Raw genomic sequence first — 57,671 nt, forward strand, 5'->3', positions numbered from 1 at the left:
GGGAAAGCGATTGCGGCTGGTGCAAGGATCGCTGGGGCTTTTCGTGGCAGATCACGCCCCGCGCGCTGATGGAGGCGATGGCTGATCCCGACCGCGCCGCCGCGAAACGCGCGATGGAGGCGATGATGACGATGCGCCGGATCGACATCGCCGCGATCGAACGGGCACGGCGGGGTACGGCGATCGATGCGTAGGATCATCGGCGGCCTGTTCACCTCGATCGACGGCGTGATCCAGGCACCCGGCGGGCCCGAGGAGGATCCGAGCGGCGGCTTTGCCCATGGTGGGTGGATGGCGGGCTATGACGATGACGTCACCGACGGTTTCATCGGCGAGCATATCATGGGAGCCGAATACGACCTGCTGCTCGGCCGGCGCACCTATGACATCTTCGCCGATTACTGGCCGCGCCACCGGGACAATCCGGTCGGCGAGCGGTTCGCCCGGATCACCAAATATGTCGTGACGTCGACGCCCGGGACGCTCGGTTGGGAAGGATCACAGGCGCTGGTCGGCCATCCGGCGGTCGCGGTCGCGCGATTGCGGGAAGAGGACGGGCCCGATCTGCTGATCCAGGGCAGCGGCCAGCTTTACCCCGCGTTGCTGGGGGCGGGGCTGATCGACCGGCTGTTCCTGACCATCGTGCCGATCATCCTGGGGACCGGGCGGCGTGCATTGACCGGCGGGGCGCCAGCGGGGCTGCGGCTGGTGGATCACCGGGTGAGCGGCACCGGGGTGATCATGGCCGTTTACGAGCGTGACGGCGCGGTGCGCACGGGGGACTTTTCGCGTCAGGACGACGCCTAACGCCCATGGGCGCCAATCGCACCACCCCGACCGATCGATCGGGGCGGCGCGCGCCTGGTTCAGGCGGTGCGGGTGCCGGTCAGCGGGAAGCTGCCGAACGCGCCGGCGCCGACGGTGCCCGAAACGGTGTCGCCATCGATCGTCACGTTCATGTCGAGCGTCATCGGCATCGGCACGGTCATCTGCTGCTTCCAGGTCAGCGTGTTGCCGTTCACCTCACCCGAAACATCGGCAGCGCCCATTGCGCCCGAATTGGTGCCGGTGAAGGTGTTGCCGTCGCTCTTTACGGTCAGCGTCGACTTCTGGTCGCCCAGCGGGGACTTCACCACGACGTCGTAGGTGCCATCGACTCCAGCCATCATTTTCTCTCCTGTGGGGCGCCCGCCACGGACGCAGCACTCATCACCTCAACCGGCAGTCCGATGCTGTCAAGTTGCGGCCGGACCACCTTGGCATCACCCACCACGACCCAGACGAAGCGCTCGGGATCGATGACGCTACGGATTGCGCCGGCCAGTTCGTCGCGGGTCATCGCGCGATAGGCCTGCGGCAGGGTCGTGTAATAATTGTCGGGCCGCTGGTAGAGGTCATTGGCCTGCATCGCGCTCAGGACATCGCCGGCGGTCTCGAAATTGCCGGCCAGCGATCGAATCGCGCCGGTGATGCTGCGATCGAACTCCGCTTGGGTCAGCGGCTTGTCACCGACGAAGGCGCCGATCTCCTGCCGCAGCGAGGCGATCGCCGGGCCGGTCTTGTCCGCCTGCACCGGCGCATTGACCAGATAGGGCGCGGCAAAGGCGTTGCGCTGGAACGCGCCATAGGCGCCGTAGGACCAATGCTTCGTCTCGCGCAGGTCCATGTTGATGCGGCCCAGGAAGTCCCCGCCCAATGCGTCATTGGCGGTGATGACGGGCAGCAGATCCTGCGTGCCGCGCAGGTTGGTGCGCAGCGCGCCGGTAATGCGCGACTGCGGCGAATCCGGCCGGTCGACCAGGATGATGCGCGGTGCCGGCAGGCTGCGATCCTCGCGGAACACCTTGGTCCCCGCCGGGCCGGCGCCCTGCCAGTCGCCAAGCCGGGCGTTCAGCACCTGCTGCACCTCCGCCATCGGCCGGTCGCTGACGACGAAGATCTTGGCCTTTTCGGGCCGCAGCCAGGCGCGCTGGAAGGCGATCAGATCGTTGCGCGTCAGCGCCTGCACTGCCGCGGCGTCACCCGTGCCCACGTTCTTGGCATAGGGGCTGCCCGCGCCATAAGCGATCGGCGGCACGATGCGCTGGGCAATGCCGGCGGGATCGGTCAGCTCCTGCGCGATCTGCGCCAGCACCTGCCCGCGCACGCGCGGCAGCTCGCTTTCCGGGAAGGTCGGCGCGCGCAGCAGATCGGACCAGATGTCCACCGCCGGCGCGAGGTTGGCGCTCGGCGCACGGAAGCTGATGGTGGTGCGATCGGGCGACGAACCGGTGAAGATGTCGAGCCCCAGCCGCTCCTTCGCCTCTGCAAGCTGGATCGAGTTCAGCCGCGGCGTGCCCTCGTCGATCATCGCCAGCGTCATCGCCTGCGTGCCCAGCCGGTTCGCATCGTCGGCGGCGGTGCCGGCGTCGAAGCTGGCAACGACCTGAGTCACCGGCACTGCGGTACGCTGCGCATAGACCAGCTCGATCCCGTTGCGCAGCGTGGCCCGCTGGACCGTCGGGAAGGCGAGCGCGCCGACCTCACCCACCTTGGGCATCGGTTCGCGCGTACCCTTTGCGGCCACCTCCGGCGCGGCGGTCTGCGGCGCGGCCGGCGGCACCTGCGCCTCATCATAGGCATCACGCTCACCGGGTACGACCGTCAGCGTGTAGCCGGGGCGCGCCAGCCACTGCTGCGCCGCCGCCTTGACCGTTGCCGGCGTCTGCGCGGCAAGCGCGGCGAGCTGCTTTTTGTAGAAGCCCGGGTCGTTGGAATAGAGCGCGCCTTCGGCCAGCGCGACCGCCTTGCCGCCGAAGCCGCCGACCGATTCCAGTCCGCCGATCCGGCGCGAGACGATGGTGGTGAGCGTGCGCTGCACCTCATCGGCGGTCGGTCCGTTGCGGACGAAATCATCGACCAGCGCGTCGAGCCGCTTCTGCACCACCGCCGGATCGACGCCGGGGCGCACGACTGCCTGGATGGTGAAGGTGCCGACCTGCGCGAAATCGGAATAGTTCGCGCTCACCTGCACGGCCGTCTTGTCGCCCTTCACCAGCGCATTGTCGAAGCGCGAACTGGCGAGGCCGCCCAGCACATAGGCCGCGACCTCGAGCGCCGGTGCCGCCGGATCGTTGAGGCCGGGCACGGGCCAGCTCTTGACGATCAGCGGTGCGGCGACCCGGTCCTTCATCACCTCGCTCTTGGGCTGCGCCAGCACCGGCACCGGCGCATTGGGCGCGACGCTCTTGGGACCAGCCTTGATCGGGCCGAAATATTTGGTGGCGAGCCGGCGCGCGGTGGGAACGTCGATGTCACCGGCGAGCACCAGCACCGCATTGTTTGGGCCATAATGGTCGCGGAACCAGCTCTTCACATCATCGAGCGACGCGCGGTCGAGATCGGCCATCGAGCCGATGGTGCTGTGGCCATAAGGGTGATCGGCCGGAAAGGTGCCCTCGATCAGCTTGTAGGAGACCAGGCCGTAGGGCTGGTTGTCGCCTTCGCGCTTCTCGTTCTGCACCACGCCGCGCTGCTCATCGAGCACCGCCTGCGAGATGGCGCCGGTCAGCCAGCCCATGCGATCGCTTTCGAGGTACAGCGCCTGTTCGAGCGCCGCGGTCGGCACCGTCTCGAAATAATTGGTGCGATCGAAATAGGTGGTGCCGTTGAGATCGGTCGCGCCGACCTGCTTCAACGGTTCGAAGAAGTCGCCCGGTGCGTTCTCGCTGCCGTTGAACATCAGATGTTCGAACAGGTGCGCGAAGCCCGTCTTCCCCTTCGGCTCATGCTTGGAGCCGATGTCATACCAGACGGACACCGCGACCACCGGCGCCTTGCGATCGGTGTGCACCACCACGCGCAGCCCGTTGGGCAGGGTGAACTGCTCGTAGGGAATGTCGATCGCCTTGACGAGATCGGCGACCGGCGCGGCCTTGGGGAGAGAGGCAGCACGCGCCGTGGCGGCGGGGGCGGCCGGGGCATTCTGCGCGAAAGCAGGCATGGCGAGCGCAAGCGCCGCGGCGCTCGCGGTGAGACGGATCATCAGACGCAAGGCGGAAGACTCCATACAGATGCGCCAGCCTAACGCTGCTCGTCGACGGGCGAAAGCCGGCAACGTTTCGATACAAATATTGACTGCCGAAACAATCATTGCCTAAGCAACGGATATGATCTTCACCGACTCGTCCTTCTATCCCGATGTGTCGCCCGGATATCTGGTGCGGGTGATCCATCAGATGAGCGTGGCGGCGATCGACCGAACGCTGGCGGAGGATGGGATGACCGCGACCCAGTGGATGACGCTGGTGTCCCTCTACTTCGATCATGCCGATACCTGCGCCGGGCTCGCGCGGCGGATGGCGCATGACAAGGGCGCGATGACGCGCATCATCGATCAGATCGAGGCGAACGGCTGGGTGCTGCGCCAGCGCGATCCCGACGACCGGCGAGTCGTGCGGCTGACGCTGACCGACGCCGGCCGGGCGGCGGCGCTTTCCGCCAAGCAAAAGGTGATCGCTTGCTGGAACGGCTTTCTCGCGGACTGGAGCGAGCGAGAGGTGGAGGATCTGGTGCACATGCTGCAGCGCCTGCGGAACACCATGGAGGAAAGCGACGCATGTCAGGGATGAGCGTGGCAACCCTGGCTGACGCCCGTCGTCGCCGCAGTGCGCGGTCGCTCGCCGTGCTGGCGCTGTTGTCGACGGGACTCGCCGCCTGCACGCCGCCCGATACCCGGCCGCAGCTGACGCAGCGTGCGCCGGCCGACCTCGGGCTGAGCAGCGCGCCGATGCCGGTGATCGATCCTGCCTGGTGGACGGCGTTCGGCGATCCGCAGCTCGACCGTATTGTCGCCGATGCGCTGGCCGGCAGCCCGACGCTCGACGCCGCGCTCGCCCGGGTGCGCCAGGCGCAGGCGACGCTGGCGCGCCGTGATGCCGAGCGCGGGCCCGATCTCACCGCCGACGTGACCGCGCAAGAAGCGCGCATTTCGGGCCGTTACACCATCCCGCCGCCGTTTGCCGGCAGCGTGCGCTTCCTTGGCAATGCGACGGCGAACCTGTCGTGGAACCTCGACCTGTTCGGACGCCAGCGCGCAGCGATCGAGGGCGCACGTGCCGCGCTCGAAGCCACCGCGCTGGATGCCGAGGCGGCGCGGCTGATGCTGGCCGGGTCGATTGTGTCGACCTATGCCGAGGTTGCCCGGGCCGAGCGCGTCGGCGCGCTGGCGGCACAGACGATCGCCACGCGCGAACGCGCCGTGCGCCTGATCAACGTGCGCCGCGACAACCGCCTCGCCAGCCAGATCGACGTGCAGGCAGCCACCACGTTGCTGGCGCAGGCGCGCGTCGCGCTGACCCGTGCGGAGGCGGCGCGTGTGCTGGCGGTCAATGCGCTGGCGGCGCTGGTCGGACGCGGGCCGGATTATGCCGCCGGCATCGGCGCGACGCGGCTGGTCGATCCGGCCGGGCTGCCGCTGCCCGCGACGATCCCCGCCGACCTCATCGCGCGCCGCGCCGACATTGCCGCCGCCGCCGCGCGGGTCGATGCGGCCGCCGCCAATCGGCAGGTCGCGCGCCGCGCCTTCTACCCCAACGTTAATCTGATCGCGCTTGCCGGGCTTCAGGCAGTCGGCATCGGCAATCTGTTCGATCCCGAGGCGGGCACGCTGGGCGCGGGCGGCGCGCTGCACCTGCCGATCTTCGATTCGGGCCGTTTGCGCGCCGATCTGGACAACGCAACCGCCGGCGTCGACGTGGCGATCGCCGACTACAACACCAGTGTGGTGCGCGCCGTGCGCGAGGCCGCGGATGCGCTGGCCGCCATCGACGCCGCGGCCAATGAGGCGCGCGCGCAGGCCGCGGTGGTGCGGGGCTTCGCCGAAACCAACCGGCTGAACGCCATCCGCATCAGCGCCGGGCTCGACTCCCGACTGAGCGGCATCGACACCGACATCCGCCTGCTCGATGCACAATTGGCCGAGGCGACGCTCGCGGTCGACGCATTGGCGGCCCGTGCGCGGCTGGCCATCGCGCTGGGCGGCGGCTTCGATCCTTCCCGACCGACCCTCCTCACGCGGACCCTGACACCATGACCGACACCGCTGCCCCGCCGCCGCCCGCGGGCCGCCCCCTGCTGCGCCGGCGGCTTCTGACGGCCCTTGCGATCATCGTGCTGGTCGGCCTCGCGATCTGGGCCGTGTTCCACTTCCTGCTGGCAAAGCCCGAGGAGGAAACCGACGACGCCTATGTCGCGGGCGACGTGGTGGCGATCACCGCGCGCGACCCCGGCACGATCGTGGCGCTTCATGCCGACAACACCCAGGCGGTAAGGGCAGGGCAGCCGCTGATCGACCTCGATCCCACCACCGCCGACGTCAACCTGGCTGCTGCCGAGGCGGAGCTGGCGCGGGCAGTGCGCGGCACGCGATCGGACTTCTCGCGCGTCGGCGAGGCGAACGCGGCCGTAGTCCAGGCAGAGGCGCATCTCGCCGCCGCGCGCGCCGATTACGCCCGCCGCGAAGGGGCGGCGCGTGAAGGCGCAGTGTCGGGCGAGGAACTGAGCCACGCCGCCGACCAGGTGAAGGTCGCCAGCGCCGCGCTCAATCTGGCGCGCAGCCGCCGCACCCAGGCGCAGGCCACGGTGCAGGGAACGGCCGTCGGGACCAACCCCGCAGTGCTCGCCGCGATCGCCAATTACCGCCGCGCCGCGATCGTGCGCAGCCACATGCATATCGTCTCGCCGATCGACGGGGTCGTCGCGCAGCGCCAGGCGCAGCTCGGCCAGCAGATCGCGGCCGGTACGCCGCTGATGGCAGTCGTGCCGCTCGGGCGCTTGTGGGTCGATGCGAACTTCCGCGAAACGCAGCTGAAGGACCTGCGCATCGGCCAGCCGGCGACGGTGGTCGCCGACGCTTATGGCGACGAGGTGGTGTATCACGGCCGCGTCGTCGGTCTGTCCGCCGGCAGCGGCAACGCTTTCGCCCTCCTCCCGCCGCAGAATGCCAGCGGCAACTGGATCAAGATCGTTCAGCGCGTTCCGGTGCGGATCATGCTCGACCCGAAGGAGCTTCGCGCCAACCCGTTGCGCATCGGCCTGTCGGTGATGGCCACCGTCGATACTGCGGACACCAGCGGGCCACGCCTGGCCCAGCCGGCTGCTCAACCTTATCGCGGCTCCATCAGCGAGGCGGATCCGGCGGTCGAGGCGAAGATTGCCGAGATCATCGCGGCGAACCGCTGATCCGATGACGCGCGCCCGTTCCACGCCCGGATCAACGAAAGTGCGGCCACATGGCTAGCGCGGCGGCCCCCGCTGGCGCTGGTCCGGTGCCGCTGTCGGGTGCGCGGCTCGGCCTCGTCGCCTTCGCGCTGGCGCTCGGCACCTTCATGATGGTGCTCGACACCACCATCGCCAACGTATCGCTGCCCACCATCGCGGGCAATCTCGGCGTCAGCTCGGACAATTCGACCTGGATCGTCACCGCCTTCGCCGTCGCCAATGGCATTTCGGTGCCGCTCACCGGCTGGCTGATGCGCCGTTTCGGCGTGGTACGCACCTTCTGCACCTCGCTCGCGCTGTTCACGCTGGCCTCCTTTCTGTGCGGCATCGCGTGGAGCCTGCCCTCGCTGATCGCGTTCCGGGTGCTGCAGGGCGCCGTCTCCGGACCGATGATGCCGGGCAGCCAGGCCCTCCTGATCTCGGTCTTCCCGCCGGAAAAGCGCGCCACTGCGCTGGGCATCTGGTCGATGACGACGCTGGTGGCGCCGATCATGGGGCCGATCCTCGGCGGCTACATCTCCGATAATTACCATTGGAGCTGGATCTTCCTGATCAACGTGCCCTTCGGCATCTTCACCATCGCGATCTGCTGGTCGAACCTGAAGAACCGCGAGACGCCGACCGCCAAGGTCCCGATCGACACGATCGGGCTGGTGCTGCTGGTGCTGTGGGTCGGCTGCCTTCAGGTGATGCTCGATCTCGGCAAGAACGCCGACTGGTTCAACGATCCGATGATCGTGGCACTGACGGTGATCGCCGGGGTCGGCTTCGTCGCGTGGCTGATCTGGGAACTGACCGACGCCAACCCGATCGTCGACCTGTCGCTGTTCGCCAACCGCAATTTCGCGATCGGCAACCTCGCTTTCTGCCTTGGCTATGCGGTGTTCTTCGCCAACATCCTGCTGCTGCCACTCTGGCTGCAGACCCAGCTTGGTTACACCGCGACCTGGGCGGGTCTGGTCGCCGCGCCGAGCGGGATCGTCGCGGTGCTGCTCACTCCTTTGAGCGCGCGATTGTCGGGCAAGATCGACGCGCGGATCCTCGCCAGCGTCGCCTTTGTCGCCTTTGCGATCAGTTACTGGATGCGCTCGGGCTACACGACCTATGCCGGCTTCTGGGATTTCGTGCTGCCGCTGCTGGTGCAGGGCGTCGCAATGTCGACCTTCTTCCTCGCCATGCTGACCATATCGCTCGATCGCATCCCGCCCGAGCGCCTGCCGTCCGCCACCGGCCTTTCCAACTTCACCCGCATCGTCGCCGGTGCCTTTGCCGCATCGATGATCACCACCGCGTGGGACCGCCGCGAGGCGCTGCACCAGGGGCGCCTGTCCGAAGCGATCGGCAATGGCCTGCCCTATCAAATGGCAAGCGAGGCGCTGATGAACCTGGGGCTGAACGCAACGCAGGCAGCCGCGGTCATCACGCGGCAGATGGTCGGCCAGGCGTACCTCCTCGCCTCCACCGACCTCTTCCGCCTCTCCGCCTGGCTCAGCGCGGCGCTGCTGATCATCGTCTGGTTCTGCCGCCGCCCGGCCGCCAATGGGGCGGGTCCCGTCGCCGCCGACTGAGCCTTGCGTCCTCTCCCGCGCCAATTCATAGCGCGTTCCAAGAATAAGACGGGAGAGGGCCATGGATCTTTCGCTCAGCGACGAGCAGGTGATGCTGCGTGACACGCTCACGCGCTATCTGGCGCAAAGCTTCGCGTTCGATCCGCATCGTCCGCGCGATGCCAGGGCGCTGTGGCAGGCGCTTGGCCGTGATCTCGGCGTGCTCGGCGCGGCGCTGCCGGCCGAGGCGGGTGGCCTGGGGGGCGGCGCGGTCGAGACGATGGTGATCGCCGACGCGCTGGGCGAGGCGCTGGCGCCCGTCCCCTATATCGAGACGGCCGTGATCGCCGCCGGGCTGCTGAAACGCGCCGGCGGGGAACGGGCGACGGCGCTGTTGCCGCAGCTGGCCGACGGCAGCGTACGCGCGGTCCTCGCCGCGGGCGAGGCTGACAGCCGGCAGGCGCTGGAGGCGGTCACGACGACGGCGAAAAAGAATGCGGACGGCTGGGCGATCAATGGCGAAAAGGTGGTGGTCGCGGGCGCGCCGGGGGCCGAGTGGCTGCTGGTTACGGCGCGGACGTCGGGTGGCCCGCGCGACGTGCGCGGTGTCTCCTTGTTCCTGGTCCCCGCAGATGCCGCCGGCCTGTCGCGGCATGATTATGCGCTGATCGACGGCCTGCCCGCATCCGACCTGACGCTCAGCAACGTGACGGTGCCGACGGACGCGCTGCTCGGCGCGGAAGGGGGCGCGCTGCCGCTGCTGGAACAGGCGCGGGATGAAGGGATTGCCGCCTTATGCGCCGAGGCCGCCGGGCTGACGCGAAAGCTGCTGGCGGATACCGTCGCTTACACCAAGGAACGCAGGCAATTCGGCCAGCCGCTCGCCAGCTTCCAGGCGCTGCAGCATCGCATGGTCGACATGTTCATTGCCGTCGAACAGGCGACCTCCGCGGCGTATCTCGCCGCGCTGCATGTCGAGGGACCGGCCGAGCAACGCGCCCGCGAGGTCGCGGCGGCCAAGGCGACCGTGGCGGACGCGGTCCGCTTCGTCGGCCAGAATGCGGTTCAGCTTCATGGCGGCATGGGGATGACCGACGAGCTGGCGGTGGGCCATTATTTCCGCCGCGCCACCGCGATCGAACAGCAGTTCGGCGCGGCTGACCATCATGCGAAACGCTATGCCGCGCTGATGCGGCAGGAACTGCAACTCTGAGCGGCGAGCGGGCGGCCACGCAGCGGGCCGCCCGCCCGTCGATTACAGCACGAAGCGGCTGAGATCGGTGTTGCGCGCAACACCGGCGAGATGCTGCTCGACATAAGCCGCATCCACCGTGACCGAGCTGCCCGCGCGGTCCTCGGCGTCGAAGCTCACTTCCTCCAGCAGCTTCTCCATCACCGTCTGCAGCCGGCGGGCACCGATATTCTCGATCTCGCCATTCACCTCGGCCGCGATCCGCGCCACCGCGCGAATGCCGTCTTCGGTGAACTCGACGGTCACGCCCTCGGTGCCGATCAGCGCCTTGTACTGCGCCGGCAGCGATGCCTTGGTGTCGGAGAGGATCGCGACGAAATCATCCTCGGTCAGGCCCTTCAGCTCGACGCGGATCGGCAGCCGGCCCTGAAGCTCGGGCAACAGGTCGCTCGGCTTCGCGACATGGAAGGCGCCAGACGCGATGAACAGGATATGGTCCGTCTTCATCGGGCCATATTTGGTCGAGACGGTGGTGCCCTCGATCAGCGGCAGCAGATCGCGCTGCACGCCCTCGCGGCTCACCGAACCGCCGCGCACGTCGCTCACCGCGATCTTGTCGATCTCGTCGAGGAAGACGATGCCGTTCGCCTCGGCATCGGCCAGCGCGACGCGGCTCACCTCGTCCTGATCGAGGCGCTTGTCGGCCTCTTCCTCGACCAGCTTTTCCCACGCTGCCGGCACCAGCAGCTTGCGCCGCTTGGTCTGGCCGCCGCCCAGCTTGCCGAACATTTCGCCAAGGTTGATCATGCCCATCTGGCCGCCGCCGGGCATTTCGAACGGCATCTGCGGCGCGACCTGAAGCTCAAGTTCGATCTCGGTCTGGTCGAGATGGCCGTCACGGAAGCGCTGGCGGAAGCTCTCGCGCGTTGCTTGGCTTGAATCCTTGCCCACCAGCGCATCGAGCAGACGATCCATCGCCGCTTCCTCGGCCTTGTCCTTCACCGCGTTGCGGCGGCGCTCCTTTTCCAGCCGCACCGCTTCCTCGACCAGGTCGCGCGCGATCTGCTCCACGTCGCGGCCGACATAGCCCACCTCGGTGAACTTGGTCGCTTCCACCTTCACGAACGGCGCATCGGCGAGCTTCGCCAGGCGGCGGCTGATCTCGGTCTTGCCGCAGCCGGTCGGGCCAATCATCAGGATGTTCTTGGGCGTCACCTCGTCGCGCAGATCGGGGCTGAGCTTCTGTCGGCGCCAGCGGTTGCGCAGCGCCACCGCCACGGCACGCTTCGCGTCCTTCTGTCCGATGATATGCGCGTCGAGCGCGGCGACGATTGCCTTGGGGGTAAGTGTGTCCTTCATCGCGCCCGCATATCGGGGCGCGGTGGCAGGGGATCAAGCGGGCGCGCGTGCCTTCACGCCTCCCGTACGATCCCCTTCAGCCGATAGAGCTGGTCCAGCGCCTCGCGCGGGGACAGCGAATCGACGTCCAGCTCCTCCAACGCCGCGCGCAGCGGGTCCACCGTCTCCTCCGGCACGGCCGCCGCGGCCGCAGCGAACAGCGGCAGGTCGTCCAGCCCCGCGGCCAGCCCGCCGGTCTTCGCGCGCCCCGCCTCCAGCTTCGCCAGCACCGCCTTGGCGCGTGCCACCGTCGCCGGCGGCATTCCCGCCAGCCGCGCGACGGCAAGGCCATAGCTGCGATCCGCCGGCCCGTCGGCCAGTTCGTGCAACAGCACCAGTTCGCCCTTCCACTCGCGCGCCCGCACATGGTGCAGCGACAGCGCGTCGCACCGCTCCGCCAGCCGTGTCAGTTCGTGGTAATGCGTCGCGAACAGGCAACGGCAGCGATTGTCCTCATGGATCGCCTCCACCACCGCCCAGGCGATGGCAAGGCCGTCATAGGTGGAGGTGCCGCGCCCCACTTCGTCGAGGATGACGAAGCTTTGCGGCGTCGCCTGCGCCAGGATCGCCGCTGTCTCGACCATCTCGACCATGAACGTGGAGCGCCCGCGCGCCAGATTGTCCGACGCGCCGACGCGGCTGAACAACCGGTCGACCAATCCCAACGTCGCGCTGGTGGCGGGCACATAGCTTCCCGCCTGCGCCAGCACTGCGATCAGCGCATTCTGCCGCAGGAACGTCGACTTGCCACCCATGTTCGGCCCCGTCACCAGCCACAGCCGCGAGCTTTCGGACAGCGTGCAATCATTGGCGACGAACCGCTCGCCAGCCTTGGCCACCGCCGCCTCCACCACCGGATGCCGCCCGCCGAGAATCTCGAAGCACGGATGCTCGACCAGAGCGGGCCGCGCCCAGCCGCCTTCGGCGGCGCGCTCCGCCAGCCCGGCCGCGACGTCGAGCCGCGCCAGCGCATCCGCAGTCGCCGCGATCGGCTCCGCGCGCGCCAGCGCCGCAGCGATCAGATCCTCGAGATGCGCCGCCTCCGCCGCCACCGCGTGCGCGCCGGCCTGAGTCACCCGGCTCGCCACTTCGTGAAGCTCGGGCGCGTTGAAGCGCACCGCCCCGGCCATCGTCTGGCGATGGGTGAAGCCGCTGTCGGGCTTCATCAGCGCCTCGGCATTCTTCGCCGGCACCTCGACATGATAGCCCAGCACATTGTTGTGCCGGATCTTGAGTGCATTGATCCCGGTTTCGGTGCGATAGCGCGCCTCCAGCGCCGCAATCGCCTTGCGCCCGCCCGATCCCGCATCGCGCAGATCGTCGAGCGCCGCGTCATAGCCCTCCGCAATGAAGCCGCCGTTCGCCGCATCGATCGGCGGCGAGGGCACCAGCGCGCGCTTGAGGAGGTCGATGAGCTCGCCATGACCGCGCAGCCGCGGCGTCAATTGCGCGAGCAGGTCGCCACCCGCACCATCGACCAGCTGCGCCTCGATCGATTGCAGCGTCTCCGCCAGCAACCACGCACCGTCGAGGCCATCGCGCAATTGCCCCAGATCGCGCGGGGAGCCTCGTCCCGCGACCAGCCGCCCGATCGCGCGGCCGATGTCGGGCAGCGCGCGCAACCGCTCGCGCAGCCGGGCGCGCATGTCGCCATCGTCGTGGAAGAGCGTGACCAGCGCCAGCCGCGCCTCGATCGCCGCCCTGTCCATCAGCGGCGCGCCGATATCGGCGGCGAGCAGCCGTGCGCCCGCCCCGGTCACCGTGCGATCCACCGCATCGAGCAGGCTGCCCTTGCGTGTGCCGCCGGCGGTGCACGTCAGCTCTAGGCTCTCGCGTGTCGCGGCGTCGATCGCCATCGTCTCCGCGCTGCGGCAGATCACCGGCGCGCGCAGGAACGGCAGCGTGCCCTTCCCATTATGGTCGAGGTACGCGATCAGCCCGCCCGCCGCGGCCAGCATCGCGCGGTCGAACTGGCCGAAGCCGTCGAGCGTCGCGACGCCGTGGAGGCGCTTCAGTCGTTCTTCGCCGCGCGCGCTGTCGAACTCGCCGCGTGGCCGCCACACCGTCGCCGGCGCGTCGCTCCCTTCCGCCGCGACCACTTCCGCCGCCGCCAGCCGGGCGAGCTCCGCGCCCAGCGCCTGGGGCGAACAGGCGATCACCTCGAACCGCCCGGTCGACACATCCGCCGCCGCGATCGCGACGCCGCCAGCCGCCTCACCCACCGCCACGCACCAGTTCGCGCTGCGCGCATCCAGCAGCGCTTCCTCGGTCAGCGTCCCCGCGGTGACGAAGCGGATGATCGCGCGATTGACCAGCGCCTTCGATCCACGCGCCTGGCGCGCTTCCTCCGGGCTTTCGGTCTGCTCCGCGATGGCGACGCGATGGCCCGCCTTGATCAGCCGCTGGAGATACGCCGTCGCCGCATGGACCGGCACGCCGCACATCGGGATCTTGGCGCCCGCATGTTCGCCGCGCGCAGTGAGCGCAATGTCGAGCACCTGGCTTGCGATCCGCGCATCCTCGAAGAACAGTTCGAAGAAATCGCCCATGCGATAGAACAGCAGGCAATCGCCCGCTTCTTCCTTCAGCGCCAGATATTGCGCCATCATCGGCGTCGGAGCGGTTGGGTCGGCCATGGTTTCCGGGTGTCGAAACGGATGAGGTGCGGATGCGGGTCGGCGGATGTCACGCCACCCGCCGGATCACCCCCGTCTAGCCAGACATGCCGCCGCTGACGAGTGGCGCTTTGGCCGCAAGCAGCGGGACGCACGCTCGCCCTGCCGCTATTACAGGTGACGCCGAAGGAGCCGCGCCATGACCTTTGCGACCGCCACCATCCCCGCGCCGACCGGCGATCTCACGCTGATCGCCAGCGACACCGGCCTCGCCGCGATCCTGTGGGATGACGATGCGGCGATGCAGGCGCGCTATTCACCCCGGCGGGCCGATCCGGATCACCCCGTGATCTCCGCCACCGTGTGCCAGCTGGAGGAATATTTCGCCGGCACCCGCACCAGCTTCGATCTGCCGCTCGATCCGGTCGGCACCGCGTTCCAGCGCGACGTGTGGCGCGCGCTGCTCTCTATCCCTTATGGCGAGACGCGCAGCTACGCCGACATCGCCCGCGCGATCGGCCGCCCCACCGCCACTCGCGCGGTCGGCGCAGCGAACGGGCGCAACCCGATCCCCATCGTCACGCCCTGTCACCGCGTGATCGGCAGCAACGGCACGCTCACCGGCTTCGGCGGCGGGCTGCCGAACAAGCAATTGCTGCTCGCGCTCGAACGCGGAGAAGCCGCGCTGCTTTGATCCCATTCCTGCGGTTTTCATCCTCCCGCCTTCGCCCTAAAGGTCCGGCTCGAAACCGTGGGCCGGGGGCGCAATGACCGACAAGACCAGCAACACCATCCAGTTCTCGGAGCGCGAGGCGCTGCTGTTCCACTCCGAAGGACGCCCCGGCAAGATCGAGATCATCGCGTCCAAGCCGATGGCGACGCAGCGCGACCTGTCGCTCGCTTATTCGCCCGGCGTCGCGGTACCGGTGCAGGCGATCGCCGACGACCCCGCCACCGCCTACGACTATACTGCCAAGGGCAATCTGGTCGCCGTTATCTCCAACGGCACCGCGATCCTGGGCATGGGCAACCTCGGCGCGCTCGCGTCAAAGCCGGTGATGGAAGGCAAGGCGGTGCTGTTCAAGCGCTTCGCCGATGTGGATTCGATCGACCTCGAGGTCGCGACCGAGGACGTCGACGCCTTCATCAACTGCGTCGCCCTGCTCGAGCCGTCGTTCGGCGGCATCAACCTTGAGGATATCAAGGCACCCGAATGCTTCATCATCGAGCAGACCCTTCGGGAACGCATGAACATTCCGGTGTTCCACGATGACCAGCACGGCACCGCGATCATCACCGCCGCCGGCCTCATCAACGCCTGCCTGCTGACCAAGCGGTCGCTGCGCGACGTCAAGATCGTCGTGAACGGCGCGGGCGCGGCCGCGATCGCCTGCACCGAGCTGATGAAGGCGATGGGCGTGCAGCATGACAATGTCATCATGTGCGATCGCACCGGCGTCATCTACCAGGGCCGCGAGGACGTGAACCAGTGGCAGTCGGCGCACGCGGCCGTCACCGATCGCCGCACGCTGACCGAGGCGCTTCACGGCGCCGACGTGTTCCTCGGCCTTTCCGCCGCCGGCGCGCTGAAGCCGGAAATGGTGAAGGACATGGCGCCGGCGCCGATCATCTTCGCCATGGCCAATCCGGAGCCGGAGATCCGCCCCGAAGTGGCCAAGGAAGCGCGCCCGGACGCGATCATCGCCACCGGCCGGTCGGATTATCCCAACCAGGTCAACAACGTCCTGGGCTTCCCGTTCATCTTCCGCGGCGCGCTCGACGTGCGTGCCTCGGCGATCAACGATGCGATGAAGATCGCCGCGGCGCAGGCGATCGCCGAGCTGGCGCGTGAGCGCGTGCCGGAGGAAGTCGCGGCGGCGTACGGGGTGCAGCACGTCTTCGGTCCCGAATATATCATCCCGGCACCGTTCGACCCGCGCCTGATGGAAATCGTGCCCGCCGCCGTGGCGAAGGCAGCGATGGATTCGGGCGTCGCGACGCGCCCGATCCTCGACATGGAAGGCTATCGCCAGAGCCTGCGCGCGCGGCTCAACCCGACCACCTCGGTCCTCAGCCTCGCGTACGAGGGCGCCCGCGCGCATCCCAAGCGCGTGCTGTTCGCCGAGGGCGAGGAGGAAGTCGTGCTGCGCGCCGCCATCGCGTTCAAGGAAGGCGGTTATGGCACGCCGGTGCTGGTCGGTCGTGACGATGTGCCTGATCGCCTGCGCGCGCTCGGCATCCGTAACCCCGAGGAATATGAGCTGCACAACAGCCGCATTTCGCCGCTGGTGCCGCAGATGGTCGACTTCCTCTATGCCCGCCTCCAGCGCCGCGGCTATCTGCGCCGCGATTGCGAGCGGATGATCAACCAGGATCGCAACATCTTCGGCGCGGTGCTGCTGCAGCTGGGCCATGCCGATGCGATGATCACCGGCATCACCCGCACCTGGGCGCAGTCGATGCGCGAAGTGCGCCGCGTGATCGATCCGGAGGCCGGCCGCACGCCGTTCGGCATCCACCTGATGGTCGGCCAGAGCCACACCGTCTTCATCGCCGACACGACGATGAACGAGCGGCCCACCGCCGAGCAGATGGCCGACATCGCGGAGCAGACCGCGGCGGTCGCCCGGCGCATGGGCCATGAGCCGCGCGTCGCGTTCCTCAGCTATTCAACCTTCGGCAATCCCAAGGGCACGTTCCTTGAGCGGATCCGCGATGCCGTGACCGAGCTCGACAAGCGCAACGTCGGCTTCGAATATGAGGGCGAGATGACGCCTGACGTAGCGCTCAACCCCAAGCAGATGGCAAATTACCCGTTCGCGCGCCTGTCCGGCCCCGCCAACGTGCTGATCATGCCGGGGCTGCAGACGGCGCACATCTCCGCCAAGCTGCTGCGCGAGCTGGGCGGCGACAGCGTGATCGGCCCGATGCTGATCGGGATGGAGAAGCCGGTGCAGATCGCGCCCATGACGTCGACCGCCAGCGATCTGATGACGCTGGCCGTACTGGCGGCGGGCGGGATCGCACGCTGATTCAGTGACATACCGGGCGGCGGGGGCGTTGAGGCCCCAGCCGCCCGGCCTAACCCCGATGCGAGTCCGGCACATCGCGGCAATGGCCTGGCTGCGCAAACTCGATATCGGTAGCGCAACCATTTTCCTGCTCCAGCCATTACCGCTTCATCCAAAACGGAACGGAGGAAGCGATGCGGAGTGTTGCGTTGGCCGCCATCGGCGCGGCGGTAATGGTAACTGGGTGTGTCAACGACAATGGTCCGCGTAGCGGCTGGGGCGGCGGCTACGGCGGCTATGACTATAACCGGCCCGATCCGGCCTACGGCGATTATGATGCGGCACGCTATTATCGCGACGACCGCCGCTATCGTGAGCGCCGCCTGGGCGCCAACGATCGCATCTACGCCGGCCGTGATGGTCGATACTATTGCCGTCGCGACGATGGCACGACCGGCCTGATCGTTGGCGGTATCGCCGGCGGCGTGCTCGGCACCGTGATCAAGCCCGGCGGCTCGGGCGTGCTGGGCGCGATCCTGGGCGGTGCGGGCGGCGCAGCGCTGGGCCAGGCGATCGACAAGGACAACGTCCGCTGCCGTTAAGATAGATGCTCGCCTGCCTGCCCGCATCGCGCGGTCAGGCGGGCGAGATCTAACGCGATCGACTTAAAACCTCTTCCCTCCCGCGGCAGGACGCGGCATCGTGCACGCAGAGCGGCAAAGACCGCGAGCGGAGAGAGTGGATGAGCAAGCGGATCGCGGTAATCGGTGCAGGCATGGGCGGCTTGTGCGCGGCCATCAAGGGTCGCGAGGCAGGCCATGACGTGACCGTGTTCGAACATGCCGACTCGGTTGGCGGTACCTGGCGCGCCAATCGCTATCCGGGCGTTGCCTGCGACGTACCGGCCATTCTCTACCAGTTCAGTTTCGCGCCCAATCCGAACTGGAGCCACAATTACGCGCGCGGTCCGGAAATCCACGATTATACGAAGAGCCTCGTCGACCAGTTCGGCCTAGCGGACGCATTGCGCCTCAACGAAGGGGTGACAAAGGCGGCCTGGAACGAGAGCGACGGCACCTGGACGATCGAGACGGAAAAGGGCGCGCGCGAAACCTTCGACGCGATCGTCCCTGCGCTCGGGCAGCTCAGCCGCCCCTGCTTTCCTGAAATCGCCGGCGTTCATGATTTCGCCGGGCCGAAATGGCACGCCGCCGAATGGGACGACAGCGTCGACCTGACGGGCAAGCGGGTCGGCGTGATCGGATCGGCCGCCAGCGCCGTGCAGCTCATCCCGGAGGTGGCCAAGATTGCCGGCCACCTCACCGTCTTCCAGCGCACGCCCAATTGGGTGGTGCCGCGCAACGACAGCCACGTCACGCCCGAGGTGAAGGCGCTGATGGCGACCAACCTCGAAATGGCCATGAAGCTCGGTGCGCAGCAGCGTGCGGCGATCTTCGACAATGCCGACACCTATTTCTGGCAGGCGTTCAAATGGACGCCGGAGGGGCGCGCCGCCTACACCCGCACCGCGCTCGACCATCTCGAGGCGCAGGTGCCCGATCCCGAACTGCGGGCAAAGCTGACGCCGGACTATCCGATCGGGTGCAAGCGAATCCTGATTACCGATGATTTCTATCCCGCCCTGATGCGCGACAACGTGACGTTGGAAACCGCCGGGATCGAGGCGATCGAGGCCAATGGCGTGCGCACCAGGGACGGCTTCCACGAACTCGACGTGCTGATCTTCGCCACCGGCTTCGAAACCACGCAATGGGACTGGTCCATGGACGTGGTCGGGGAGAATGGCGCGACGCTCAAGGAAACGTGGAAGGAAGGGCCTGAGGCCTATCTCGGCATCATGGTGTCGGGCTTCCCCAACATGTTCATGCTGTACGGCCCGAACACCAACCTGGGGCACAATTCGATCAGCTTCATGATCGAACAGCAGGTCGGCTACATGCTGAAGACGCTGGCGGCACTGGAGGCGGAAGAGGCCAAGGCGGCCGGCGTCACCCCCGATGGCCAGCGCCGCTTCAACGAGCGGATCACGCAATTGTTGTCCGCGACCGTTTGGTCGGACCCGCACTGCCGCAGTTGGTACAAGGCCGCCAACGGCCGCGTGTACCAGAATTGGGCCGGCGATTGCGCCAGCTACGCGGCCGAGACTGCGGAGCTTGACCGCGAGGCCGTCGCGCTGCGGTGATCGGGGAACAGCCCCTCCCCGTCAGGGGAGAGGCTGGAAGACATCAGCTCCCGTCTCAGCCGTCGCTGACGCGCTCGATATCCGCACCCACCGCCGACAGCTTTTCCTCCAGCCGCTCATAGCCGCGGTCGAGGTGATAGACGCGGTTGACCGAGGTCTCACCCTCGGCGGCGAGGCCAGCGAGGATCAGGCTCATCGATGCACGCAGGTCGGTCGCCATCACCGGCGCGCCGACCAGCCGCTCGACGCCGCGCACCACGGCAGTCCGCCCGCTGACGGTGATGTCCGCGCCCATCCGCGCCAGTTCGGGCACGTGCATGTAGCGGTTCTCGAAGATCGTCTCGGTCAGCACGCTGGCACCGTCCGCCTTGCACAGCATCGCCATGAACTGCGCCTGCATATCGGTGGCGAAGCCCGGGAAGGGCGCGGTGGTCAGCGTCAGCGGCTGCAGCGGCCCCTGCGCCGTCACGCATACCGCATTCTTCTTCAGCTCGATCAGCACGCCGGCGTCGGCCAGCGCGGTCAGCGTTGCACCCATGCTTTCAGCATCGACGTTGACCAGTTCCAGGCTGCCGCCGGTGATCGCGGCCGCACAGGCATAGCTGCCCGCCTCGATCCGGTCGGGCATCACGGCATAGGTCGCGCCGTGCAGGCGATCGACGCCCTCGATCTCCAGCGTCTCGGTGCCGATGCCCTCGATCTGCGCGCCCATCGCGACGAGGCAGCGGCACAGGTCGACGATCTCCGGCTCGCGCGCGGCATTCTCGATCCGCGAACTGCCCTTCGCCGTCACGGCCGCCATCACGACATTCTCGGTCGCGCCGACCGACACCACCGGGAAGCGATAGCGCCCGCCGCTCAGCCGGGCGCTGCCGGACGCCGTCTTGGGCGCGCGCGCGGTGACATAGCCGGCGCTCATCTCCAGCTCGGCGCCGATCGCCTCCAGCGCCTTCAGATGGAGGTCGATCGGGCGATTGCCGATCGCGCAGCCGCCCGGCAGCGACACGCGCGCCTCGCCGGCCCGTGCCAGGATGGGCCCAAGCACCAGGATCGACGCACGCATTTTTCGCACGATGTCATAGGGCGCCTCGGTAGAGGTCAGCTGCCCCGCGCGGATGGTCATGACGCGGCCGAATTCCTCGGGGCGGGTCCCCTCGATCGCGGTGGAGGCGCCAAGCTGATTGAGCAAGTGGCCGAAGCCATCGACATCGGCCAGCCGCGGCAGATTCCGTAGCGTCAACGGCTGATCGGTCAGCAGCGCACAGGGCATGAGGGTGAGCGCTGCATTCTTCGCGCCGGAGATCGGCAGCTTGCCCGACAGGCGATTGCCACCGCGAATAAGGATACGGTCCATCGGCACGCATCTACCGAACGCAGGCGCGCTCGCCAAGCGACGGCCGCGTAACGATGTTGATCGACTTTAATGCAGCACCGGCCCCGAGGCGACTAGCGTTCTTTGTTCCCAAGGGGGCCCTCCACGCGTGCCAAGTAGCTGTTTTGCCGAACGTCTCGGTGACTTTGTCCCATTATCCACTGGCGAACGCTCAGCGCTTCTGCGTCTGGAGGAGCGTGAGCGCACGCTTCGCCGCGGCGCGACGCTGGTGCGGGAGAATGACCCGGCCGGGGAGCTGTTCATCCTGCGCAGCGGCATGATGATGAGCTATGTCATCCTGCCCGATGGCAGTCGTCAGATCCTGCGCTTCATTTTTCCCGGCGACGTCATCGCACTGCCTGCATTGGTGTTCTCACGCGTGCCGGAGACGGTGGGCGCGCTGGCGGACAGCGTGGTGTGCCCATTCGACCGGCCGTTGATGACTCAGCTTGCACTCGAACAGCCGCGGCTGTTCGCGGTCATCGTCGCCTTCGATCAGGCGGAACGGGCGATGCTGACCGATCGGATCGCCGCGCTCGGCCGCACGTCGGCCAAGGCGCGCGTTGCCTCGGTGCTGCTCGACGTACGCAATCGCCTGAGGCGGCTCGATCCTACGATCGACAACAGCTTCATCCTGGGGCTGACGCAGGAAGAGATTGGCGATGCGACCGGGCTGACTGCGGTGCACGTCAACCGCATGCTGCGCCAGTTGGAGGACGAGGCGTTGATCCGGCGCGATTCGGGCCGTGTGACGCTTCTCGATGAAGGACGGCTGGGGCGGTCGGCCAATTACACCGACCGGCTGGCGGGGCTCGATCTGTCGTGGCTGCCGCCCGCGGCCTGATCGACGCGGGCGCGCCGGTCACATCGTCAGGCTGATTCGCCCGCCGGCATGACGATCGAGCCGGCCGGCGATCTCCAGTTCCAGAAGCACCATCTGCACCACCGCGGCGGGCACACCGGATTGGCGGATCACCTCGTCCACCGGGGTTGGCGCCGGGCCAAGCAGCGCGACCACGGCGCGGCGCGCCTGATCATCGGCGTCGGCGGGTGGCTGCGCCTCGAACGGCACGAATGGCGTGCGGACGACGCGGGGATCGAACGGCCGGATCTGCTCCAGCACGTCGTGGGCGTTCTGGACCAGCGTGGCCCCGTCGCGAATCAGCAGATTGCACCCTTGCGCCCGTGGATCGAGCGGGCTGCCCGGCACCGCCATCACGTCGCGCCCTGCCTCGCCCGCCAGCCGCGCGGTGATCAGCGAGCCCGATTTGGGCGCCGCCTCCACCACCAACGTGCCCTGCGCCCAGCCGGCGATGATCCGGTTGCGGTGGGGAAAGTGGCGCGCGCGCGGCTCTGTGCCAACCGGCATTTCGGCGACGAGCAGCGCTTCCGCCGCGATCCGTTCCTGCAGCGCGGCGTTTTCGGGCGGGTAGGCGATGTCGATCCCGCCGGCGATGACCGCGACCGTGGCAGGGCCGGCGCCGACATGGGCGGCGGTGTCGATCCCGCGCGCCAGTCCTGACACGACCACCGTGCCCTCCGCGGCCAGATCATGCGCCAGACCGCGTGCGAAGCGACATGCCGCGGCCGAGGCGTTGCGGGCACCGACAATCGCGACGCTGTTGGCGGCAGGGTCAGGGAAATGCCCGCGAACCGTCAGCACCGCAGGCGCATCAGCCAAGGTGGCAAGCAGCGCCGGATAGTCGGGATCGTCATGGAACACGTGCCGCGCGCCGAGCCGCGCCACCGTCTCCATCTCGCGAGCGATCACGCGCGGATCGGCCGCGGTTCGCACCCGCCCACCGCCGCGGCGGGATAGCTCAGGCAGCGCCTCGATGGCGGCGCGCGCGGTGCCGAAGCGGCGCAGCAGCTGGCGGTAGGTGACCGGCCCGACGCCCGGCGTCCGGATCAGCCGAAGTCGGTCGGCACCATCGTCGCGCGGATCGGCGTCAGCCACCCTTGCGGCCGACCCGCGGCTCCGCCCCGTCGAGCAATCGCCCGATATTGTCACGATGCTTCCAGATCACGATCAGCGCGAGCGCGAGCAGCAGGGGGACCAGATCGAACCGGTCGAACACGGCGGCCGCCACCGGCGCACTGGCCGCAGCGGCCATCCCCGCCACCGAGGAAATGCGCAGCGTCGCCAGCAAACCCAGCCAGACGATCGCATAGACCAAGGCCAGCGGCGGATGCAGCGCCAGCACGATGCCCATCAACGTCGCGACGCCCTTGCCGCCGCGAAATCGCAGCCACACGGGATAGCAATGGCCGACGAACGCACCGGCCGCGGCGAGTTGTTCGTCGCCCGGTAGCAGCGCTGCGACGATCACCACCGCCGCCCAGCCTTTGGCAAGGTCGAGCAGCAGCGTGGCGGCTGCCAGCCCCTTGCGGCCGGTGCGCAGCACATTGGTCGCGCCGATATTGCCGGAGCCGATCTGCCTCAGGTCCCCAGCGCCGCTCGCCCGGGTGAGCAGAACGCCGAAGGGAATGGATCCCAGCAGATAGCCAATCACCAGCGCGAGAAGCGGTGGTCCCCAGATGATCTCGGTCGGCAGAGACATTTCCTCCGTTGCTCGTGACGTTAGCCGAACGAAACGGCTGTTACTACTAACATGCATTAATGCCGCCCTTTGGCGAGCATCGCGACAGGGCCGGCCGCGACTCGCGCTTTTCCCCCGCGCGTCGGATCCGTAAGAGGCGGGGATGAGCGATCCGCGCCCGATCCTGTTCTTCGATTCGGGTGTCGGCGGCCTGTCGATCGTCGCCCCCGCCCGCCGCGAACTGCCCGTCGCGCGCCTGATCTACGCCGCCGATTCGGCCGGTTTTCCCTATGGGGTGAAGCAGGAAGCCGAGATTGCCGGCCGCGTTCCGGCGCTGCTCGGCCGCCTTGCGGAGCGATATCGGCCTCGCTTGATCGTGATCGCGTGCAACACCGCCTCGACGATTGCGCTGGGCGCCGTGCGCACCGCGCTCGACGTGCCGATCGTCGGCACCGTGCCGGCGATCAAGCCGGCCGCGGCGATCAGCCGGACCCGCGTGATCGGCGTCCTTGGCACGGCGGCGACCGTGCGGCAGGCCTATGTCGACGACCTCGCCACCCGCTTCGCCAGCGACTGCCAGGTCATCCGCCACGGCTCGGCCGACCTGGTCACGCTGGCGGAGGCGAAGCTGCGCGGTGAGGCGGTGTCGCCCGACGCGGTGCGCGACGCGATCGCGCCGATGCTCGCCGCGCCCGGCGGCGACGCGATCGACACGATCGTGCTCGCCTGTACCCATTTCCCGCTGCTGAGCGAGGAACTGGCCGAGGCGGTCGGCCGGCCAGTCACCTTTGTCGATGGCGGCCCGGGCATTGGGCAGCGCATCGCCTATCTGACGCAGGGGCAGACGTTCGCCCGCGATCAGGCCGACCTCGCGGTCTTCACCGGCGATGTTGCGCCCGGGCTCGATCGGGCGCTGGCACGCTATGGTTTCGATCGCGTCGAGCGGCTCTGATTCCGCCACAGGACAGCGGGAACCGATGCCGCGGAGCCGAGTTAGCGACCCGGCCGATCACTGAAAAAGCCCGAATCCGCTGGAAACTGCGGGTTGGGGAGAGTAAGTGCGCCCCCATGTCCATCGACGCTCTTTCGGCCAAGCCGGTCGATTACACCCGCGCCTTTTCGCAGGCGATCGACCGTCTCCACGCCGAAGGCCGTTACCGCGTCTTCATCGATATTCTGCGCAACAAGGGCCATTATCCCAGCGCGCGGTGCTTCGCCGGCCACAATGGCCCGAAGCCGATCACCGTCTGGTGCTCCAACGATTATCTCGCGATGGGGCAGCACCCCAAGGTGATCGCGGCGATGGAAGAGGCGCTGCACGATGTCGGCGCGGGCTCCGGCGGCACGCGCAACATCGGTGGCAACACGCATTATCATGTCGACCTGGAGGCCGAGCTCGCCGACCTGCACGGCAAGGAAGGCGCGCTGCTGTTCACGTCGGGCTATGTTTCCAACGAAGCGACGCTGGCGACGCTGGCCAAAGTGCTGCCGGGCTGCATCATCTATTCCGACGAACTGAATCACGCCTCGATGATCGCCGGCATCCGCAACGCGGGCTGCGAGAAGCGCGTGTTCCGCCACAATGACCTGGCGCATCTCGAGGAACTGCTCGCCGCCGACGATCCCGCGACGCCCAAGCTGATCGCGTTCGAGAGCGTCTATTCGATGGAGGGCGATGTCGCCCCGATCGCGGCGATCTGTGACCTCGCCGACAAGTATAATGCGCTCACCTATCTCGACGAAGTCCATGCCGTGGGCATGTACGGCGCGCGCGGCGGCGGCATTTCGGAGCGTGACGAGGTCGCGCACCGGCTGACCATCATCGAGGGCACGCTGGGCAAGGCGTTCGGCGTGATGGGCGGCTATATCGCCGCGGACAAGACGATCATCGACGTCATCCGCAGCTATGCGCCCGGCTTCATCTTCACCACCTCGCTCTCGCCCGTGCTGGTCGCCGGCGTGCTGGCGAGCGTGCGCCACCTCAAGAGCTCCTCGGTCGAGCGCGAGGGCCAGCAGGCCGCCGCTGCACGATTGAAGGAAATGATGACCGAGGCCGGCCTGCCGGTGATGATCGGCGACACGCATATCGTGCCGGTGATGGTCGGCGACCCGGTAAAGGCGAAGAAGATCAGCGACGTGCTGCTGGCCGAATACGGCATCTACGTTCAGCCGATCAATTACCCGACGGTCCCGCGCGGTACCGAGCGGCTGCGCTTTACGCCGGGTCCTGCGCACAGCGAAGCGATGATGCAGGAACTGACCGACGCCTTGGTCGAGATCTGGGACCGGCTGGACCTGCGCAAGGCCGCCTGAGCGACAATCAAGACGGGGAGCGGCACGCTCTCCTTTCCGCTTCCTGACCGGGCTGCGCCGCACGCCGAACCGCACCCGTCGTTGATTCCCGCTTCGACAAATCGTGTCACAAGCGGCTAGAGCGCGCCCCTCGTGAGTTCGAACAAGGGAAGACAATCATGCAGGCAGTCGGCGTCATCGGCGCAGGGCAGATGGGCGCGGGGATCGCGCAGGTTTCCGCCCAGGCCGGCTATCGCGTCCTCCTGACCGACGTCGACAAGGCGCGCGCCGAGGCCGGCAAGGCCGGCATCGCGCGGCAACTCGATCGTGCGGTCGAGAAGGGTAAGATCGAGCCGCAGGCGCGCGAACAGGCGCTGGCGCGGATCGAGCCGATTGAGGGCGTGCAGGGCATGTCGTCGTGCGGCCTCATCATCGAGGCGGCGACCGAGCGCGAGGAAGTGAAGCGCGCGATCTTCGCCGAGGTCGGCACCGTGCTCGGCCATCAGGCGATCCTCGCTTCAAACACCTCGTCGATCCCGATCACGCGGCTGGCGCAGGCCTCGCCCGATCCCGCGCGCTTCATCGGCGTGCATTTCTTCAATCCGGTGCCGGTCATGGGCCTGATCGAGGTGATCCGCGGTCTCGCGACTGCCGACGAGACGGTCAAGACGGTCGAGACCTATGCCACCGCGCTGGGCAAGGCCGTGGTCCACGCCAATGATGCGCCGGGATTCATCGTCAATCGAATCCTGATGCCGATGTTGAACGAGGCGTGCTTCGCGCTGGGCGAGGGCGTCGCCACGATCCGCGACATCGATCTTGCCTGCCAGCTCGGCCTGAACCACCCGATGGGGCCGCTCACGCTGGCCGACTTCATCGGCCTCGACACCTGCCTGGAAATCACCCGCGTGCTGTTCGAGTCGACCGGCGATCCCAAGTTCCGCCCGGCCCCCCTGCTGGTGAAATATGTCGAGGCCGGCTGGTACGGGAAGAAGACCAGGCGCGGCTTCTACGACTATAGCGGCGACGCGCCCGTCCCGACGCGCTAGGCGCTGGCGTGCCGGTCGCCACCGACCGGCACCACCGCGGCAATTGCGCCACGGTGGTTGAAACATTCCCCGCCCAGCCACATTTTGGCTGCGTTGCCGCCTGCGCTTTCGCCGCGCGCCTTTTCTTTTGGCGTTGCTTCGGCTAAGCGCCCGCGCGCCCTTATCCGCAGAAAGATCGATTTTTTGGCGAAAGAAGAACTCCTCGAAATGCGCGGCCAGGTGGTCGAGCTCCTGCCCAACGCCATGTTCCGCGTCCGGCTGGAGAACGATCACGAGATCCTCGGCCATACGGCAGGCAAGATGCGCAAGAACCGCATCCGCGTGCTGGTCGGTGACGAAGTGCTCGTCGAGCTGACCCCTTATGATCTGACCAAGGGGCGCATCACCTACCGCTTCATGCCCGGCCGTGGCGGCCCCGGCCCGCAATAAGCGCGGCCTGTAACGTAACGGGGGTCGGCGCATGGCGGCCGATCTGATCCTTGCCTCCGCTTCGCCGCGGCGTCTTGCGCTGCTGGCGCAGATCGGCGTCGTGCCCGCGCGCGTGGTCGCGCCCGACGTCGATGAGACGCCGCTGAAGGCGGAACGCCCGCGCGACTATGTCCTGCGCGTCGCTGCCGCCAAGGCAGCCGCGGTGCCACGCCGCGACGGCGAGGTCGTGCTGGCCGCTGACACCAGCATCGCAGTCGGACCCCGCATCCTTGGCAAGCCCGCCGACGAGGACGATCTCGCGCGGATGCTGCGGCTCCTGTCGGGCCGGCGTCACCATTGCCTGTCCGCCGTGATCGTCGTCGACTGCGAGGGCACGATGCGCACGCGGCTCTCCGACACGATGGTCGCGTTCAAGCCGCTGACGGAGGCGGAGATCCGCAGCTATGTCGCGAGCGGAGAGGGGCTGGGCAAGGCAGGCGGCTATGCCATCCAGGGCCGCGCGGAGGCCTATGTGCGCCGCATCGACGGCTCCTATTCCGGTGTCGTCGGCCTGCCGCTATTCGAAACGCGCACGCTGCTGGCCACGGCCGGCGTGATCCTTGGCTGAGTGGCTATACGAAGCGGGGATCGGCGAGCAGCGCGCCGCCCTGATCGACGATGACGGCCATATTCTCCGCGCCCGCATCGCGTGCGACGATGCCGGCCCGCAACCCGGGCTGATCGCGCCCGCCCGCCTCATCGAACGCGACCTTGCCCGGCTCGACTCCGGCGAGGACATAGCGCTGGTCCGCCCCGCCGCTGGGGCGACGCTGGGTGCGGCGGTTCGGGTCGAGGTGACGCGCGGCGCCATCCCCGAGCCCGGGCGCCCCAAGCCGCCGCGGGGCCGGATCACCGATGCGGCCCCCTGCCCCGCCCCGACGCTGCTGGAGCGGCTACGCGACGCACCGGTCCGCACGTTGCGGGCGCACGAACCGGACGCGCTGGAGGCTGCGGGATGGTCCGAGGTGCTGGAGGAAGCGGTGACGGGCGACATCCCCTTCCCGGGCGGCATGCTGCGCTTCTGGCCGACGCCGGCAATGGCGCTGTTCGACGTCGATGGCGATCCGCCGCTCGACGCGCTGGCGGTGCGCGCCGCGACCGCGGTTGCCGCCGCGATCGAGCGGCTCGACATCGGCGGATCGATCGGGATCGACTTTCCGACGCTGGCGGGGCGCGAGGCGCGGCAGGCGGTGGCTGCGGCGATCGATTCGCTGCTCGCGCGGCCGTTCGAGCGTACCGCGGTCAACGGCTTCGGCTTTCTGCAGATCGTGCGGGGCCGGTCGCGGCCCTCGCTACCCGAATTACTTCGTGCGGACCCCGTCGGTGCCGCCGCACGGGCGGCGCTGCGCCAGATCGAGCGCACGCCAGCGTCGTCACCCAACCGCTTCCGCCTGCCGCCGGCGGTACGCGCGCGAATCCTTGCCCGCCCCGACTGGCTCGCCGCCCTGCTGCAACGCACCGGGCGCGTTCCCATATTCAACGAATGACCGACACCTGCCCCCTGTGCGCGCAGCCCAGCGACGCCGCCAATGCCCCGTTCTGCTCCCGCCGGTGCAAGGATCGCGACCTGCTGCAATGGCTGGGTGAAGGATATCGCATTCCCGGACGACAGATCGACCCGGATGGGCTGGACAGCGGCGCTTCAGCCGATTAGGGGGACCGCTCCCCGACGTTCTGTCGGTGTGCCCAGGTAGCTCAGTTGGTAGAGCATGCGACTGAAAATCGCAGTGTCGGCGGTTCGATCCCGTCCCTGGGCACCATCTTCTTCCTGACAGCGATGGTGACCCGGTAGCCGCAGCGTGATGCCTGCGGCGCGATGTGGCGTGCCGTCTGCCCCTCTTACCTCACGGCACATGTGGCGCCCTTTACGCGCGCCTGCCCACCTTTCCTGCTTCCCTGATCGTGGCTGAGCCTGTTCGTGCCCCACGTCGGCCTGCGCGTGCCGCCGCCAGCAGCGCGCGCCACCCGGCCATTCCCCTAAACGAAAACGCCCCGCGAGTTTCCTCGCGGGGCGCTTCGTTGGTGCCCTGACGGCTGGCGATCAATGGTGCTTGCTGTCCTCGATCACCGGCAGCGTCTCGAACTGGTGGTACGGCGGCGGCGAGGACAGCGTCCACTCCAGCGTCGTCGCACCTTCACCCCAAGGGTTGTCGGGCGCCTTCTTGCCGGCCGCCAGCGACCAAATCAGGTTGATGAAGAAGATCACCATGCCCAGCGCCATGATCTCATAGCCGTGGGTCGCGATCTGGTTCCAATAGGCATAGGCGTCCGGATAGTCCGGGTAGCGCCGCGGCATGCCCTGCAGGCCCAGGAAGTGCATCGGGAAGAACAGGATGTTCACACCGACGAAGAACACCCAGAAGTGCAGCTGGCCGAGGAACTCGTTGTACATCTTCCCCGACATCTTGGGGAACCAGTAGTAGAAGCCCGCAAACAGCGCGAACACCGCGCCCAGCGACAGCACGTAGTGGAAGTGCGCCACCACGTAATAGGTGTCGTGCATGTAATCGTCGACGCCGCCGTTGGCGAGCACGACGCCCGTCACGCCGCCCACGGTGAACATGAAGATGAAGCCGATCGCCCAGACCATCGGGGTCTTGAAGGTGAGCGAGCCGCCCCACATCGTCGCGATCCACGAGAAGATCTTGATGCCGGTCGGCACCGCGATCACCATCGTCGCCGCGGTGAAGTACATCTTCGTGTTCACGCTGAGGCCGGTGGCGAACATGTGGTGCGCCCACACGACGAACCCAACGACGCCGATCGCGACCATCGCATAGGCCATGCCGAGGTAGCCGAAGATCGGCTTGCGGCTGAACGTCGCGATGATGTGGCTGATGATGCCGAAGCCCGGCAGGATCATGATGTACACTTCGGGGTGGCCGAAGAACCAGAACAGGTGCTGGTAGAGCACCGGATCGCCACCGCCGGCCGGATCGAAGAAGGTCGTGCCGAAGTTACGGTCGGTCAGTAGCATCGTGATCGCCGCGGCGAGAACCGGCAGCGACAGGAGCAGCAGGAACGCGGTGACCAGCACCGACCAGGCGAACAGCGGCATCTTGTGCAGCGTCATGCCCGGCGCGCGCATGTTGAAGATGGTGGTGATGAAGTTGATCGCACCCAGGATCGACGAGGCGCCCGACAGGTGGAGCGACAGGATCGCCATGTCGACCGACGGCCCCGGCTCACCATAAGTGGAAAGCGGCGCATAAACGGTCCAGCCGGTGCCCGCGCCCGCGCCGAAGAACGGCGAGGCAAGGAGCAGCATGAACGATGGGACCAGCAGCCAGAAGCTGATGTTGTTCATGCGCGGGAACGCCATGTCCGGCGCGCCGATCATGAGCGGGACGAACCAGTTGCCGAAGCCACCGATCATCGCCGGCATGACCATGAAGAACACCATGATCAGACCGTGGGCGGTGATCAGGACGTTCCACAGGTGAAGCGCGTCGTCGAACGTGCCAGGACCATGCAGCATGGCGAGCCATGTCGGCAGATACTGGATGCCCGGATCGCGCAGCTCGACGCGCATCAGGCCGGAAATCGCGCCGCCGATGATCCCCGCGAAGATCGCGAAGATCAGGTAGAGCGTGCCGATGTCCTTGTGGTTCGTCGACATGAACCAGCGCGCGAAGAACGACGGCTTGTGATCCGCGTCATGGTGGTGCGCGTGATCGTCATGCGCCTGGAATGCGGATGGTTGAAGTGCGGTATCGGTCATGGTCTCAGCGTCCCGTGTCGCCGGTGCCGCCCGGATTGCCGGTGGCGCCCTGAGGCGAGGTGGCGGGTTCGGCCGTCGCGTTCTGCGTCGGGCCGGTCATCATGTCGGCGGTGTTCGCGTCAGCCGCGACGCTCGCCGAATTGTCGGCGCCCGGCTGCGGAATCTCGGCCGATGACGGCTGCGCCGCACCCGGCATCGAGCCACCCTTGGAACGGATCCACGCCGCGAACTGCGCCGGCGGGACGGCTTCGACCGCAATCGGCATGTACGCGTGGCGCGCGCCGCACAGTTCGGAGCACTGGCCGAAATAGACACCCGGCTTCTCGATGGTGAAGCTGGTTTCGTTGAGGCGGCCCGGCACAGCGTCCAGCTTGATCCAGAAGGCCGGGATCGCCCAGCTGTGGATCACGTCATTGGCCGTGGTGATGAGGCGGATCGGCACGCCGACCGGCAGGACGACGCGGTTGTCGGTGGCAAGCAGGCGGGGGCCGTCAGCGTCGGTACGGAAGCGCTCGCCAGCGGCGACCTCGTCCTTTTCCTTCAGCATGTTGGCGGTGATTTCGACGCCGCCATGATCCGGATACTGATAGCTCCAATACCATTGGTTGCCGATCGCCTTCAGCGTCACCGCGCCCGCCGGGGCAGGCTTGTACTGGGCGGAGAGCAGACCGATCGAGGGCACCGCGATGGCCACCAGGATCAGCACCGGCGCCAGCGTCCACACCACTTCGATGATGGTGTTGTGGCTGGTCTTGGACGGGATCGGGTTGGCGGCCTGGCGGTAGCGGATCACCACCCACACCAGCAGCACCAGCACCAGCAGACAGATGATGACGATCAGCGGCAGCAGGATGTTGTTGTGGAAACCCATCGCGCGCTGACCGTTCTTGGTCACCTGCGGCTGGATCGACATCAGGCGATCGGTCGGCTGGCCGATGATCGGTTCCGCCGACAATACCGGCGCGCCGTCGGCGGCAACTTGCGGCGCGGTGGGTGCCTGGTCAGGCGCCCGCTCTGCCGTGTTGGCCGAATTGCCGATCGTGCCCACTGCTGCGGGCGCGCTTGCGGCATTGCCCTCCGTTGCGGCCGGTTGGGCAGCCGCAGGCGCAAGGCCTGCCAGCGCGAGCCCAGCGGCCAGCATCCATCCCTTGAACGCGCTTCTCATCCGTGCGGTAACCTTACCTCTCCGGTGTGCGGCCAGCGCACCCCCTGCGCAGACCCTTAGACTCTGCCGCCTATACGGAGGGGTTTCGCGCGCCTCAAGCACGCATGTGCCATTATTTGCCCACAGGGCGTTTCGCTTTGTTGCGCGGCGCCCGGCGCGACCTTATTCATCGAGACATTACGAAAGGGCGTAGAGTGACCGACGACGATGTGCTGGCCGAATTTCGCGCGGCGGACGCGCTTCTAGAGGGGCATTTCATCCTGTCATCGGGCCTGCGGTCGTCCCGCTACCTGCAATGTGCCCGCGTCCTGATGGACCCGCGCCGCGGTGCGCGCCTGGCCGAGGCGCTGGCCGCGCGCCTGCCCGCCGACCTGCGCGAGCGGATCACGGCGGTCGTCTCCCCGGCGATGGGCGGGGTGATCGCGGGGCACGAGATGGCCCGCGCGCTGGGCGTCGAGGCGATGTTCGTCGAACGCCCGACCGGCACCTTTGAGCTGCGCCGTGGATTCCGCCTGCGCGAGGGGCAGGAAGTGCTGATGATGGAGGACGTCGTCACCACCGGGCTGTCCTCCCGCGAGGCGATCAAGGCGATCGAGGCGGCAGGGGGCCGGGTCATCGCCGGCGCCGCGCTGGTCGATCGTTCGAACGGCGCTGCCGACATCGGCGTCCCATTCTTCCCGCTGATCAAGCTGGAGGTACCGACCTACGAGCCGGATGCGGTTCCGCCCGAACTGGCAGCAATTCCGGCGATCAAGCCGGGGAGCCGGGCCGCCGCGTGAATCAGAAGCTGCGCCTGGGGGTCAACATCGATCACGTCGCCACCGTGCGCAACGCGCGCGGCGGTACGTACCCCGATCCGGTGCGTGCGGCGCTGCTGGCGGCGGACGCGGGCGCGGACGGGATCACCGCTCACCTGCGCGAGGACCGGCGCCACATCACCGATGACGACATCGCGCGGCTGACCGAGCAACTGACCATCCCATTGAACCTGGAAATGGCGGCGACCGAGGAAATGCTCGCCATCGCGCTGAAGCACCGGCCGCATGCGGTGTGCATCGTCCCCGAGAAGCGCGAGGAGCGGACGACCGAGGGCGGCATCGATGCCGCCGGGCTCCACGATCGCCTGCAGCCGATGGTGGCGGAACTCACCGCCGCTGGTTCGCGCGTGTCGCTGTTCATCGAGCCCGACGCGCGCCAGATCGACGCTGCGCTGCGCCTGGGTGCGCCCGTGGTGGAGCTTCACACCGGGCTTTATTGCGAGCTCGACGGGCCGGCCCGCGCCGAGGAGCTGCGCCGCCTGTCCGATGCCGCCGCGCTGGCCGCGAAGAACGGGATCGAGGTTCATGCCGGCCACGGCCTCACCTTCGACAATGTTGCGCCGGTCGCGGCGATCCCGCAGGTGGTTGAGCTCAACATTGGCCATTTCCTGATCGGCGAGGCGATCTTCATCGGCCTTGCGGACTCGATCCGCCGCATGCGCGCGGCGATGGACGTGGCGCGGTGATCATCGGGCTGGGATCCGATCTCTGCAACATCGAGCGGATCCGCAACTCGCTCGACCGCTTCGGCGAACGGTTCGAAAACCGCGTCTTCACCGATGTCGAGCGTGCCAAGGCGCGCCGCCGGCCATTCACCGTCGCGGGCACCTATGCCAAGCGATTTGCCGCCAAGGAGGCGTTCTCCAAGGCGGTCGGCACCGGTTTCAGCCGCGGCGTGTTCATGAAGGACATTGGCGTGGTCAACGCTCCATCGGGCGCGCCGACGCTGGCGCTGACCGGCGGCGCCAAGGCGCGGCTCGACGCGATGATTCCCCTCGGCCACCGCGCCGCCATCCACCTCACCCTGACCGACGATCATCCCTGGGCGCAGGCCTTTGTGATCATCGAGGCGATCCCGGACAAGTGATCCCCATCCTGTGAACGACCTGGCCGAAAAACTGCAGACGACCGAGCCGCCCGCCGATGACGCGCCGCGTCGCCATGCCAGCCGATTCGACTGGTGGGGCGAGGCCAAGGGGATGTTCTGGCTGATCATCGCGGTGCTCGGCTTCCACAGCCTGCTTGCCAAGCCGTTCTACATCCCCAGCGAATCGATGCTGCCGGGGCTGGAGGTGGGCGACCGCCTCGTCGTATCTAAATATGCCTATGGCTGGTCGTTCGTGTCGCCGACGATCCCCAATCCGGCCGCGATCGTCGAGAACGTGGTGCTGCGGCGGCCGGTGGAAAGCTGGTCGGTGCAGCTCCCGGCGTGGCGCGGCCGCGTGTGGGGCAAGATGCCCGAGCGCGGCGACGTCGTCATCGTCACCCCGCCGGGCCAGACCAGCGACTATATCAAGCGCGTCATCGGCCTGCCGGGCGACACGCTGGAAGTGCGCGCGGGCACGGTGATCCTGAACGGCAAGCCGGTCGAGCGCGGCCCGATCCACTATCGCGACATGCCGGTGGACAAGAATGCGACCTGCGACCCCTGGCAATATCCCGGCGCGCGCATCACCCGGCCCGACGGCAAGATCGTCTGCCGCTTGCCGATCGTCACCGAGACGCTGCCCAACGGTCGCCGCTTCGACACGGTCGAGCTGGGCGCCAGCCCCGGTGATTATTATGGTCCGATCAAGATTCCGGCCGATCACGTCTTCCTGATGGGCGACAATCGCGACCGCTCGGCCGATAGCCGTTTTGCGCTGGGTGGCAGTGAAAAGGGCCTCGGGGGTCCGGTGCCGTGGGAGAATATCGGCGGTCGGGCCGAATTCATCACCTTCTCCGTCGATGGATCGGCAACCATTAACCCGCTGACATGGTTTGGATCGCTGCGCAGCGGCCGTGCCGGCACTTCGCTGCGACCGGAGGGCGAGTGAGCGAGGGGCAGGTCAGGCTGGTCGAAGGTGCCAGCCCGAATGAAGTGCGCAATCCCGAGACACGCCGGGAAATAAGACGAGCGGCAGTATGGCTGGGCATGGCATCGGCGATTGCGCTCGTCGTGCTGCTGGTGCAGCCGCTGCTCATCATCTTCGCCGGGCTGGTCTTTGCCTCGCTGCTGGACGGCGGGGTACGCCTGCTGGGCCGGGTTCTTCCCATCGGCCGGGCGTGGCGCCTGCTCATCGTCTGCCTGCTGACCGTCGTGTTCCTGGTCGGCACCTTTGTCCTCACCGGCGTGCAGGTGGCCGAGCAGGTGAACGAACTGCGCACCACGCTGGAGGCGCAGGCGATCAGGCTCACCAGCTTCCTCTCCGAACAGGGGCTGATGCCGGGCGCGTCCGATTTCAGCGGCCTCGCGCGCGAAGCGATGAGCTCCGTCGGGCGGCTGACCTCCTGGGTTGGCACCGCGGTGGGCGCGCTCACCACCTTGTTCATGATCGTCGTGATCGGCCTGTTCATCGCGATGGACCCGCGCGTGTACGAACGTGGGCTGCAGTGGATGATCCCGCAGGATCAGCGCGAGGAATTCGCCATCACCACCGAACGGATGGGCGACACGCTGCGCCGCCTGTTGTTCGGCCGCATCCTCGGCATGATCGCGGAGGGCGTGCTGACCTGGCTCGCGCTGATGCTGGGCGGCGTGCCGATGGCGATGATCCTTGGCATCCTGACCGGTATCCTCGCCTTCATCCCCAATATCGGCGCCTTCATCTCGGGCGCGCTGATGATCGCGGTGGGCTTTTCCGCCGGGGTCGACACCGGGCTGTGGGCGATCGGCACCTATGTGATCGTGCAGACGTTCGACGGCTATGTGCTGATCCCGATGGTGGCGAAGCGCACCGTCGACATGCCGCCGGCGCTGACGCTGGGCGCGCAGATCCTCGCCAGCGCGCTGTTCGGCATTCTCGGCCTTGCGCTTGCCGATCCGATGACCGCGATGATCAAGGCGGCGATGGAGCGTCGCAGCGAAACGGTGCGCGACGATGACGAGGCGCCAGAAGCATGAAGATCGTCCTGCACGATTACTGGCGCTCGTCCGCCGCCTATCGCGTGCGGATCTGCCTCAACCTGAAGGGCGTTCGGCACGACAGCGTGCCGGTGAACCTGGCGGCGGCGGAGCAGGCAGCGCCGGCGAACCGCGCGCTCAACCCGCAGGGGCTGGTCCCGACCCTGGTCGTCGATGGGCGGCCGCTGGTGCAGAGCCTCGCCATCGTCGACTGGCTGGACGCGAACTTCGACGATCCCCCGATGGTGTCGAAGGATCCGTTCGTGCGCGCCGGTCAGCTCGCCCGCGCGCTGGTGATCGCGGCGGATATCCACCCGATCGACAATCTGCGCGTGCTGAAGCGGCTGGAATCGCAATTCGGCGCCGATCAGCCGGCCAAGGATTCATGGTACCGCCACTGGGTGGCCGAGGGGCTGGCCGCGCTCGAGCAGATGGCCGGCGATGGCCCTTTCCTGGGCGGCGACAGCCCCGACATTTCCGACATCTGCCTGGTGCCGCAATTGTACAATGCGCGCCGGTTCGAGATGGATCTGACGCCTTATCCCCGGCTGTGCGCCGCCGAGGCAGCCAATCTGGCGCTGCCCGCGGTGCAGGCGGCCGCGCCGGAGCGGGTCAAGCCGGCATGAGCGAATCGAACAGCGCGAGGTAGCGCGCCGCCGAATCGCTGCCCGGCGGCGTGACCGGCGCGGGGCGCGGCGCGACCATCCAATGGTCGAGTGCCGCGACCAACGCTGCCGGATCCTCGCGCGGCACCACCGCACCCCAGGCCGGGTCGGCGATGATCTCCGCCACGGCGGGCGATGAATCCGTCGATACCACCGGCGCTCCCATCGACAGCGCTTCACGCAGCACGCCCGGCGAGCCTTCGAAATCGGACGTCAGCGCGAGGAGCGCCGCGCCGGCCATGGCGGGCAGCGGATCGGCTACATGGCCGGGGAGGATCAGGTCGACGCCAAGCGCGCGCGCCTGCGCCATCAGCGCGTCGCGTCCCTCCCCTTCGCCCAGGATGACCAGCGGCACCCGCTCGCGCATAGCGGCGATCGCCGACACGAGCTGGTCCCACCGTTTCTGCGGCGCGAGTCGGCCGACGCCGAGCACATAGCGCGGCGGCAGATTGAGTTGGGGGGCACCCGCGATCGGCCGCGCCGGCGGGTTGGGGATGATCGGCACCGATGATGGCGTCAGCCGCATCGCCGCCGCCGTTTCCGCCGCACTCGCCGGGGTCATCGCCACCACCCGGTCAAGGAATCGCGGGTGCTGCCGCAGCCACAGCGCATGGGCGAGGCCGGTCACGGCGCCATGATCGGGGCGGGCGAGCGCATTGGAAACCTTGCCGACGATTGGCGGCGTCGCCGCGCCCAGCCGCCAGCGGGTCCAGGCCGCGACGCCGGTATAATGGCTGCCGGGGCAGAAGATCACGTCGGGGCGCGTCGCGCGCACATGGCGCGGCAGCGACAGCAAGGCGCGGTATGCGGGCGAATCGAGCAACAGGACATCGGCGCCTCCGGGAAGCTCGCGTGCCAGCGGCCCCTCCTTGCTTCCGATCACCAGCGTGACGCGTCGCCCCAGCGCAATCCACTCGCCAGCCAGCCGCAACAATGCCCGTTCCACCCCGCCGCCACGAAGCGTCTGGGCGTAACTGAGGATGTGTTCGGCGCTGCTCATCTTGTATCCTGCTACCTCCCGCCCAGATTTCCGCCGAAAAGAAACCACATTCCCCCGGCATCTGCCCGAACCATTCCGCGGGGGCGTTATGCGGAATGCGTGCAAAGGAAGTTCAACGTTTTGACCGCGAAAGCCACCAGCGTGCCGGCGGGCGTGATCGACAGCGATCTGCCCGACATCGCCGCTCTGGAACCGACCCGGACGCTGAAGCGTCGCTGGCCCACCATCCTTGGCGGCGTGCTGAGCGTTGCCATGGTGGTGATGCTCGGTCGTGAGCTGCTGGATTCCGGGCTGGCCGGGCTCAGCCGCGCCACGCCCACCTCCCCCTGGTTCTACGTCGCCTTCCTTGCGCTCTACATGACGGCGCCGACCGGGGATTTCATCATCTTTCGCCGGCTGTGGCGGATTCCCGCCGCCGGCTTTGTCGCGCTCCACAAGAAGCGGATCGCGAACGACGTGGTGCTCGGCTATTCGGGCGAGGCCTATTTCTACGCCTGGGCGCGGGCGCGCGCTCGGCTGGTGGCGGCGCCGTTCGGCGCGGTGAAGGACGTATCGCTGCTGTCGGCCATTGCCGGCAATGCCGCGACGATCCTCTTGTGCGCGCTGGCGCTGCCGGTCGGCTATCAGCTGATGCCGGCGACCGTGCTGCACGCCATCGTCGGTTCCGCGATCATCACCCTGGGCATCAGCCTTGCCCTGCTGCTGTTTTCCAAGCGCGTCTTCTCGCTGCCGCGCCGCGACCTGTGGTTCATCTTCCTCGTCCATTGCGCGCGAATCGCGGTCAGCTCGCTGCTGCTGGCGCTGGCGTGGCATTTCGCGATGCCCGACGTTCCCCTGTGGATGTGGCTGTTCCTGTCGGCCGCGCGGCTGCTGGTGTCACGATTGCCGCTGGTGCCCAACAAGGACCTACTGTTCGCCAGCTTCGCGATCCTACTGATTGGCCAGGATCAGGCGCTCAGCGAGATGATCGCCTTCGTCTCGGCGCTGACGCTGGGCGTGCATGTGATTTTGATGGCGGCATTTGCGGCTGTCGCCGGATGGAAGGGACTGAAGCTATGGCGCGCATGATCCTCGCCGCGGCTGCGCTCGCCGCCGCCTCCATGCCGCTGGCGGCGCAGGCGCGCGTGCTCGGCAGCGACGCGGCCTCCTGTGTCCAGCGCGACGGGTCGGCGATCGAGGTCACGATCCAGGGACTGAAGGATCGCACCGGATCGCTGAAGCTGGAGCTGTACCCCGCGACGGAGGAGGATTTCCTCAAGGACGACCGCGATCTGATCAAGGAGGGCAAGTTCTTCCGCCGGGTACGCGTGCCGACACCGTCCGCCGACCCGATCACCCTGTGCATCAAGGCGCCCGCACCGGGCCGCTACGCGCTGTTCGTGACGCATGATCGCGACGGCAAGAACAAGTTCAACGTCTGGACCGACGGCGCCGGCGTGCCATCGAACGAGCGGCTCGGCCGATCAAAGCCCAAGCTGTCGCAGGCGATCGTCACCGTGCCGCGCGGCGTCGCGCGAGTCACCGTGCGCGCGCAATATCTGCGCGGCGTCATCCCCAGCTTCGGTCCGGTGGGGCGCTGATCATGCGCGTCGTCGACGTCAACGAATTCTACTCCCCCACTGGCGGCGGGGTGCGGACGTATATCGACCGCAAGATCGGCATCATGAACGATCTGGGGCATGAGCTGATCGTGCTCGCCGCGGGGACCGAGGATCGGATCGAGGAGCGCCCCGGCGGCGGCGCGATCCATTACGTTCGCTCGCCGCGGCTGCCGTTCGACAGCAATTACGGCCTGTTCTGGGATCGCGAGGCGATCACCCGGCTGCTCGACCATTATGATCCCGATGTGGTCGAGTGTTCGTCGCCCTGGCGCCCGGCGTGGTTCGTCGGCCAGTGGGAAGGACGCGCGCTTAAGTCCTTCTTCATGCACAATGACAATATGGCCGCTTATGCGCAGCGCTGGTTCGAAGGCGTCGCCAGCCATGAGCGGATCGAGCGGGCGTTCGGCTGGTACACGCGCTACATGGCGCGCTTCCTCGACCTGTATGATTGCGTGGTGACCAACGGCCCGGCGCTGGAAAAGCGGCTGCGCGCGCGCGGCCTCAGGATCGATGCGGCGATGGCGCTGGGGATCGAGCGCAGCCACTTTTCACCCACCTTCCGCGATGAACGGCTGCGCGAGGCGCTGCTGGCGCAATGCGGGCTGCCGGCGGACGGCCTGTTGCTGCTGGGGCTGGGCCGCCACCATCCCGAAAAGCGCTGGCCGATGGTGATCGACGCGGTCGAGCGCGCGGGCGCCCGCCTGCCGGTCGGCATGATCCTGCTGGGGCAGGGCGTGGATACCGAGCGGATGGAGAAACGGATCGCGGGATCGCCGCATATCCGCCTGTTTCGGCCGGTCTATGACCGCGACCGGCTGGCGCGGATCATGGCGAGCTGCGACGCGCTGATCCACGGGTCGGAGGCGGAGCCGTTCGGGCTGGTCGCGTCGGAGGCGATGGCGTCGGGGCTGCCGCTGATCGTGCCCGACACCGGCGGCTGCGCCGAGGTGGCCGATCCGCATTGCGCCGAATTGTACACCGCGCGCGACCCGATCGACTGCGCCCGCGCGATCACCCGGATGCAGGCGCGCGACCCGGCGATGCTGCGCCGGGCGGCGATCGTCGCCGCCGGCCAGGTGCGCACCGACCGCGAGCATACCGTCGACCTGATGGCCTATTATGCCGCGCAACTGGCCGCAAAGCAGGCGCGCGCGGCCTAGAGGCGGTCGAGAACGACCCGCCACTGGCGCGCGACGGCCAGCGGGCTGTAACGCGCCGCAAGATGCGCGCGGCCCGCCGCCAGCAGCGGCTGTTCCGCCTCCCATTGGCGGTAGTAGCGGGCCAGCCCCCCCTCCCAATCGTCGAGCGCGACGAACGGGCGCAGTTCCTCATAGGAGGGAATCGAATCGGCCACGACGCCGAGCCCCGCGAGCAGCGCGGTGGCCGGGCGGTTGATCGTCTTGCCCACCGTATAATCGTTCGACGCGACCGGCAGCACGGCGACCCGGTGCCGTTGCAGCACGGCATGCGCCGTCTCCTGCCGCCAGCCGACATAATGGACCGGCAGCCGCCAGCGCCAGCGGCCGAGCAGCCAGCGCAGCGGCGCGTTGCTGACCACGGTCAACGTGATCGGGAAGGGCTGCGCCGCGAGCAGGTCGGCGACGGCGTGAAGGTGGGCATAGCCCGACACGCTGCCCAGGCTCTTGCCGAACCAGATGGCGTGGAGCGCATCCGGGCGGCGGGCGAGAAAGCGATCAAGCGCCGCCATCTGCCGCAGTCCATCGCGCGAGCTGGGCGGCGGCAGCGTATCGGGCATGTCGAGCGCATCGGGGATGACGCGGCGGTCGGCGGTGGCACCGGGCACAGCAGCGCCGATCTGCTCGGCCAGCATGGCGGTGGAAAAGGTGAGGTGAGTCGCCGCGTCGAGCATCGCGCGAAAGCGGGCGAGCCGCGCGTCGCTGACATGCCGCACGGCATGGGCAGCGATCAGATTGTCGCACAGGTCGAAGATTACGCCGCGCCCCGCCGCCCGCAGCGCCTGCGCCGCCGCCACCGCCCCGGCGGAGTGCGACTTGGAGAAGATCACCGCATCATAGCTTGCGGGATCACGCGCGGGATCGAAGCGCGCGATCGGCACGCCCTGCGCCTGCAATGCCTCCAGCGGCATCAGCAGGCGATAGCGGATCGAGGCGAGCGATGTGTCGTAGCTGTCGGCGTGCCAGCCGAAACGTGCGGCCGCGCCGGTCATCGGTGAACCCATATCTGCAGCGTCTCGCTTCCCAATCGTGCCGGCGGCAACGGGCGATAGGCGCTGGCGAGGCGCGATTCCACCAGCGCGCGGATTTCCGGCCGCTCACCGGGGGAAAATGGTCGCAGCACGACCACGGCCGGTCGCCGGGCGAAGATCCGCGTCACCTCCTGCGCCTGGTCGACGCCGACCGCGCGCGATTCGTGGATACGATAGAGATGCGCGGGAAAGACATAGCGCGACGAGGCGCAGCGCCCGCTGGCATCGAGCAGGCCGGGCGGACCCGAATAGACATAAAGGCAGCCCGGCGGCGCCGCGCGCAGGCGAGCGGCGAGGGCGTCGAACGCGGCAGGCGTGCCGCGCCCCTGCCGGTCGGACCACAGGACGCCCTGCCCCACCAACGCGGCGAGGACGAGGAAGCCGATCGTCAGCCGCGGGCGCACGCAGAACAGCCCGGCGATCGCCACCGACACCGGCAGCATGACCGGCAGCGCATAATGGAGCAGCCACCCGCCCGGTACGGCGACGCCGACCAGCGCGGCGGCCAGCCATCCGGCGACGAAGCGCCGCCCCGCCGCATCACCGCCGCGCAGGCCCATCACCGCCATCGCGATCGGCACGGCCATCCAGCCGAGCAGCGTCAGCAGCAACGCCAGCCGAGGCGCCGCCGGATCACCGCCGCGCTGCAGGATCGACACGAAATTGGCATGGACGAACGCCGCCGACTGGCCTTGCGCCGCGTACCAGAGCCATACTGCCGCGGTCGGCGCCAGCGCCACCAGCACCAGCAACACGGCGCGCCGCAGCAGCCCGCCACGCTCCCCCGCGCGCCAATGCCGCCACAATATGCAGAGGCCGGCGAACACGCCCTCGACCACCACCGAATATTTGATCTGAAGCGCAAGGCCGATCAGCGCCATGGCGGCCAGTTCCCGCCGTGCGCCGCCGCGCAGGATCAGCAGCATGGCGAGCGCGACCGGCGTATTGTAGAATACCGGCGCCTGCCCGCCCTGCCCGCCGAACCAGTTCAGCAGCAGGATATAGGCAAGACCGGCAGCAAGCGCGCCGCGGCCCCAGCCGACCACCTGGGCGATCCGCATGACCAGCCAGCCGGTCGCGACCACCGCGACCAGCGCCAGCGCCTGATAGGCCCAGATCGACCAGGAATAGGGCAGCGCCGCCGCCGGCAGGTACAGGGCAAACAGCCCGATTGGCTTGCGATCCCACACGTCGACGAACGGCCGCGCGCCCTCCAGCATGCGGCGCGCGACATAGAGGTAGAATTGCTCGTCGACATGGATGTTGGGGTTGCCGAACGTGCCCGCGCGCGCCGCCACCGCGACCGCGGTCAAGATCGCCCCGCGATGCCGCTGTGCGCCGCGCCCTTCCATCGCCGCCGACTATTGCCCCGCGACACCGATCTGTCACCTTCCTGCGCCATGGGCCGCTGACCAACCCTCCTTGTCGGGAGCGAACAGATGATCGACCTGAGCCGCCGCAGCCTTCTCGCCACCGGAATGTTCGGCGCGGGGGCGCTCGGCATCAGCGGTCTTGCCGCCGCGGACACGATCCTGGCGGCGCGCGGCTTCACCCATTCGGTGGCGAGCGGTGAGCCGGGGGCGGACGAGATCCTGCTATGGACGCGCTACGTTCCTGCCAGCGGCGATCATGCCCGGCTGCGGGTTGAATTGAGCGAGACGCCTGATTTCGCGCGCATTGCTGCGGGGGCGGAGGCGGTGACGGGGCCGTGGCGCGACTGGACGGCGAAGGTGACGGTGCTGGGGCTCCGGCCGGGCCGGACCTATCATTATCGTTTCCTTGCGCCCGACGGCACCGTCTCGCCGGTCGGCCGCACGCGCACCCTGCCCGATGATCGCGCGCAGCGGTTCCGCACCGCGATCTTCTCCTGCTCCAACATCGGCTTCGGCTTCTTCAACGCCTACGCCCATGCCGCGGCGCGCGACGACCTCGATCTCGCGCTGCACCTCGGCGATTATTTCTACGAATATGCCAATGGCACCTACCCGGCTCTGGCCGAGGTGATCGCCGATCGCCTGCCCCAGCCGAAGGGCGAGAGCATCCATCTGGCCGATTATCGCCTGCGCTACGCCAGCTACCGCGCCGACCCGGACCTTCAGGCGCTCCATGCGCGCCTGCCGATGATCGCCTCCTGGGATGACCATGAAAGCGCGAACAACAGCTGGGAAGGCGGCGCGCAGAACCATGATCCGGCGAGCGAGGGCGCATGGCACGAACGAAAGGCCGCCGCGATCCAGGCATGGCGCGAATGGATGCCGGTCTCCGACGAGCCGTGGAAGGCCTATGACATCGGCACGCTGGCGACACTGTTCCGCACCGACACGCGGCTCGCCGGCCGCTCCGCCTCGCCCGAACTCTCCACCATGCTGCGCTCGGGCGATCCGGTGCGCGCGATGGCGCAGTACCGCGACAATGAATGGCATGATCCGGCGCGCACCATGCTCGGGACCCAGCAGGAGGCATGGCTGCACCATGCGCTGGCGCAGTCGGTGAAGCGCGGCGCGGCGTGGCAGCTGGTCGGCTTCGGCACGATCATGGGCACCATGCGCGTGCCGCCCGAAACCGCGGGCTGGATCTCGCAGGCACGCCCCGGCGCCGCACCCTATATCCAGGCCGCGGTCGCGGCGGGGCAAGCGGGGCTGCCGACCGATCTCGACAATTGGGGCGGCTATCCCGCGGCGCGCCAGCGGTTCCTTGCCTCTGCGCAGGCCGCGGACGCCAATCTGGTGGTGCTGTGCGGCGACAGCCACAATGCCTGGGCGTTCGACCTGGCGCTGGACGGCGGCAAGGGCGCGCCTGTCGGCGTCGAGTTCGCCGGCCAGTCGGTCACCTCCAGCGGGTTCGAGACGGCGCTGACGGTCGATCCCGCCACCGTCGCGCGCGCGCTGGTCGCCGCCAGCCCGGAATTGAAATGGTGCGACACCAGCCGGCGCGGCTACATGACGCTGACCGTCGCGCCCGACCGGGTCAGCAACGACTGGCATTTCGTCGACACGGTGCGCACCCGCAGCCCGCGCGCGACGATCGGCCACAGCGCGCAGGTCCTGCGCAACCGCCGACGGATGACCGCCTGAGGGCTGCATGCATCTTCTCGCACCGGTCCCGCGATTGATGCCTTTTGATTGGCCGCATCAGGCATTATATATGGGAGATTGAAGCAACAGGAGAATTGACCATACGTCCGCCCATGATGCGCCGGCCAATGCAGGCGCCGCCGATGAACGGCCCCCGATTCAACGAGTGGATCCAGAGCCAGAAGGTCCGCGTGATCGATCACGAGGGCGAGAATCTCGGCGTGATGTACACTCGCGAGGCTATTGCGCAGGCGAAGGAGGTCGGGCTCGACCTGGTGGAGGTGTCGCCGAACGCCGATCCGCCGGTCGCCAAGTTCCTGGACGTGGGCAAGTACAAGTACGAGGCCCAGAAGAAGGCGAATCTCGCCCGCAAGAGCCAGAAGACGCAGGAGATCAAAGAGATCAAGATGCGTCCGAACATCGATGACCACGACTATGACACCAAGATGAAGAAGGTCGTGCAGTTCATCGAGGAAGGCGACAAGGTGAAGGTCACCATGCGCTTCCGCGGCCGCGAGCTGAGCCATGGCCAGCTGGGCATGAACGTGCTGCAGCGCGTTGCCGAGCAGGTGGCCGAGGTCGCCAAGGTGGAGGCTTACCCGCGCATGGAAGGCCGCCAGATGCTGATGGTCCTGGCACCGAAGTAAAATTTTTCGCCACCACCGGCTGAAAAGAGCCGCGCCCCCACCGGGCGCGGCTTTTTTTGCGTGTTGCCGTAGCGTCAACTGTCATTTGTGACAGTACCGTTTCGGACCAATGGTTGCATTTCCGCGACAGCCACATTCAAAAACAAGAGGTTGCGTGAAAATCGCTTAGGCGTGAACCGCACTCCCACTAAACGCTGCGCTCCAAACCCAAAGTTCAAAAACGAGATTCAGGAGAGCTCATGCGCCGCGTTGCTTCGCTTCTATCTACTGCCGCGATCTTCGTTGCCCTGCCCGCGCTCGCGCAGGAACAGCCCAGCGCTGATCCGCTCGCCGCCGGTTCGGTCCAGCAGTCGCAGAGCGCTCCCGCCGCGGATACCGATCTTGACCAGAGCCAGACCGGCGCCGGTGACATCGTCGTCACCGCGACCCGCCGTGCCGAGCGCCTTGCCGACGTGCCGATCGCCGTCTCCGCGGTCAGCCAGGCATCGCTGCAGAATTCGGGCGCGAACGACATTCGCGGCGTGGTGCAGCTCGCCCCGTCGCTGCTGATCTCCTCCACCGGCAGCGAGGCCAACGCCTCCGCCCGTATCCGCGGCATCGGCACCGTGGGTGACAACCCCGGCCTCGAAAGCTCGGTCGCGGTGTTCATCGATGGCGTGTACCGCAGCCGCACCGGCTCGGGCCTCAACGACATCGGCGAGGTTGACCGGATCGAAGTGCTGCGCGGGCCGCAGGGCACGCTGTCGGGCCGCAACGCATCGGCCGGCGCGATCAACGTCTACACCAAGGCGCCGTCGCAGACCTTCGGCGGCTATGTCGAGGGCACCTACGGCAATTACGACAACGTCCGCATCGCCGGTGCGATCACCGGCCCGGTGGTGGAGGACGTGCTGTCGTTCCGCCTCGACGGCGTGTGGAACAAGCGCGACGGTTTCTACCGCGATGTCGTCAACGATACCGACTACAACAACCGCAACCGCTGGTTCGTCCGCGGCCAGCTGCTGTTCGAACCGACCACCGACCTGTCGGTCCGCCTGATCGGCGACTATACGTGGCGTGACGAAAAGTGCTGCGGCGCGGTCTATGTCGACCTGCGCGAGAAGCAGGCCGTGCCGGGCCAGCCGGGCGAGGTCACGATCAACCCCGCCGGCAACCGCATCGTCGACGTGCTGCAGAGCCTGGGCGGCGTGTTCCCGAGCGCGGGCGATCCGTACAACCGCCGCATCGCCTTCTCGCCGGGTCGTGCGTATTCGAACGAGACGAAGGATTACGGCGGGTCGATGCAGATCGACTACAATTTCGGCAACGCCTCGCTGACGTCGATCACCGCCTATCGTGAGTACAAGGCCGGCAACGCCGCCGACATCGATTACGGCAATGTCGACCTGGGCTATCGCGCCGACGACGGCCGCGCCTTCCGCCAGTTCCATACCTTCACGCAGGAAGTCCGCCTGCAGGGTTCGCTGTTCGACGATCGCCTCGACTGGCTCGTCGGCGGCTTCTACTCGAACGAAGACCTGGTGATTGGCGACAACCTCCAGTTCGGTTCGCAATACGGTGCCTTTGCCGCCTGCCGCATCGTCGCCACGGTCAGCCCGGTCGCGGCGCTGCGCAACCCGGCGGCACCGGGCTGCCTCAGCCCCGCCGGCACCGCAACCCTGAGCGGCGCCTTTGGTCCGATCGCCGGCCCGGCACTGATCAACGGCCTGCGCACGCTGTCGACGCTCAACAACCTGGGCGATCGCAACGCGCGTTATTATCAGGACAGCGAGAATTACGCGTTCTTCACGCACAACATCTTCAAGCTGACCGATACGCTGTCGATCACCGCCGGCCTGCGCTGGACGCATGAGTCGAAGGACTTCCGCGCCAATTTCGACAACACCAACACCGTCTGCCCGCAGCTGCAGCAGGGTCTCGGCCCGCTGCTCGCCAACCCGGCGACCGCGGCGCTCGCCGGCGGCATCATCACGCTGGGCTGCACGGGCAATTCGTCGACCGCACTCAACGGCCTCGACCTGCGCAACAGCTTCGACGAAAGCGAGTTCACCGGCACCGGTGTCATCTCGTGGAAGCCGACGCGCGACCTGATGGTCTATGCCAGCTACTCGCGCGGCTACAAGGCGGGCGGCTACAACCTCGACCGTTCGGAACTGGCACCCAACGCCTTCACTCCGGTGACCAACGCCGGCGCGGCGCGCCTGCGCTTCGATCCGGAACTGGTGAACAGCTACGAAGCGGGCATCAAATACGCCACGCGCCAGTTCACCGCCAACCTGACGGTGTTCCGTTCGGACTTCGAGAACTTCCAGCTGAACACGTTCAACGGCACGAACTTCGTCGTCCAGAACATCGGCTCGTGCTCGGTCAGCCTGAACGGTGCGGATCAGGACAATTCGGCCACCACGGGCGCCTGCTCGGGTGACGTTGGTCCGGGCGTGCGCAGCCAGGGCGTCGAGCTTGAGCTCGGCATCTATCCGGCGCGCAACTTTGCGGTGAACCTCGGCTACACGCTGGCCGACACCAAGTTCCGCCGCAACCTGGTCGGCTCGGCCTCGGGCGAGCCGCTCGATCCGGCGCTGTTCCTGCTCGCCGGTCGCCAGATGTCGAACGCGCCGCGCAACGTGGTGACCTCGTCGGTCAGCTGGACGCCGGAAATCGGTGACTCGGGCCTCAGCGCGCTGTTCTATGTCGATGGCCGTCTGTCGAGCGACTACAACACCGGCTCGGACCTGTTCATCGAGAAGGAGCAGGACGGCTTCTTCGTGATGAACGCCCGCATCGGCCTGCGCGGCCTCGACTCCAACTGGGCGATCGAAGCCTTCGCGCAGAACCTGCTCAACGAAAACTATCAGCAGGTCGCCTTCAACGCGCCGTTCCAGGGTGCAGGCAGCCTGGCGCAGGTGCAGCGCTTCGGCGGCGTCGGGAACCAGATCTTCTCGTCGTTCCTCGCCGAGCCGCGCACCTACGGTCTGACGCTGCGCAAGCGCTTCTGATCGGATCGGGCGCCGCCCGCCGGCGCCCGTCCATTACGGACACCTTCACCCCCGGGTTCGCCCCCGGGGGTTTCTTTTTGTCTGGCAGGAAAAGTGTGCGGCCGACGCGGCGCGGTGAATCAGGCCGCCTCGTCCAGCGGCTTGCCCGCCGCCGCGTCCAGCAAGCGCCGCTCCAGCGTCTTCAGCCGCGGCCCGCTGGCGATCTTGTCGCCCGTCAGGTCGGTCAGATAGAAAGTGTCGACCGCGCGCTCGCCATAGGTCGCGACATGCGCCGAATGGATCGTCACCTTGGACTGGAACAGCGCATGGGCGAGCTGGTTGAGCAGCGCTGGCCGATCGCGCGCGTTGATCTCCACCACGGTGAAGCGGTTGGACGCGCGATTGTCGACCAGCACATTGGGCTCGATGCGAAAGGCGTCGGCGCGCATCCGCGGCAGCGGCTTGGCCTTCAGCCGCTCGACCAATTTGCCGCGATTGGCGAGCGCATCCTCGATCGCGGTGCGTAGCCGGGTCAGCTGCCCCTCGTCGTCGAACGGGCGGCCGACCGGGTCCTGCACTAGGAAATTGTCCAGCGCCATGCCGTCGCGCGTGGTGTGGATCCGCGCGTCGATGATGTTGCCGCCCGCGACATGGATCGCGCCCGCAATGCGATAGAAGATGCCCGGATGGTCGGCGGCATAGACCGTGACCAGGGTCGCCCCACGCTCGGCATAGACCTGCGCGTCAATCGCCAGCTGCGCATCGCCCACCGACGCCACGAAGCGCGCGTTATGCGCCAGCACGTCGTCGGGCTCGGCGATCCAATAGGCCTCGGGAAAGCGGCGGACATAGGCGGCCATCTGCGCCTCGTTCCAGCCCATGGCCGTGGCCAGCGCCTCCTGCTTGGCGGCGATCCGTTCCTCGCGGCCACGCTGCTTGTGGCCCAGCCGAAGCACTTCCTCCGCCGCCTCGAACAGGTCGCCGAGCAACTGGCGCTTCCACCCGTTCCACGTCCCCGGCCCCACCGCGCGAATGTCGACGATGGTCAGCACCAGCAGCAGGCGCAGCCGCTCGGGCGACTGGATGGTGGCGGTGAAATCGAGGATCGTCTTGAAATCCGACAGGTCGCGCTTGAACGCGGTCGCCGACATCAGCAGGTGGTAGCGGACCAGCCACGACACGGTTTCGGTCTCCGCGCGCGTCAGGCCGAAACGCGGGCACAGTTTCTGCGCCACCGCCGCGCCCAGGATCGAATGGTCGCCGCCGCGCCCCTTGGCGATATCGTGCAGCAGCACTGCGACATACAATACGCGGCGCGACACGATCTGCGGCATGATCGCGGTGGCCAGCGGATGCTCCGCCGCCAGATCGCCGCGCTCGATCCGCGCCAGCAGACCGATCGCGCGGATGGTGTGTTCGTCGACGGTATAATGGTGGTACATGTCGAACTGCATCTGCGCGACGACACGGCCGAAATCGGGCACGAAGCGGCCGAACACGCCCGTCTCGTTCATCCAGCGCAGCACCAGTTCCGGGTCGCGCGGGCTGGTCAGCACGTCGAGGAACAGCGCATTGGCGCGCGGATCGGTGCGCACATCGTCGACCAGCTTCGCGTCGCGCGTTGCGGCACGCAGCGCCTGCGGATGGATCTCCAGCTCGTGCAGGTCGGCAAGGTGAAAGATCTCGATCAGGCGCACCGGATCCTCGACGAAGAAATCGTCGCTCGGCAGCGCCAGTCGCCCCCGCTCCAGCACGAAGCCGTTGAGCTTGCGCGGGCGTCGGCGCAGCTGCGGCAGGCCGAACCGGCGGCCGCGCGCCGCAAATTGCTCGTCGATATGCGTCAGGAAGGTGCCGGTCAGCGCGCCGACGGTTTTCACCTGCAGGAAGTAATATTGCATGAACCGCTCGACCGCGGCCTTCCCCGGCCGGTCGGAATAGCGCATCCGTTCGGCAATCTCGCGCTGCATGTCGAAGGTCAGCCGATCCTCCGCGCGCCCCGCCGCGAGGTGCAAATGGCAGCGCACCGCCCACAGGAAATTGTCGGCACGGTGGAACAGTTTGTATTCGGCCGGGGTGAACAGCCCCACGTCGACCAGCTGCGCCGCGCGATCGACATCATAGACATATTTGCCGATCCAGAAGAGCGCGTGGAGGTCGCGCAGGCCCCCCTTCCCCTCCTTCACATTGGGTTCGACGACATAGCGCGTGTCGCCCATCTTCACGTGCCGCGCCTCGCGCTCGGCCAGCTTGTCAGCGATGAACTGACGCTCGGTCCCGTGCGTCACCTCCGCCTTGAAGCGGCCGATCGCCTCCTCGTACAGCGGCACGTCGCCGCAGACGTGGCGCCCCTCGAGCAGGGCGGTGCGGATCGTCACGTCGCCCTTCGCCTGACGCACCATGTCGTCCAGCGAGCGCGACGAATGGCCGACCTTCAGCCCCATGTCCCACAGCGAATAGAGCAGGGTCTCGATCACCTGCTCCGCCCAGGGCGGCTGCTTCCACGGGGTGAGGAAGGCGATGTCCACGTCGGAAAACGGCGCCATCTCGCCGCGGCCATAGCCACCGACCGCCATCAGCGTCAGCCGTTCGGACGCGGTCGGGTTGCTCAGCGGGTACAGCCGCTGAGTCGCCAGATCGTAGAGCAGCCGCAACAGCTGATCGATCAGGAACGCCTGCGCATTCGCCGCCTCCAGCCCGCGCGAGGGCCGGTCGGCGAGCCGCCGCGCGATCTCCGCGCGGCCGGCGTCCAGCGCGTCCTTCAGCTTGCCGATCGCGTCACGGCGCAGCAGCGCCGGATCGTCGGTGGCGATCGCGGCGATTTCCTCGGCGAGCGCACGGCGATCCACGATCGCGCGACGGTTGGGCACATTGTCGAAGCGCGTGTTCATGCCCGACGATGTAGGCGAGCCACGCAGCCACGGCCACCGCCCGATCGGTCAGGCGGCGCTATTCGTGGCGCAGCGCATCGATCGGGTTCAGCGATGCCGCGCGGCGGGCGGGGAAGTAGCCGAAGACCACGCCGATCACTGCGGAGATGGCAAAGGCGATGATGTTGATCTGCGGATCGAACGTCCAGGGCACCTGCATCAGCGGCGTCGCGATCAGGATCACCACCTGCGCCAGCGCCAGCCCGATCAGCCCGCCCAGCATCGACAGCACCACCGCCTCGACCAGGAATTGCATCAGCACCTCATTGGCGACCGCACCGATCGCCAGCCGGATACCGATCTCGCGCGTCCGCTCGGTCACCGACACCAGCATGATGTTCATGATGCCGATCCCGCCTACCACCAGGCTGATCGCCGCCACCGCCGCGACGATGCGGGTCAGCAGCGTCGTCGTGCCGGTCAGCGTGTCGCTGATCTGCTTGGTGTCGAAGATGTTGAAATCGTTCTGCTTGGTCCCGCTGATATGGCGCCGCTCGCGCAACAGGTCGGTGATCGCCGCCTGCACCGCCTCGGTCGAATAGGCCTGGTCGACTCCGACCATCATCAGTCGGACCTTGCGGTCGCCGGTGAAGCGGCGCTGCACCGCCTTGATCGGCATCACCACCGTATCGTCCTGATCGCCGCCAAAACCCGCCTGCCCGCGCGTGCTGAGCACGCCGATCACGTCGCAGCTGATCGCGCCGATGCGCATCCGCCGGCCGATCGGATCGCCGCCGCGGAACAGATTCTGCCGCACGGTATTGCCGATGATGCAGACCGACTTGCCTGCCTGCTCCTCCGCCGGCGTCCATGTCCGCCCCAGCGCCAGCGGCCAGGGCTGGACGACGAAAATGTCGTTGGTCGTGCCCTGCACCGTGGTGGACCAGTTCGCCCCTTCGTAGATCGCGGTGGCGCTGGTCGACACCTGCGGCGCAACCGCCGTGACGCCCGCCACCTGCCGCGCGATCGCGGTTACGTCCTCCGGATCGAAGTCGGGCGGGCGCGGGCCGCCGCCGCCGCGACCGAAGCCCTGGCCCGGGCGGATCTGCAGCACATTGGTGCCGAGCGCGGAGATCTGCTCCTGCACCGCGCTGGTCGTCGCCTTGCCCAGCGTCACCATCGCGACAACCGCGGCGACACCGATCACGATGCCGAGGATCGTCAGGAACGAACGCAGCAGGTGCCGCCGGATCGAGCGGATGGCGAGGACGAAGGTCGTGCCGAACATTCGCCTACCTCCGATCCGCAATGGGCGCGCGCGCGCTCATGCCGCGCCGCCGCGCTGGTGATCGTTGGCCTCGATCCGCTCCACCAGCCCGTCCTTGAAGTGGATCACGGTGTGCGCGAACGCGGCCATGTCGGGTTCGTGAGTCACCATCAGCACGGTGATCCCGCTTTCCTGGTTCAGGTTGGTGAGCAATTGCATGATCTCGACCGACCGTTCCGAATCGAGGTTGCCGGTCGGCTCGTCCGCCAGCAGCACTTCGGGCTGCGTAACGATCGCACGCGCGATCGCCACGCGCTGCTGCTGCCCGCCGGACAATTCCGCCGGCGTATGGTCCCACCAATCGGCCAGTCCGACCTTTTCCAGTGCCGCCATGCCCAGTTCGCGCCGCGCCTTGCGATCATCGCCGCGGTAGATCAGCGGCAGTTCGACATTCTCCAGCGCGCTCGTCCGGCTCAGCAGGTTGAACCCCTGGAATACGAAGCCGAGGTAGCGCCGTCGCAGCAGCGCGCGCTGGTCGCGGCTCAGCGTTTCGACATGATGGCCGCGAAACAGGAAGGTGCCGCCGCTCGGCACGTCGAGGCAGCCGAGGATGTTCATCGTCGTCGACTTGCCCGATCCCGACGGCCCCATCACCGCGACGAAATCACCCGCCGAGATATCCAGGTTGACGCCCCTCAGCGCCTGAAATGCGGTCGGCCCGGTGCCATATACCTTGGTCACGTTGCGCAGTGAGATGATCGGTTCGGCCATGCCCGGCGCCTGCCCGACAGCGGCGGCGGCGTGATTCCTCGCGGCGGGGGCGTCAGGCGCCACCGGCGCCTCCCGCACGCTGGCCGCTCCGCTGCCCGGCGCCCTTGGCCGCCGCCCTGCCCTCGGTGCCGGACAGCTGGCCGGTGACCACTTCCATGCCGGGCTTCAGCCCGCCCGACAGCACCTCGGTCACATTGCCGTTGGTATCGCCGGTGGTCACCTGCACCGGCTGCAACTGGCCATCGGCACCCTTCACATAGACCGTCTGCTGCGCGCCGCGCCCCAGCGTCGCCTCCCGCTCGGGCCGGCTGCCGCGACGCGGGCGGAAGGTCAGCGACCCGGCGATGCCGCCCTGGTCGCCGCCCGCTGCCGCCTGCGTCGGCTTGAACCGGAACGCCGCATTGGGGACCAGCAGGACGTTCTTCTTGTCGCTGGTGATGATGTCCGCCGTCGCGGTCATGCCGGGGCGAAGCTCCATCGTCGGGTTCGCCACCGACAGGTCTGCGGCATAGGACACCACCTGCCCCGCCGTGCTGGTCGTTCCCGTCGTGCTGCTCGACGCGCTTGCCGTGCTCGCGGTCAGGTTCGATCCCAGATCGACGCGCGTGATCGCCGCGGGGAAGGTGCGCCCGGGAAAGGCATCGACGGTGAAGGTCGCCGGCTGGCCTTCCTTCACCGATCCGACATCCGCCTCGTCGATCGCGACCTCAAGCTTCATCTTGCTGAGATCCTCGGCGATCACGAACAGCGTCGGCGTGTTGAACGATGCCGCGACGGTCTGGCCGGGATCGACCTGCCGCGCGAGCACCACGCCGTTGACCGGCGACACGATGATCGCGCGCTGCCGCTGCGTCTGGCTCTGCGCCAGAGTCGCGCGCGCGGCGGCAACATTCGCTTCGGCAACGCGCAGGGCAGCCACCGCGCGCTGCGCGTTGGCCTGCCCGGTCTGAAGCTCGGTCTTGGACGGCACGCGCCCGTTCGACAGCCGGTACACTTCCTGCAATCGCGCGAGCTGCGCCTGCGCCTCAGCGACGGTGGCGCGCGCCTGATTGACGCCTGCGACCTGCGCCGCGAGCTGCGCCTGCCCGGCGCGGATCTGATCGTCGATCTGCTCGGGATCGATCAGCGCCAGCGCCTGGCCGGCCTTCACCCGATCGTTCACGTCGACGACGACGCGGGTGACCAGCCCCGACAATTGCGAACCCACCGTCACCTGATTGGTCGGCGCCAGCTTGCCCGTCGCCGAGACCGTCACGGTCAGGTCGCCGCGCCGCACCGGGGCGGTGGCATAGCCGGGCGCCTCCGCCTTGCCGAACAGCCGGAACGCCAGAAGCACCAGCAGGATCACGCCGACCGCGATCGCGATCCACTTGACCCACCGCCGCCACGCCGGCTGCTCCTTGGTCCCAAGAAATTCGTCGAGCTGCTCGGTCGCCATCAGCGGTTCTCGTCCTGGCTAATGCCCCGCGCTTCGGGGGCCGTCGGAATGACATTGGCGTCCCAGCCGCCGCCCAGCGCGGAATATAGCTGCACCAGCGAATTGGCATGGTCGGCGCGCGCCTGCGCCGCGCTGTTGCGCGCGGACAGCAACGCTGCCTCCTGCTGGCTCAGCGTGGTGAAATCGGTGAGGCCGGTGCGATACTGGCTACGGCTCAGGATCGCGGAATTGTTCGCCGCCTCCAGCGCCACGGCGAACTCGCGCTCGCGCGCCTCGGCGGTGCGTAATGCCACGACAGCGTTCTCGACATCCTCAAGCGCAGTCAGCACCGCCTGCTTATAGGCCGCCAGCGCCGCATCGGTCGCCGCCTGCGCACTGCGCACCTGGCTGTTCAGCCGGCCGCCGTTGAAGATCGCCTGAGTCAGTCCGGCAAACAGCCCGCCGGTGATCGTGTCGAGCAGCCCGCCGAGATTCCCCGCGCGCGAGCTGATGTTGCCGCTAATCGCCAGCGCAGGATACAATTGCGCCTTGGCAACGCCGATCTGCGCGGTCGCCGCCGCCAGGTTGCGCTCGGCGGAACGGACATCGGGGCGTTGGCGCAGCACGTCGGCGGGGATGCCAACGCCGGCCGTATCGGGCCCGCGCGGGATCGGCTTCACCGCCGCCAGCATCGGCTTCAGCGCGCCGGGCGCCTGCCCGGTCAGAACGCCGAGCCGCGACACGGCAGCATTATATTGCTGCTCGATCAGCGGCACCGACGCGGCGGTCTGCGCCCGCTGCACCCGCGCCTGTTCCTGGTCGAGGCTGGAGACCAGCCCCGCCTGCACGCGGAATCCCGCGATCTCGAGATTGTCGTCCTGCAGCGCCAGGCTGTCGCGCGCATTGGCCAGCTGCAACTGGTAGAGCCGCGCCAGCACGTAATTGCGGGCAACCTCCGCCTGCACCGACAGCAGCACCGTCGCCTGATCGAGCCCCGACGCCTCATATTGCGCGCTTGTCGCCTCCACCGTGCGGCGGATCTCGCCGAACAGGCCAAGCTGATATTGCGCGTCGAGCCCCAGCGAGAAGTTCGATCCGCTGCCGCCGCCGATGCTCTGCGTCGTACCGTCGGGAAGCGTGATTACCGTCGTCCCGCCGCGCAGCGTTTCCGAACGGCTGTAGCCCGCCGAACCATTGATCGTCGGCAGCAGGCTGGCGCGGCTCTGCACCAGCGCCTCGCGCGCCTGCCGCAGCCGCGCGGTCGCCTGCACAATGTCGAGATTGGCGTCGGCGGCCCGTTCGACGAGGTCGCCCAGCACCGGATCGTCGAAGCTGCGCCACCAGCGCGTCAGATCCTCCCGCGTCGGCGGCGCGGTGACCGAATAGGCATCGGGCACGCCAAGTTCGGCCGGCGCGCGCGGGCGGTAATCCGGCCCGACGGTGCAGCCGCTCAGCACCAGCGCGCCCAGCGCAACGGCGGCCAGCAGGAACGGTGACCTGGATCGCATCATCATTGTGGCATGACCGCGCCGGCAAAAACGGTCCAGCATTTTAGTGTCGCGAAATGTCGCACGGCAGATTCCCCACTCCCGAACGCACCACAACGCGGGTCAGGCGAATTGGATCATCGCCTGATCGGCCGCGACATTCTGGCCCGGCGTCACCAGCACCGCGGCAACAATGCCGTCCCGATCGGCGCGCACGACATTTTCCATCTTCATCGCCTCGATAACAGCCAGCGGATCACCTGCCTGTACGTGCTGTCCCGGACGGGCCGACACCTGCGCGACGATGCCGGGCATCGGTGCGGTCAGGCGGCGCGCAGCGTCATCATCCGCGCCCTGCCCCAGATGATCGGCATAGGCCGCGATCCGCGCCGGCAGCACCCGCATGTCGAGCCGCGCGCCGCCGCTGCGCATCACCATCCCCAGCGGCGTTCGCACCACCCGCGCGATGACCGAAACGCCATCGATCGTGGCGCGGATCGTATCGGTACCCGGCATGGCGGCGTGATCGATCGCCAGCGCCGCGGCATCGATCAGAACGCCCTCATCGGTCATCACTACCGACACCTCGTCCGTGCCGATCCGCACCGACCAGTCGCGCGGTATCCGTCCGCCCAGCCGCTCTGCCTCCAGAAGAACGGCCAGCCCGATCAGCCCGCGTCGCCGCGCCGGATCGACCGCCGCACCGGCAAAGCCCTCGGGATATTCCTGCGCGATGAACCCGGTTTCCAGGTCCCCGCGGCGAAACCGCGGATGGCGCATCAGCGCGGCGGCGAAATCCAGGTTGGTCGCCGGTCCCTCAATGTCGAACGCATCCAGCGCACGGGCCTGCGCGTCCATCGCACCCGAACGATCCGGTGCCCAGGTGATCAGCTTGGCGATCATCGGATCGTAGAAACGCGAGATCGCGCTGCCCTCCGCCACGCCATCGTCGATGCGCACCGTCGCGCCCGCGCCATCCGGGCCGGCGTCAGGCGGCGCATAGCGGGTCAGCCGCCCGATGCTGGGCAGGAAATCGCGATACGGATCCTCGGCATAGATGCGCGTCTCGATCGCCCAACCGTTCAGCGCCACCTGATCCTGCGTGAACGCGAGCCGCTCACCCGCCGCGACGCGGATCATCTGCTCGACCAGGTCGATGCCGGTGATCGCCTCGGTCACCGGATGCTCCACCTGAAGCCGGGTGTTCATCTCGAGGAAGTAGAAATCGCTGCCGCTCGCATCGGCGCCCGACACGATCAACTCGACCGTGCCGGCGCTGTGATAGCCGACCGCGCGGGCAAGGGCGATCGCCTGCTCCCCCATTGCGCGGCGCATCGCAGGGGTGACGAACGGCGACGGCGCCTCCTCCACCACCTTCTGGTGGCGGCGCTGGATCGAACATTCGCGTTCGCCGAGGAACACCATGTTGCCGTGCCGGTCGCCGAGCAGCTGGATCTCGATATGGCGCGGCCGCTCGATGAACTTCTCGATCAACACGCGGTCGTCGCCGAACGCCGCCGCGGCCTCGCGCCGGGTGGCGTCGAAACCGTCGCGCACGCCCGCCGCGTCCCGGGCGAGCCGCATCCCCTTGCCCCCGCCGCCGGCCGACGCCTTGATCATCACCGGATAGCCGATCGCTTCGGCGACGCGCAGCGCCTCGGCCAGGTCGTCGACCGGGCCGGGATGGCCCGGCACCACGTTGACGCCCGCCGCCGCGGCGATCTGCTTCGACCGGATCTTGTCGCCCATCGCCGCGATCGCCTGCGCCGGCGGGCCGATGAAGGTCACGCCCGCGGCCGCGCTTTGCTCGGCGAAATCGGCCCGCTCCGACAGGAAGCCATAGCCGGGGTGAATCGCCTCCGCCCCGCTGTCCCGCGCCGCCGCCAGGATCAGGTCGCCGCGAAGATAACTGTCGACGG

49 protein-coding genes and 1 tRNA gene (1 of these 50 running past the window's edge) are annotated in these 57,671 nt (G+C 67.9%); 32 read left to right on the forward strand and 18 right to left on the reverse strand.

Annotated elements, in window-relative coordinates:
- Both CA236_RS08525 and CA236_RS08530 read left to right on the forward strand, forming a co-directional pair.
- The coding region (locus CA236_RS08525) for a VOC family protein (RefSeq protein WP_206430535.1) at positions 1–194 on the forward strand (194 nt) is incomplete at its 5' end.
- Positions 187–807: a dihydrofolate reductase family protein gene (locus CA236_RS08530; RefSeq protein WP_125945293.1), complete on the forward strand. Its 621-nt coding sequence runs from the start codon at positions 187–189 to the stop codon at positions 805–807. The genes CA236_RS08525 and CA236_RS08530, both read left to right, overlap by 8 nt.
- Before the next feature lie 59 nt (positions 808–866).
- Here the strand turns inward: CA236_RS08530 and CA236_RS08535 are convergent, their stop codons facing one another.
- Entirely contained in the window at positions 867–1,166 is a 300-nt protein-coding gene (locus tag CA236_RS08535; protein WP_046409550.1) for a hypothetical protein, read from the reverse strand.
- The gene (locus tag CA236_RS08540; RefSeq protein WP_125945294.1) at positions 1,166–4,024 is read right to left on the reverse strand and encodes a pitrilysin family protein; all 2,859 of its coding nucleotides are present in this window, start codon (positions 4,022–4,024) and stop codon (positions 1,166–1,168) included. The genes CA236_RS08535 and CA236_RS08540 overlap by 1 nt, the downstream gene beginning before the upstream one ends.
- A gap of 124 nt (positions 4,025–4,148) precedes the next feature.
- Between CA236_RS08540 and CA236_RS08545 the strand changes: the two genes are divergently transcribed.
- The 5 genes from CA236_RS08545 to CA236_RS08565 all read left to right on the forward strand — a co-directional run bounded on the left by CA236_RS08545 (position 4,149) and on the right by CA236_RS08565 (position 10,020).
- A complete protein-coding gene (locus CA236_RS08545) occupies positions 4,149–4,610 on the forward strand; it encodes a MarR family transcriptional regulator (RefSeq protein ID WP_125945295.1) in 462 nt (153 codons plus the stop codon).
- On the forward strand, positions 4,598–6,073 hold the full coding sequence (locus CA236_RS08550) for an efflux transporter outer membrane subunit (RefSeq protein WP_241212582.1): 1,476 nt from the start codon (positions 4,598–4,600) through the stop codon (positions 6,071–6,073). The genes CA236_RS08545 and CA236_RS08550 overlap by 13 nt, the downstream gene beginning before the upstream one ends.
- The gene (locus CA236_RS08555; RefSeq protein ID WP_125945297.1) at positions 6,070–7,221 is read left to right on the forward strand and encodes an efflux RND transporter periplasmic adaptor subunit; all 1,152 of its coding nucleotides are present in this window, start codon (positions 6,070–6,072) and stop codon (positions 7,219–7,221) included. The genes CA236_RS08550 and CA236_RS08555 overlap by 4 nt, the downstream gene beginning before the upstream one ends.
- A gap of 50 nt (positions 7,222–7,271) precedes the next feature.
- On the forward strand, positions 7,272–8,828 hold the full coding sequence (locus tag CA236_RS08560; RefSeq protein WP_125945298.1) for a DHA2 family efflux MFS transporter permease subunit: 1,557 nt from the start codon (positions 7,272–7,274) through the stop codon (positions 8,826–8,828).
- Positions 8,829–8,889: 61 nt separating this feature from the next.
- Positions 8,890–10,020: an acyl-CoA dehydrogenase family protein gene (locus tag CA236_RS08565; protein WP_125945299.1), complete on the forward strand. Its 1,131-nt coding sequence runs from the start codon at positions 8,890–8,892 to the stop codon at positions 10,018–10,020.
- Positions 10,021–10,062: 42 nt separating this feature from the next.
- Here CA236_RS08565 and hslU read toward each other — a convergent pair whose 3' ends face one another.
- Together hslU and mutS are read right to left on the reverse strand one after the other, a co-directional pair.
- Positions 10,063–11,358 (reverse strand): ATP-dependent protease ATPase subunit HslU, encoded by a 1,296-nt coding sequence (hslU, locus tag CA236_RS08570; RefSeq protein ID WP_046409542.1) that lies wholly within the window; start codon positions 11,356–11,358, stop codon positions 10,063–10,065.
- Between the two features lie 53 nt (positions 11,359–11,411).
- On the reverse strand, positions 11,412–14,006 hold the full coding sequence (gene mutS / locus CA236_RS08575) for a DNA mismatch repair protein MutS (protein ID WP_125945433.1): 2,595 nt from the start codon (positions 14,004–14,006) through the stop codon (positions 11,412–11,414).
- A 205-nt stretch (positions 14,007–14,211) separates the two neighbouring features.
- Here mutS and CA236_RS08580 point away from each other — a divergent pair, with 205 nt between their 5' ends.
- The 4 genes from CA236_RS08580 (at position 14,212) to CA236_RS08595 (ending at position 19,226) form a co-directional block, all read left to right on the forward strand.
- Entirely contained in the window at positions 14,212–14,706 is a 495-nt protein-coding gene (locus tag CA236_RS08580) for a methylated-DNA--[protein]-cysteine S-methyltransferase (protein ID WP_125945300.1), read from the forward strand.
- A gap of 73 nt (positions 14,707–14,779) precedes the next feature.
- Complete coding sequence (locus CA236_RS08585; protein WP_046409540.1) at positions 14,780–17,044, forward strand: NADP-dependent malic enzyme; 2,265 nt, start codon at positions 14,780–14,782, stop codon at positions 17,042–17,044.
- A 173-nt stretch (positions 17,045–17,217) separates the two neighbouring features.
- Positions 17,218–17,625 (forward strand): hypothetical protein, encoded by a 408-nt coding sequence (locus CA236_RS08590; protein ID WP_046409539.1) that lies wholly within the window; start codon positions 17,218–17,220, stop codon positions 17,623–17,625.
- A gap of 140 nt (positions 17,626–17,765) precedes the next feature.
- The gene (locus CA236_RS08595) at positions 17,766–19,226 is read left to right on the forward strand and encodes an NAD(P)/FAD-dependent oxidoreductase (RefSeq protein ID WP_046409537.1); all 1,461 of its coding nucleotides are present in this window, start codon (positions 17,766–17,768) and stop codon (positions 19,224–19,226) included.
- Between the two features lie 55 nt (positions 19,227–19,281).
- Here the strand turns inward: CA236_RS08595 and murA are convergent, their stop codons facing one another.
- The gene (gene murA / locus CA236_RS08600) at positions 19,282–20,580 is read right to left on the reverse strand and encodes a UDP-N-acetylglucosamine 1-carboxyvinyltransferase (RefSeq protein ID WP_125945301.1); all 1,299 of its coding nucleotides are present in this window, start codon (positions 20,578–20,580) and stop codon (positions 19,282–19,284) included.
- A 127-nt stretch (positions 20,581–20,707) separates the two neighbouring features.
- Here murA and CA236_RS08605 point away from each other — a divergent pair, with 127 nt between their 5' ends.
- Complete coding sequence (locus tag CA236_RS08605) at positions 20,708–21,442, forward strand: Crp/Fnr family transcriptional regulator (RefSeq protein ID WP_046409533.1); 735 nt, start codon at positions 20,708–20,710, stop codon at positions 21,440–21,442.
- Positions 21,443–21,460: 18 nt separating this feature from the next.
- Here CA236_RS08605 and dprA read toward each other — a convergent pair whose 3' ends face one another.
- Together dprA and plsY are read right to left on the reverse strand one after the other, a co-directional pair.
- Positions 21,461–22,555: a DNA-processing protein DprA gene (gene dprA / locus CA236_RS08610; protein WP_125945302.1), complete on the reverse strand. Its 1,095-nt coding sequence runs from the start codon at positions 22,553–22,555 to the stop codon at positions 21,461–21,463.
- Positions 22,548–23,159 (reverse strand): glycerol-3-phosphate 1-O-acyltransferase PlsY, encoded by a 612-nt coding sequence (plsY, locus tag CA236_RS08615; protein WP_125945303.1) that lies wholly within the window; start codon positions 23,157–23,159, stop codon positions 22,548–22,550. Before plsY ends, dprA begins: the two co-directional genes overlap by 8 nt.
- 142 nt (positions 23,160–23,301) lie before the next feature.
- Between plsY and murI the strand changes: the two genes are divergently transcribed.
- The 8 genes from murI (at position 23,302) to CA236_RS08655 (ending at position 28,707) form a co-directional block, all read left to right on the forward strand.
- The gene (gene murI / locus CA236_RS08620) at positions 23,302–24,090 is read left to right on the forward strand and encodes a glutamate racemase (protein WP_125945304.1); all 789 of its coding nucleotides are present in this window, start codon (positions 23,302–23,304) and stop codon (positions 24,088–24,090) included.
- A gap of 116 nt (positions 24,091–24,206) precedes the next feature.
- Complete coding sequence (hemA, locus tag CA236_RS08625) at positions 24,207–25,451, forward strand: 5-aminolevulinate synthase (protein WP_046409528.1); 1,245 nt, start codon at positions 24,207–24,209, stop codon at positions 25,449–25,451.
- A 158-nt stretch (positions 25,452–25,609) separates the two neighbouring features.
- On the forward strand, positions 25,610–26,479 hold the full coding sequence (locus CA236_RS08630) for a 3-hydroxyacyl-CoA dehydrogenase NAD-binding domain-containing protein (RefSeq protein ID WP_125945305.1): 870 nt from the start codon (positions 25,610–25,612) through the stop codon (positions 26,477–26,479).
- Positions 26,480–26,662: 183 nt separating this feature from the next.
- The gene (infA, locus tag CA236_RS08635; RefSeq protein WP_026325702.1) at positions 26,663–26,908 is read left to right on the forward strand and encodes a translation initiation factor IF-1; all 246 of its coding nucleotides are present in this window, start codon (positions 26,663–26,665) and stop codon (positions 26,906–26,908) included.
- 31 nt (positions 26,909–26,939) lie between these two features.
- A complete protein-coding gene (locus tag CA236_RS08640; protein ID WP_046409522.1) occupies positions 26,940–27,515 on the forward strand; it encodes a Maf family protein in 576 nt (191 codons plus the stop codon).
- Entirely contained in the window at positions 27,508–28,434 is a 927-nt protein-coding gene (locus tag CA236_RS08645; RefSeq protein ID WP_125945306.1) for a ribonuclease, read from the forward strand. Before CA236_RS08640 ends, CA236_RS08645 begins: the two co-directional genes overlap by 8 nt.
- Complete coding sequence (gene yacG / locus CA236_RS08650; protein ID WP_082103002.1) at positions 28,431–28,601, forward strand: DNA gyrase inhibitor YacG; 171 nt, start codon at positions 28,431–28,433, stop codon at positions 28,599–28,601. Before CA236_RS08645 ends, yacG begins: the two co-directional genes overlap by 4 nt.
- 30 nt (positions 28,602–28,631) lie before the next feature.
- Positions 28,632–28,707 (forward strand) — tRNA-Phe (locus CA236_RS08655).
- Between the two features lie 281 nt (positions 28,708–28,988).
- Here CA236_RS08655 and ctaD read toward each other — a convergent pair.
- Both ctaD and coxB read right to left on the reverse strand, forming a co-directional pair.
- Entirely contained in the window at positions 28,989–30,668 is a 1,680-nt protein-coding gene (gene ctaD / locus CA236_RS08660; RefSeq protein WP_046409516.1) for a cytochrome c oxidase subunit I, read from the reverse strand.
- A 4-nt stretch (positions 30,669–30,672) separates the two neighbouring features.
- Positions 30,673–31,833 carry a cytochrome c oxidase subunit II gene (gene coxB, locus CA236_RS08665; protein ID WP_046409514.1) on the reverse strand — a complete coding sequence of 387 codons (1,161 nt, stop codon included), beginning with the start codon at positions 31,831–31,833 and terminating at the stop codon, positions 30,673–30,675.
- A 194-nt stretch (positions 31,834–32,027) separates the two neighbouring features.
- Between coxB and pyrE the strand changes: the two genes are divergently transcribed.
- From pyrE to maiA, 6 genes are all read left to right on the forward strand, one after another.
- Positions 32,028–32,612, forward strand: a complete 585-nt coding sequence (pyrE, locus tag CA236_RS08670) for an orotate phosphoribosyltransferase (protein ID WP_125945307.1) — start codon at positions 32,028–32,030, stop codon at positions 32,610–32,612.
- Positions 32,609–33,337, forward strand: coding sequence for a pyridoxine 5'-phosphate synthase (locus CA236_RS08675; protein ID WP_046409510.1), 729 nt, complete (start codon positions 32,609–32,611; stop codon positions 33,335–33,337). The genes pyrE and CA236_RS08675 overlap by 4 nt, the downstream gene beginning before the upstream one ends.
- On the forward strand, positions 33,334–33,738 hold the full coding sequence (gene acpS / locus CA236_RS08680; protein ID WP_046409508.1) for a holo-ACP synthase: 405 nt from the start codon (positions 33,334–33,336) through the stop codon (positions 33,736–33,738). The genes CA236_RS08675 and acpS overlap by 4 nt, the downstream gene beginning before the upstream one ends.
- Positions 33,739–33,769: 31 nt before the next feature.
- Positions 33,770–34,687, forward strand: coding sequence for a signal peptidase I (gene lepB / locus CA236_RS08685; RefSeq protein WP_046409669.1), 918 nt, complete (start codon positions 33,770–33,772; stop codon positions 34,685–34,687).
- A 98-nt stretch (positions 34,688–34,785) separates the two neighbouring features.
- Positions 34,786–35,754, forward strand: coding sequence for an AI-2E family transporter (locus CA236_RS08690; RefSeq protein ID WP_231621951.1), 969 nt, complete (start codon positions 34,786–34,788; stop codon positions 35,752–35,754).
- On the forward strand, positions 35,751–36,380 hold the full coding sequence (gene maiA / locus CA236_RS08695) for a maleylacetoacetate isomerase (RefSeq protein WP_125945308.1): 630 nt from the start codon (positions 35,751–35,753) through the stop codon (positions 36,378–36,380). Before CA236_RS08690 ends, maiA begins: the two co-directional genes overlap by 4 nt.
- Here the strand turns inward: maiA and CA236_RS08700 are convergent.
- Positions 36,367–37,419: a glycosyltransferase gene (locus tag CA236_RS08700; RefSeq protein WP_125945309.1), complete on the reverse strand. Its 1,053-nt coding sequence runs from the start codon at positions 37,417–37,419 to the stop codon at positions 36,367–36,369. The genes maiA and CA236_RS08700 overlap by 14 nt on opposite strands.
- A gap of 120 nt (positions 37,420–37,539) precedes the next feature.
- On the opposite strand from CA236_RS08700, the gene CA236_RS08705 reads away from it, so the two are divergent.
- From CA236_RS08705 to CA236_RS08715, 3 genes are read left to right on the forward strand one after another with little or no spacing between them, the layout of a single operon-like run.
- Positions 37,540–38,487: a hypothetical protein gene (locus CA236_RS08705; protein WP_046409500.1), complete on the forward strand. Its 948-nt coding sequence runs from the start codon at positions 37,540–37,542 to the stop codon at positions 38,485–38,487.
- The gene (locus CA236_RS08710) at positions 38,475–38,999 is read left to right on the forward strand and encodes a DUF2141 domain-containing protein (RefSeq protein ID WP_046409497.1); all 525 of its coding nucleotides are present in this window, start codon (positions 38,475–38,477) and stop codon (positions 38,997–38,999) included. The genes CA236_RS08705 and CA236_RS08710 overlap by 13 nt, the downstream gene beginning before the upstream one ends.
- Positions 39,000–39,001: 2 nt before the next feature.
- Positions 39,002–40,180, forward strand: a complete 1,179-nt coding sequence (locus CA236_RS08715) for a glycosyltransferase (protein WP_046409495.1) — start codon at positions 39,002–39,004, stop codon at positions 40,178–40,180.
- On the opposite strand, the gene CA236_RS08720 is transcribed toward CA236_RS08715, so the two are convergent.
- Positions 40,177–41,208, reverse strand: coding sequence for a glycosyltransferase (locus CA236_RS08720; protein ID WP_125945310.1), 1,032 nt, complete (start codon positions 41,206–41,208; stop codon positions 40,177–40,179). The genes CA236_RS08715 and CA236_RS08720 overlap by 4 nt on opposite strands.
- On the reverse strand, positions 41,205–42,560 hold the full coding sequence (locus CA236_RS08725) for a DUF2029 domain-containing protein (RefSeq protein WP_125945311.1): 1,356 nt from the start codon (positions 42,558–42,560) through the stop codon (positions 41,205–41,207). Before CA236_RS08725 ends, CA236_RS08720 begins: the two co-directional genes overlap by 4 nt.
- 126 nt (positions 42,561–42,686) lie before the next feature.
- Here CA236_RS08725 and CA236_RS08730 point away from each other — a divergent pair, with 126 nt between their 5' ends.
- From CA236_RS08730 to CA236_RS08740, 3 genes are all read left to right on the forward strand, one after another.
- Entirely contained in the window at positions 42,687–44,321 is a 1,635-nt protein-coding gene (locus tag CA236_RS08730) for an alkaline phosphatase D family protein (RefSeq protein ID WP_125945312.1), read from the forward strand.
- Between the two features lie 113 nt (positions 44,322–44,434).
- The gene (gene infC, locus CA236_RS08735; protein WP_046409487.1) at positions 44,435–44,968 is read left to right on the forward strand and encodes a translation initiation factor IF-3; all 534 of its coding nucleotides are present in this window, start codon (positions 44,435–44,437) and stop codon (positions 44,966–44,968) included.
- Between the two features lie 239 nt (positions 44,969–45,207).
- Positions 45,208–47,964, forward strand: coding sequence for a TonB-dependent receptor (locus tag CA236_RS08740; RefSeq protein ID WP_125945313.1), 2,757 nt, complete (start codon positions 45,208–45,210; stop codon positions 47,962–47,964).
- Positions 47,965–48,083: 119 nt separating this feature from the next.
- Here the strand turns inward: CA236_RS08740 and CA236_RS08745 are convergent, their stop codons facing one another.
- The 6 genes from CA236_RS08745 to CA236_RS08770 form a co-directional block, all read right to left on the reverse strand.
- The gene (locus CA236_RS08745; RefSeq protein ID WP_125945314.1) at positions 48,084–50,831 is read right to left on the reverse strand and encodes a [protein-PII] uridylyltransferase; all 2,748 of its coding nucleotides are present in this window, start codon (positions 50,829–50,831) and stop codon (positions 48,084–48,086) included.
- Positions 50,832–50,889: 58 nt separating this feature from the next.
- Positions 50,890–52,098 carry an ABC transporter permease gene (locus tag CA236_RS08750; protein ID WP_046409482.1) on the reverse strand — a complete coding sequence of 403 codons (1,209 nt, stop codon included), beginning with the start codon at positions 52,096–52,098 and terminating at the stop codon, positions 50,890–50,892.
- A gap of 36 nt (positions 52,099–52,134) precedes the next feature.
- Positions 52,135–52,848 carry an ABC transporter ATP-binding protein gene (locus CA236_RS08755; protein WP_125945315.1) on the reverse strand — a complete coding sequence of 238 codons (714 nt, stop codon included), beginning with the start codon at positions 52,846–52,848 and terminating at the stop codon, positions 52,135–52,137.
- A gap of 52 nt (positions 52,849–52,900) precedes the next feature.
- Complete coding sequence (locus tag CA236_RS08760; protein ID WP_125945316.1) at positions 52,901–54,286, reverse strand: efflux RND transporter periplasmic adaptor subunit; 1,386 nt, start codon at positions 54,284–54,286, stop codon at positions 52,901–52,903.
- Positions 54,286–55,773 carry an efflux transporter outer membrane subunit gene (locus CA236_RS08765; RefSeq protein ID WP_046409665.1) on the reverse strand — a complete coding sequence of 496 codons (1,488 nt, stop codon included), beginning with the start codon at positions 55,771–55,773 and terminating at the stop codon, positions 54,286–54,288. The genes CA236_RS08760 and CA236_RS08765 overlap by 1 nt, the downstream gene beginning before the upstream one ends.
- A gap of 102 nt (positions 55,774–55,875) precedes the next feature.
- Positions 55,876–57,671: the 3' portion of an acetyl/propionyl/methylcrotonyl-CoA carboxylase subunit alpha gene (locus CA236_RS08770; protein WP_125945317.1), read on the reverse strand. It continues 166 nt past the right edge of the window; the window shows 1,796 of its 1,962 coding nt (coding positions 167–1,962); the start codon falls outside the window, past its right edge; its stop codon occupies positions 55,876–55,878.

Origin of the sequence: Sphingomonas sp. ABOLG (assembly GCF_003950435.1) — a bacterium.
In the GTDB taxonomy this organism is placed as follows: Bacteria; Pseudomonadota; Alphaproteobacteria; order Sphingomonadales; family Sphingomonadaceae; genus Sphingomonas; species Sphingomonas panaciterrae.

Coding starts and splice junctions, on each gene's coding strand:
- CA236_RS08530 (WP_125945293.1), top strand. CDS start 187: ATGCGTAGGATCATCGGCGGCCTGTTCACCTCGATCGACGGCGTGATC.
- CA236_RS08535 (WP_046409550.1), bottom strand. CDS start 1,166: ATGGCTGGAGTCGATGGCACCTACGACGTCGTGGTGAAGTCCCCGCTG.
- CA236_RS08540 (WP_125945294.1), bottom strand. CDS start 4,024: ATGATCCGTCTCACCGCGAGCGCCGCGGCGCTTGCGCTCGCCATGCCT.
- CA236_RS08545 (WP_125945295.1), top strand. CDS start 4,149: ATGATCTTCACCGACTCGTCCTTCTATCCCGATGTGTCGCCCGGATAT.
- CA236_RS08550 (WP_241212582.1), top strand. CDS start 4,598: ATGTCAGGGATGAGCGTGGCAACCCTGGCTGACGCCCGTCGTCGCCGC.
- CA236_RS08555 (WP_125945297.1), top strand. CDS start 6,070: ATGACCGACACCGCTGCCCCGCCGCCGCCCGCGGGCCGCCCCCTGCTG.
- CA236_RS08560 (WP_125945298.1), top strand. CDS start 7,272: ATGGCTAGCGCGGCGGCCCCCGCTGGCGCTGGTCCGGTGCCGCTGTCG.
- CA236_RS08565 (WP_125945299.1), top strand. CDS start 8,890: ATGGATCTTTCGCTCAGCGACGAGCAGGTGATGCTGCGTGACACGCTC.
- hslU (WP_046409542.1), bottom strand. CDS start 11,358: ATGAAGGACACACTTACCCCCAAGGCAATCGTCGCCGCGCTCGACGCG.
- mutS (WP_125945433.1), bottom strand. CDS start 14,006: ATGATGGCGCAATATCTGGCGCTGAAGGAAGAAGCGGGCGATTGCCTG.
- CA236_RS08580 (WP_125945300.1), top strand. CDS start 14,212: ATGACCTTTGCGACCGCCACCATCCCCGCGCCGACCGGCGATCTCACG.
- CA236_RS08585 (WP_046409540.1), top strand. CDS start 14,780: ATGACCGACAAGACCAGCAACACCATCCAGTTCTCGGAGCGCGAGGCG.
- CA236_RS08590 (WP_046409539.1), top strand. CDS start 17,218: ATGCGGAGTGTTGCGTTGGCCGCCATCGGCGCGGCGGTAATGGTAACT.
- CA236_RS08595 (WP_046409537.1), top strand. CDS start 17,766: ATGAGCAAGCGGATCGCGGTAATCGGTGCAGGCATGGGCGGCTTGTGC.
- murA (WP_125945301.1), bottom strand. CDS start 20,580: ATGGACCGTATCCTTATTCGCGGTGGCAATCGCCTGTCGGGCAAGCTG.
- plsY (WP_125945303.1), bottom strand. CDS start 23,159: ATGTCTCTGCCGACCGAGATCATCTGGGGACCACCGCTTCTCGCGCTG.
- murI (WP_125945304.1), top strand. CDS start 23,302: ATGAGCGATCCGCGCCCGATCCTGTTCTTCGATTCGGGTGTCGGCGGC.
- hemA (WP_046409528.1), top strand. CDS start 24,207: ATGTCCATCGACGCTCTTTCGGCCAAGCCGGTCGATTACACCCGCGCC.
- CA236_RS08630 (WP_125945305.1), top strand. CDS start 25,610: ATGCAGGCAGTCGGCGTCATCGGCGCAGGGCAGATGGGCGCGGGGATC.
- CA236_RS08640 (WP_046409522.1), top strand. CDS start 26,940: ATGGCGGCCGATCTGATCCTTGCCTCCGCTTCGCCGCGGCGTCTTGCG.
- yacG (WP_082103002.1), top strand. CDS start 28,431: ATGACCGACACCTGCCCCCTGTGCGCGCAGCCCAGCGACGCCGCCAAT.
- ctaD (WP_046409516.1), bottom strand. CDS start 30,668: ATGACCGATACCGCACTTCAACCATCCGCATTCCAGGCGCATGACGAT.
- coxB (WP_046409514.1), bottom strand. CDS start 31,833: ATGAGAAGCGCGTTCAAGGGATGGATGCTGGCCGCTGGGCTCGCGCTG.
- CA236_RS08690 (WP_231621951.1), top strand. CDS start 34,786: ATGGCATCGGCGATTGCGCTCGTCGTGCTGCTGGTGCAGCCGCTGCTC.
- maiA (WP_125945308.1), top strand. CDS start 35,751: ATGAAGATCGTCCTGCACGATTACTGGCGCTCGTCCGCCGCCTATCGC.
- CA236_RS08700 (WP_125945309.1), bottom strand. CDS start 37,419: ATGAGCAGCGCCGAACACATCCTCAGTTACGCCCAGACGCTTCGTGGC.
- CA236_RS08710 (WP_046409497.1), top strand. CDS start 38,475: ATGGCGCGCATGATCCTCGCCGCGGCTGCGCTCGCCGCCGCCTCCATG.
- CA236_RS08715 (WP_046409495.1), top strand. CDS start 39,002: ATGCGCGTCGTCGACGTCAACGAATTCTACTCCCCCACTGGCGGCGGG.
- CA236_RS08720 (WP_125945310.1), bottom strand. CDS start 41,208: ATGACCGGCGCGGCCGCACGTTTCGGCTGGCACGCCGACAGCTACGAC.
- CA236_RS08730 (WP_125945312.1), top strand. CDS start 42,687: ATGATCGACCTGAGCCGCCGCAGCCTTCTCGCCACCGGAATGTTCGGC.
- infC (WP_046409487.1), top strand. CDS start 44,435: ATGATGCGCCGGCCAATGCAGGCGCCGCCGATGAACGGCCCCCGATTC.
- CA236_RS08740 (WP_125945313.1), top strand. CDS start 45,208: ATGCGCCGCGTTGCTTCGCTTCTATCTACTGCCGCGATCTTCGTTGCC.
- CA236_RS08745 (WP_125945314.1), bottom strand. CDS start 50,831: ATGAACACGCGCTTCGACAATGTGCCCAACCGTCGCGCGATCGTGGAT.
- CA236_RS08750 (WP_046409482.1), bottom strand. CDS start 52,098: ATGTTCGGCACGACCTTCGTCCTCGCCATCCGCTCGATCCGGCGGCAC.
- CA236_RS08755 (WP_125945315.1), bottom strand. CDS start 52,848: ATGGCCGAACCGATCATCTCACTGCGCAACGTGACCAAGGTATATGGC.
- CA236_RS08760 (WP_125945316.1), bottom strand. CDS start 54,286: ATGGCGACCGAGCAGCTCGACGAATTTCTTGGGACCAAGGAGCAGCCG.
- CA236_RS08765 (WP_046409665.1), bottom strand. CDS start 55,773: ATGCGATCCAGGTCACCGTTCCTGCTGGCCGCCGTTGCGCTGGGCGCG.